The organism is Tateyamaria sp. Alg231-49 (genome assembly GCF_900143535.1).
Taxonomy (GTDB): domain Bacteria; phylum Pseudomonadota; class Alphaproteobacteria; order Rhodobacterales; family Rhodobacteraceae; genus Tateyamaria.
In genome coordinates this window covers 1-43,761 of record NZ_FRFA01000025.1, presented here as the reverse complement: position 1 = coordinate 43,761, position 43,761 = coordinate 1, and the positions used below count along the sequence as shown (strand labels likewise).

Sequence of the window (43,761 nt, the reverse complement as noted above, 5' to 3'; positions counted from 1 at the left end):
GGTCAGACGGAGCTTCTTTTAAGCAGTCCTTGGCAAAATGCAGCGCATGGTAGATGCCTTGAGGCAAGATGATACCAAACTCTGCCAGCTGCCCTCGCAGCATATTGATGGTCTGAGTACGCTGTCTCACAATCAAGTCGCGTGTGCGATGAACAGAGAGTATCGCTTGTTGTTCGGGTGTCTTTACCTCAACAAATCGCATTGTTGGCCGAGTGACTGCCTCGCAAATAGCTGCGGCATCAACGGCATCTGATTTACCGCGCTTGACGTAGGGCTTCACATAAGCTGGCGGGATCAGCTTCACGTTATGACCCAGTTTGATCAGTTCGCGTGCCCAGTGATGGCTCGTTCCACAGGCTTCAATACCGACCAAACATGGCTCGAGGCGTTCAAAAAATGCCAGGACTTGCGCCCGTCTCAGCGCGCGGTTGAATACAACCTCACCATGGTCGTCGATACCGTGGATCTGAAAAATGTTCTTGGCTAAATCTAAACCGATTGTTGTAACTTGCATTGGGTGGCTCCTCTCAAAAGCGGTTCATAGCAGCTGCACTATGGCGCATTACGACGCCGGGTGATGCAGGAGCCATCCACCCCATCCGCAACTCAGACACTCGTGCAAGGTGCAGCGAATGTCCGGTACCGGTAAATGCAGCCATTCAAGCTCGAATTCTCAAACCACACCTCGCAATGTCCGCTTAACGTGATCAAGCGGTCATCTGAGTAAAACCGTCGGATGACCGCACTGAGCCCAAAGCTACCATTGTTCATTTTGGCAACTGAAGGCCGCATTTGGGCAATTTCAAGCAGCCCAAAAAAGAACCTAAGCCGGAGCTGCTTCTATTAAACCAAATGAATTTCCGTTCTGCAAACAACCGAGTCTTCAGCAGGTCGTTGTCACCAAAATGGGGGAGCAGAGGATGACTCAATATTGCGTTTGGCACGCACGAATCGCCGCAGTTTTTCATTTTTGGGCATTATTTGTTTAGGGTGAGACATTGGCCATAGCCAACTGCGGGCGCTGGCCTTCTGGCTTAGATAGAAAAATCTTCCCGCATTTGGTGAAGCCGTGCCAGATCGCAAGAATAATGTGGCAAATCTGTGGCAAATGCTTGTTTTTAATATTTCCGGCGCGTGCTTTGGAGGCTAGTAAAGAAATGATTGGTCTGCTTCGAGCCAATTGGGAAATGTCGGACCACGACTGTATGGCGTTTCCCTCGGTACACTGACGTTAACAAATGGTTAATGAGGGATAATTTAGATGAAAAAAACACATTTGCTTCTGGCTTCCGTTTCAATAGCTCTGGCATTGCCAGCTTCATCCATGGCCGCCACACTGGTCAATTTTGAGCAGGGCTATACCGACAACCAACTGCTCACCACGCCTATCGGATTGCTTGACAGTGCCGGTAATGCCTCCGGCGTCACTCTAAACGCAGGCGCGGGAACTATGAGCATTGAGAAATCCGGCTCGTCTGACCCTACGACAGGATTCGTCACCGACACCATTGTTCCGAACGACACCGACATTGACGCCACTGCGGACCTAGGTGGCTATTTCCTGCGCACAACTGGCGCGCTGAATGTTAACTTGCAGAACTTCAACCCCGTCTTCTCGCTGAGCTTTGCGGGCGGCGCCTCTGCGATAACTGGCGAGATCTGGGATATCGACGGCACCCAGACGCTAGGCACCGAAAGTTGGACCCTTAACGCCCATACCAGGAGCGGCGGAGTATTGTCGCTCGACAGCTTCGTCGGCTCCACCAATGGCACGGACACAACCACGTCGCTCGACGGCATGGCGTGGAAATTCTCGTTCGACGCTTCGGGAAGTGATGCTATCACCTCACTCGACTTCGTGTTCACCGGTACCAAGACAACCGGTATCGGCGTTGCGTTTGACAACCTGACAGTAGCGCCTGTGCCCCTTCCCGCGGGGGGCCTGCTAATGCTCACCGCCCTGGGTGCCGTAGCGGCCCTGCGCCGCCGCAAAAAGAGCTAAACTCGCGTCACGATTAGAGCAAAAAGCCACCTAATGCGGTGGCTTTTTCCATTTGTGTGAAGAAAGCAACCTGTTTGGATAGTGCGCTGAACGGTTGAACAGTCCCGCAACTGAGACATTGGGCATTGGCGCAGCGAACGTCTGAAGCTGGAAAAAGCTGCCGTTGAGATTAACGTCTGTTTATAGGTTGTGGAAGCTGATTAGAGCGCAAAAGTCTCACCTCGTCAGGTCTCAATCCTACCAAAGTGGCTGTTCTAACCATGAGACCAGCGGTACTTCCCGACTGCCTCGTTAGTCCAATCATCCAATCGTTTAGCTCAACTAAGGTGGGGAGCCTGAGCTCTTTAGGGTGTCTACGCATGCGTCCAACCCGAGCTTGGGTGGTTCTGCTGGGTACATCTGGGCGACGAACTGACTCCAATTGGACCACTATCGGTTCGCGCCAACCGCGGTCTGCGGCGAACTCTAAGAAGTCACAAGCCGTTCCCATGCGGCGATTAATTGTGGATGGAGAAAGTGGGCGCCCCCTTTCCAACAGGGACCAACGGCCCGCGTTCATTTCTCCCTGGTAATGATCGACGAGGTGATTATAGCTAAGTTTTTTCCAGTCAACTCTCCGGGTCTCACACCAGCTGAGCAAATTAACCAGATCAGCGCTGAGACCTTTGATGGTGTTTGCCGATGGGCGAGACAATGACGAGTAGGCCGACTGCCCCTTAGACCGCCACGTACCCATAGCCTTCCAACGCAGATAATCTGTGGCCGCAATTTCAAGGCGGATTTCTCGGGACCAGAAAACTCCAACATTGGAGCCAACTAAATCTTCTAGCCCTTCGGCCCTTAGGTCGTCTTTGACTGCGCGGATAAAATGCGCCATGACAGTGTCCCTCTCGCTCTAGGGCTTCCTATCAGAAAGAAAAATGTCGCTTAACCCGCTGAAAAAAATAAGAATTTTGTTCATCCCAGCAAGAATAACTATCCTTTGAAAAAAAAATGGCAAAGATAGATTCGGAACGTTTTCCCAGTTTTGGGAAAATATGGGAATAAAATTCCACCTATCCCACAACCGACTGACTTGGGTCAGGTACCGACACTTGATAATTCTAGCAAAAAAAGGGGGGGTGCTTCCGCGGCGACGAGTCATCAGGCCCAGGCCGCCAAGCACAACCACCAGCAGCGGTAGGTCTGCTGACATCAGGACGGGTACGACCCCATCGTCATAAGACAGCACGATGCTATCAAGGATACTTTCACTCAAAAACTACCAAGCCACGAAAAACAATCTCGTCACCGCCGCAGGCTTGCTGCTGCTGCGCTATTTGAGGCTACACAGCATCAAGCCTGCTTTCACTTTGCGGCAGCGCTATTCAAAAGATCGGGAGTCTCTAGGGACATCTAAACCTTATTAGGTCATACCCAAGCATTCTTTGTACATTTCCAGCACCGCTTCTTCCTCGGCGATGTCGTCCTTGTCACGCTTGCGCAGCGCGATCACCTTGCGCATGACTTTGGTGTCATAGCCACGCGCCTTGGCCTCGGCCATCACTTCTTTTTGCTGGTCAGCAAGATCTCTTTTCTCCATGTCCAGCCGTTCGATCCGCTCGATAAACTGGCGCAGTTCATCGGCAGTGACGCGGTAACTTTCGGCGTTGGTGGCAGTGTCGGACATGCGCGGCTCCTCGCGGCTGGGGGTTGGTGCGCCTCGATAGCCGCGCAAGGTAGGCACCGCAAGAGGCAACCCGGCTTGCCAATGTGCGGTTCCTGCGATAGCCCGGCGGCCATGGAAAACGACGCTGGCATGAGCATTTTTGACGGACTGATCTGGGGTGGCGCAGCGCTGTCGCTTCTGGGGCTTGCAGGACTTGTGTTGTGCATCATCAAAGTCTGGTCAGCAAGACGTGCCGGGCTTGATGATGAAGCCATGCGTGCGTTGATGGCGCGGGTGCTGCCGATGAACCTTGGGGCACTTTTTGTGTCGGTCATCGGTCTGATGCTAGTGATTGTCGGTATCTTTCTGAAATAGCAAAAGGGCAAGGCGATGGAGATGGCGTGGCTCTACGGTCTGCTTGGCGGGCTGATGATTGGCACCGGGGGGGCTGTTCTGCTTCTGGGTACGGGGCGCATCATGGGTGCCAGCGGGATCGTTGGCGGATTGGTGGACGGCACCGGTTCAGACCGTGGTCCGACATTGGCCTTTCTCATTGGGCTCATCGGCGCCCCTGCCCTGTTCACATTTGGTGGCTGGGCTGTGAATACCCAAGCGACGTCGCAACTCTGGCTGCTGATATCGGCGGGCCTGTGCGTTGGTATCGGTACGCGCTTTGCCAATGGCTGCACTTCTGGTCATGGGGTCTGTGGTCTGTCGCGGTTTTCGCTGCGCGGGCTGGTGGCGACCCTGTTTTACATCGGCGCTGGCGTTGTGACAGTCAGCGTTATGCGGATTGGGTTCGGGATATGATGCGTGCGGTTCTTTCGCTGGTCAGTGGCGCCCTTTTTGGAGCCGGGCTGCACGTGTCGGGCATGACGGACACCAGCCGTGTACGAGGGTTCCTCGACATCGCTGGACACTGGGATCCGACGCTGGCCTTTGTGATGGGCGGCGCAATCCTGCCTATGTTGCTGGCGTGGCGGATGACGCGCGGGCGTGTGCCGCTGGCAGGTGGGGCATTTCCGTCCCCTCCTGCAAACACGCTTAATCGCCCTCTGGTATTTGGGTCCATCCTGTTCGGGATAGGATGGGGGCTTGTGGGCCTTTGCCCCGGCCCGGCCATTGCATCAATCAGTTATGGCGGGTGGCCGGGGGCGGTGTTCCTGGTGGCGATGCTGGCCGGTATGTGGGCGGTACCGCCGCTACGGCGCATGCTGGACAGACAGGCGTCGCACGCCTAAACCTCCGACATGGATATACGTCAAATTACACCGAACTATTTCGTGGCCCCACAGCTGGATCCAGCCGATATGGCGGACATTGCGGCTGCGGGCATTACAACCATCATCAGCAATCGCCCCGATGAAGAGGTGCCGCCTCCCCTTCAAGCGGAAGCGATCGAAGATGCAGCGCGCGCGGCTGGTCTTGGCTTTGTGCGCCTACCCCTGACGCACCAGACGATGACCCCACCCAATGTGGCCGCGCAGATGGAACACGCAGCAACAGCGGGCGGACCCGTTCTGGCCTATTGCGCTTCGGGAACCCGGTCCACCGTTGTGTGGTGCTTTGGCCAAGCCGGAGAGATGGCGACAGATGACATTCTGAACGCCGCCCGCGCAGGCGGGTATGATCTGGAAAACTTGCGCCCAACGCTTGAGGCGATTGCGCAAGCCAAAAACAGCGCCTGAGAACCACCGACCGAGACTAGCTGGCCGCTTGCATTTCGAGATCAGGCAGGTCCGCCAAATCCGGCAAGTCATCAAGTTCGGGCAAACCGTTTACGTCCGGTAATCCGTCTAGATTGGGCGCATCCTCAAGACCGGGCAAAGCGGCCAAGGCTGGCTGGCTTGTTGTATCATCCGCGTCGTCTTCGACGGGAAACGGTTTGTCTATATCGTTATCAGATGCAGCAGGCGCGCGGCGCTCCACAATCGGTGGTAGGGTGCTCGACGCATCGGCAACCTTTTCGGCGCTCGCGTCCACTTCGCGCGGTACGGTTTTGCGTCGACCTGACGCCGTCAACACTTCGACTTCGGGCATATCAACCAAAGGCTGGTCACTGACGCGGCGCAGGGGCCGCACGGCGTGTAGTGGCGCGCGCATTATCTTAACCGCGCGCACACCATCCACATGCCCGACCTCACCGCGCCCAAGGATACGGCCCATTGCAGTCGTGATCTGAACATTTGGGAACACGCCGGGCGTCACTTTCAGCGTGTCCCCGACTTTCAAAGCGTTCAGACGGCTTAACGGCAGATTGTTTTGGCAGAGGATCATACGCAGATCTGCATTCAGCCCCATGACCAACTTGGTCATGTCGGCCCCATCACTAGCCGCCCCCGGATCCGGGTCCATGCCCGCTTCATCGGGTTGTTCGGCGCGCGCCTCAAGCGTTGGCAGGATCAGGACCACTTCGCCCTGTCGCGCGCCGCGCGCGATATCCAACGTTACGCGGATCGCGATGTAGGCGGACGCATCCAGCGCCAGTGCCAGCGTGCGCGCAACATGGGCCTTGGCCCCGAACTGAAACCCATCAATCAACTCCACCTCGTCAGGTTCATCCAACAGAGTGGGCAGTCGTTCAAAAAGCGCGTCAAGCAGCGGCGCGCAAATCGCCGCATCCGTGCGTGTCATCGCCCGCTCAGGGTCAGGGCCTTGGCTGACATTGCCGATCGTTTGTTGCTGGATCATGGCGCCAACCACAACTGGCGCGAACATAGCCGCCCCGATGCACCCGTGGGGACCATCGAGGATCAGCTGCAACTGGGCATCATCAAGCGCCGTCTCGATATCCTCACCGTTGATGTTCTGGATCGACACACTCAAAACTGCCGCAGGCAGGTCCATAAGCGCGTCGGCCACCTTGGCAAACGCGATACGCAACGCCTTTTGCAACTTCATGGCTTTGGCCTTGCGCTCACTTCGGGCGCTTGCGGTTATGCGCGCCAAGACGGTTTGGTTTTCGGTTTCGCCCATATCCTCTGCCATGAACCGGCCTACAATTTCGCCGTCACCTTTAGGCAGAATTGGTTACCAAGCACTTTAGATCGCCCCATAAAAATGATCCGATCAGATGGGCCTATTGCGCGGCCAGTGCGCTCTGACTGGGTAAATGCACGACAAAGGTGTTCCCGTGGGCTTCGCGCACGTGGGTGACGTCACCGCCCAGACGGGTCATGATCTCGCGACAAATAGCGAGCCCCAACCCGGCACCAGACCCGTCCTGATTCCCAACCCGTGCAAATTTCTCGAAAATCACGCGGCGATCATCGTCTGGGATGGGGGTTCCATTGTCCGCAAAGGAAACAGACAGGTTCGGCCCATCACGGCTCACGGAGATCACCAGTTCCGGGGTCTCGGCATCGCAATACTTCCGTGCATTTGTGATCAGGTTGATGAACACCTGTCCCAAGCGGTCATGGTCGGTGGACAGCATCACCGCCTCGTCTACGTGGCGTCGGCGAATGGTGAGCGGTTCGGTGCTGCCCGCTTGCGCCGTCCGTATGGATTTTTCCAGAAGATCGCCCAAACCACCAGTTTCATGGCGCAAGGACACCTGCCCGTTTTCAAGGACGCTGAGGTCCAGCAAGTCATCAAGCAACCGCGTCAGCCGCATCGCCTCACCGTGGATGATCGAGGCATAGCGCGTCTTTTCAACCTGCCCCATGCCTTCGGTGTCGCGCAAAATCTCGGAAAAGGACCGGATGGAGGTCATGGGCGTGCGCAATTCATGACTGATCTGGCTCAGAAAGGCATCTTTTTGCACAGAAAGCGCCGTCAGTTTTTGGTTCGCTTCACGCAATTGGTGGGCGGTGCGTGACAGCTCGTGTGACTTTGCCTCCAGCTGGTTGGAGTATTCGAGGATCTGCGCAGATTCGTCGGCCACCGCCATCAGGTCCTGCACCGATACGGAGGCTCCGCCCACAAGCTGGCTGATCATCGCATGGGCGGTGGCCGCGCCCACACTGGCCGCCAGTTCCCGTTCAAGGTGCTGCACGAACCCTTGAGTGGGCTCGGGCAAACCGCCGTCCAGTCCTTGCCGGGAGGCCTCAAGGCGAAACAGCGTTTGCGCCTCCTCGGCACCAAGGATCCGCTGGGTCATAACCATCAGGTCCTCGCTTGTGGCGCGGGCTGCATCCCAGCCCTGTGCGCGTCCGGAATGGTCAAAGACATTGACAAATTGGGCGCCCTGCAATCGTTCAAGCGGGCTGGGAAAGGTCACAAGGGAAACAATGATAAAAGCGGCGATGTTCAGCGTGATTGACCAGGCCACTGCGTGCACCGTCGGATCAATCCCCTCAATCCCAAAGAGCGCATGCGGGCGCACCCATCCAAGACCAAAAAGCCCTTGTTCGAAGACGCTCGACGACAAAACGACACCGGGCCCAAAACTGGGCAAAAGTGAACAGAACACCCAGATCGTGAATCCCATGAGCAGCCCGGCAAGTGCCCCCCAGCGCGTCGCCCCACGCCAAATGATACCCCCCAGCATGGCCGGCAGAAACTGAGCAACACCCACGAAGGAAATCAGCCCGATCGCCGCCAGCGCCGCACCACCGCCGGAAAACCGATAGTAGACATAGCCAAGACCGATAATCAGCAAGATTGAAGCACGCCGCGACAAGATTACCACGTTGCGCACGTCGCCAGACACCTGCGCCCCCTCAACACGGGAACTGAGCCACACGGGCATCACAATGTGGTTTGACACCATCGTGGACAGCGCGAGCGTTGCCACAATCACCATCGACGTCGCTGACGAGAACCCCCCCAGGAAACTGAGCGTGGCAAGCCCCACCTGTCCTTGTGCCAGCGGTATCGTCAGAACGAAAAGATCCGGGTTGGACCCTGCTGGCATCAGATCAAGGCCAATAACAGCGATGGGCACCACAAACAGGCTCATCAGCATCAGATAGAGAGGGAAGGCCCAACTGGCGATTTGCAGGTGCCGTTCGTCTTCATTCTCGACCACCATGACCTGAAACATGCGCGGCAGGGCCAGAAAGGCCGCCGCCGACAGCGCCGTGAGAGCCAGCCAGCGGCTGCGATCCATTTCCCACGTGCCAATGGGAGAGGCGTCGATCCGCTCCATCATCGGGGCCACGCCCCCTGCCACGCCCCAGACCACAAAAACACCCACGGCCAAAAGGGCGATCAACTTGACAACCGCCTCGACTGCGATGGCGATGACAACGCCGTTATGGCGTTCATTGACATTGAGGTTGCGGGTTCCGAACAAGACCGTGAACAGCGCCAGCCCGAACGCCACCCAGAACGCGGCTCCGGTCTGGTTCAATGCGCCCGCTTCTGGCTCGGCAAAGATTGCCAGCGACAGGGTTACCGATTGCAGTTGCAAGGCGATGTACGGTGTCACCCCGATTACGGCCATGATCGTCACAACAATGGCCAGAAGGTTCGATTTGCCAAACCGGGACGAAATCAGGTCTGCCACCGATGTGGCCCGCTGCGCGCGCCCCACCCGCACCAGCTTGCGCAACGCCCACCACCAGCCAATCATCACAAGGCTGGGGCCAAGGTAGATGGTTACAAATTCCATGCCCGAGCGCGCCGCATATCCGACCGCGCCGTAGAATGTCCAAGCTGTGCAGTAAATTGACAAGGACAAGGTATAGACCAGAGGCGAGCGCAGCCATGTCACCTGCCCCCGCGCAGTCGCCCGCTCAGCAAAGAAGGCGATGGCAAAGAGAAACGTGACGTAGGTCAGGCTGACGCCGATCAGCAGATTGACCGAGGCCATCAGCGCAGCTCTTGGCTTGCGTCCTCATCCATCTCGGGACGCGCACGCAATAAGGACCACAGAGAAAATGCGGATGCGATCAGGGCCAGCCACACGACAAAGACGTATGTCGCAGCAGTAGACAAAGGCACCGCCTCGGGTGCTGTGGGCCCGTCCGCAGGCGTTGGCCAGAACAGTGGGAGCATCCACAAAAACACCCCAAGGATCGGCAACAGGCGCAGCGCATCCATCATCCGGCGGCGGCGATAACTGCGCCGCTCAAGAAAGACAGGCGTTGCGCCTTGGGTGCTCATTGCGCCAGCTGCACAAGATCGCGCACAGCAGTGACCACTTCGATGTTCGAAAACGGTTTGGTCATGAACCGACTGACACCAGCCTTTTCGGCCTGTTCCCGGTCGCGGGCCTGACCGCGCGCGGTCAGCATCAAAACCGGAATGGACTGGAACTCCGGATCAGCGCGCAGCTCGGTCAGGATGTCGAGACCGCTTTTGCCCGGCAGCATATGGTCCAACACCACAAGGTCCGGGCGCGCCGCTCTGATCGTTTCCATCGCCGTCGCCCCATCCGAATGAGTATCGACCTGCCACCCTTCGCGACTGAGCAAAAAGCTGATGGCCTCTATAATATTGACCTCGTCCTCGACGAGCAAAACATGCTTGCCCAATGTGCGGCTCCTCCCCTACGCACCGTCGCCGCTGGCGATCCGTCTCAAACGGTGCTCATCAACGGTGCACAGCAACTATGTGCGGTTTTGGCGGGCCTGTCAAAACGCCTTAAAAACCTTCGCTTAGGATGGATGGTTCGCGTCGGCTTTGACACTGTTGGGCTGGGCAGATTCTACAGGCCGGTCCAACGTGAAACGGGGACGGCCCAGCGGCGTCTTCGGGCGCGGACACCGGAACGATCAGCATAGTGGATTGCAGCAAGGGTGGTGTGTTCACATCGACATACCCAACCGGCTCGGCAGTTGCGAAACAGTCAAACAGACCCTCCTCCCGCGACGGCATGCGCACCCGCTGAAACAACACCTGCCCCGGCGCTCCGAACGCCTGAAACAACGGCCAGAGAGGGCAGCCCGCGCCAAACCGCGGCAGCGTGAAGCCCTCAACCCCCTTGCGGAACAGGAGGCTGCCTGCCCGGTCAGCAACCACAAGGCCAACGCCAAGATCTGGCATGGAAATCAGGCGGCGCAAAATGCATGCCACCGACACCCGAAAGCGGGCGGCGAGAGCGGTTGGGTCGAGGCCGACGTCGTCCAGCCCACCGCGCAATGCGGGCAGAGACACCTTGGCACTGTCCACGCCCATACGCTGCAACACCCCCTGCGCAATGTAGCGCGCGGCAACCGAGGTCAGTTCGGGTGCATCTTTGACAATTTGCGCAATGTCAGCCTCCCCAGCCTCGATTGCGTCAAAGACATAGTTTTGCGCCTCCAGAAAGGCCTCGACATCTTCTTGGGGCGAGCCCGTGTGCGCAGCCTCCCCGGTTTCGGGATCGAGGAAGCCGACCAAAGCCTTTGAGCTGTCCGCAAGACGGCGACTGTCTGCGTCGATATTGGCATGAAACCTGTCGCGCCATTCTTCGGGCAGGTCCTTGTCCCCTGCCAGAATAGACGCCGTAGAGCGGATCGCGGCGGCGGTGGACAACACCTCGTGGACCGAAGCCGCGACTTCGGGGTCGTGAGCAAGGCGATCACTCAGCACTTCGACCGTGTGTTCAAGCCCGGCGAGTTTGCGGTGGGCCAGCGCAAGCGCATCCGCCCAGCCGGGAAAGCGCCCCACGAAATCCTCAGCCCGGTCCAGTTCACCCTCGGCCATTGCAGCCCCGCTGCCTGCCTCGCGCAACGTGGCAATCATGGCTGCCTCGGCGCCTGTGGTGAGGGCCGCAGGCTCGACTCCAAGTGCCGCGGCGATATCCAAGAGCAGCTTGCCGCCGATTCTGCGCCGATTATGTTCGATCAGATTTAGGTAGGACGCAGATATCCCGATTTCACGGGCGAGCGCGGATTGCTTGGTACCTGCCATCACGCGCCGGTCGCGGATCCGGGTGCCTGTCAGTGCGTCACGCATGGTGCGCCTCCTATTGATTTCACGTTCTATATCAACGTGTTTCTGCGCTGCAACATAACTAAATTTACAAGATACGCCGTACTCTTGTGTATATATTTACAAGATAGTTGTGAAAAACAAAGGGTTTATTGCTTGGTTTTCACATCATGCGCGATAAGGGATTTGCATCAATAGGTGCCGCGCGTCCCACCTGAGGAGAGGGGACTGCGCATTTCAACAAATGGGAGGATTTTCATGTCCAAAATGAACCTGACACGTCGCGGTGTTCTTAAAACCGGCGCAATTGCCGGCGCCGGCGTCGCAGCACCAACGATTTTCACGGCACAATCTGCCGCGGCGTTTACCAACGAACCCACAGGCTCGTCGGTTACTCTGGGTTTCAACGTGCCACAATCCGGCCCCTACGCTGATGAGGGTGCAGACGAACTGCGTGCTTATGAGCTTGCAGTCGAGCACCTGAACGGTGGCGGCGACGGCGGCCTGATGAACACATTCTCGTCCAAGGCCCTGCAAGGCAACGGCATCCTGGGCAAGAAGGTTGAATACGTCACGGGTGACACGCAGACGAAATCTGACGCAGCTCGCGCTTCGGCCCGTTCGATGATCGAAAAAGACGGCGCCGTCATGATCACAGGTGGCTCGTCCTCCGGTGTGGCTGTTGCCGTTCAGGCGCTTTGCCAAGAAGCGGGCGTGATCTTCATGGCCGGTCTGACGCACTCCAACGACACAACGGGTAAAGACAAGAAAGCCAACGGCTTCCGTCACTTCTTTAACTCGTACATGTCTGGTGCTGCTCTGGCCCCGATCCTTGCCAACAACTACGGCACGGACCGTCGCGCCTATCACCTGACAGCGGACTACAACTGGGGTTACACCACAGAAGAAGCCGTACGCACATCCACCGAAGCCATGGGTTGGGAAACTGTTGCAGCTGTGAAAACGCCGCTGACGCAGACTGACTTCTCTTCCTACATCGCGCCTGTTCTGCAGTCCGGTGCTGACGTTCTGGTTCTGAACCACTACGGCGGAAACATGGTGAACTCGCTGACCAACGCGGTTCAGTTCGGCCTGCGTGACAAGCTGGTGAACGACAAGAACTTCGAAATCGTTGTTCCGCTCTACTCTCGCCTGATGGCGAAAGGTGCCGGTGCCAACGTTAAGGGTATCTTCGGTTCCACCAACTGGCACTGGTCGCTGCAGGACGAAGGTTCCAAGCAGTTCGTTCAGTCCTTCGGCACCAAATACGGCTTCCCACCCAGCCAGGCGGCACACACGTGCTACGTTCAGGCCCTGCTGTATGCAGATGCCGTCGAACGTGCCGGCTCGTTCAACCCATGCGCCGTTGGCGAAGCCCTTTCGGACTTCGAATTCGACGGAATGGGCAATGGCCCAACGCTGTATCGCGGCGAAGATCACCAGTGCTTCAAAGACGTGCTGGTTGTGAAGGGTAAAGAGAACCCAACTTCCGAGTTCGACCTTCTTGAGATCGTCGAAGTCACGCCAACATCTCAGGTCACGTATGACGCGTCGATCTTTGGTGGCGAGCTGGGTGCCTGCAACCCAGGCGCATAAGCGTATCAAAATAAGGGTGGGCAAATTGCCCACCCTACCCTGCCCGGGCCTCAGACGCCGCGCGGCACAAAACGTTCCAACCAAAGGTTAGGCCGATGGACGCGATCATCCTTCAAATTCTCAATGGACTCGACAAAGGCTCCGCCTATGCGCTGATTGCGCTGGGGCTGACGTTGATCTTTGGCACGCTTGGTGTCGTGAACTTTGCCCACGGGGCGTTGTTCATGATCGGTGCATTCTGCGCTGTGACACTCAGCCGTCTGCTGCAAATCAGCCATACCGTCATCGACGAAACGCAAAAAGACTTTTTGGGCAATCCGCTGCAAGTCGAGGTGCCTTACATCTACGATATTTTCGGGCAGGCTACTGGGGATGTAATAATTGACTGGGCGGTGCCCATTTCGATTCTGTTCGCCATTCCAGTCATGGTCCTGATCGGCGTCGCGATGGAGCGCGGCCTGATCAAGCACTTCTACAGCCGCCCCCACGCAGACCAGATCCTTGTAACCTTTGGTCTGGCCATCGTTCTCCAAGAGATCATCAAGTATTACTATGGCGCCAACCCGATCCCGACGCCCGCACCCGATGCGTTCAAAGGCTCTTTCGACTTTGGTGCAGCGCTGGGTTTTGACCCCAACACGATCATCTATCCATACTGGCGACTGGTCTATTTTGCCTTTGCGGCCATTATCATTGGCGGCGTATTTGCCTTCCTCCAATTCACCACCTTCGGGATGGTTGTGCGGGCCGGAATGGCAGACCGCGAAACGGTCCAACTGCTGGGCATTAACATCGACAAACGCTTCACACTGATGTTCGGACTGGCTGCCGCCGTCGCGGGTCTCGCCGGGGTGATGTACACACCGATCAACTCACCGAACTATCACATGGGTATGGACTTCCTCGTGCTCAGTTTTGTGGTGGTGGTTGTCGGTGGCATGGGCAGCCTGCCCGGCGCGGTGCTTGCGGGCTTCCTGCTTGGCATTCTGGAAAGCTTTGCGTCGATGCGTGAGGTCCTCGAATTCCTGCCCGGTATCAACCAGATCATCATCTACCTGGTTGCAATCATCATTCTGCTCACCCGTCCCCGTGGCTTGATGGGCCGCAAAGGCGTGATGGAGGATTAAACCATGCTCGGACTAGACAAAAAACACACAAACCTCCTGTTGCTGGTCTTCGTACTTACGTTACTGGCCCCCTTCATCCTCAACCCCTTCCCTGAAGGCTCGGGTATGGCGCAGTTCAACGCGGGCTACCCTGACCTGATGCAACGGTTTGTAATCTTCGGCATCTTTGCCATCGGTTTCAACATTCTGTTCGGCTTGACCGGCTATTTGTCCTTCGGACACGCCGCTTTCCTCGGTGTCGGTTCTTACGCCGCGATGTGGATGATGAAGCTGCTGACGATGAACATCATTCCGGCGATTGCTGTGTCAGTCATAGTCGCGGGGCTGTTTGCCCTGCTGGTCGGATGGATCAGTCTGCGCCGTTCGGGCATCTATTTCTCGATCCTTACGCTCGCATTTGCGCAAATGTCTTATGCCCTTGCCTATTCGGTACTGACACCCATCACGGGCGGTGAAACGGGTCTGCAGCCTAAATTGCAGGACCCGCGCATTCTGGACGGTGCGCTGGAGGCAGGTGCATCGCCCAAAGCCAACCTGTTCGGGCTTGAAATGGGCTCCAGCTTTGAATGGTCCGTGGGATCATGGTTGTTCACATTCAATGTCGGGTACTACGTGGCTGCGATTGCAATGCTGGCAAGCTTCTATCTTGCGATCCGGATCTTCAATTCGCCCTTCGGGATGATGTTGCGCGCGATCAAGTCAAATCAGCAACGCCTGAACTACACCGGCCTAAATGCACGGCCCTACACGCTTGCGGCCTTTGTGGTGTCGGGCATGTATGCCGGTCTTGCTGGTGGTCTGATGGTGGCGATGGATACCCAAGTGGGGGCCGAGCGCATGTTCTGGACCGCAAGTGGTGAAGTCGTCTTGATGACCATCCTTGGCGGTGCGGGCACGCTGATTGGCCCGGTTCTGGGTGCGGGCATGATCAAGTACATGGAGAACATCATGTCCAAGATCAACTCGACCATCCTGCATGAATGGTTCGCCTTCCTGCCAGATGGGCTTGAGGACTTTGTCGTCACGCTGATCTATCCCTTCATCGGTAAGGGCTGGCACCTGACACTGGGCCTGATCTTTATGCTGGTCGTGATCTTCCTGCCCGGCGGGCTGGTTGAGGGCGGGCAACGGATTGCCAAGCTGTTCAAGCGCAAAAACCCAAGTTCGGACACTCCGGACGGCAAAACCACACCTGCGGAATAAGGAGCCTTTCACATGGGTATTCTCGACATCAAAAACGTGGGCAAACGGTTTGGCGGTCTGCAAGCGCTTGGAGACGTAAACCTGAGTGTGGCAGAAAACTCCTGCCACGCGATCATCGGCCCCAACGGGGCGGGCAAGTCCACTCTGCTGAACTGCCTCGTGGGCAAGCTGATCCCGGACACAGGCTCGGTCATGTTCGACGGCAAATCTGTATTGGGACGCAAGCCCTACGAGATCAACCAGATGGGTATTTCCCGAGTGTTTCAGACGCCAGAAATTTTTGGCGACCTGAGCGTGTTGGAAAATATGTTGATCCCCTGCTTCGCCAAACGTGACGGATCGTTCACGCCGAACGCGTTTATCGACATGTACAAGGACCGCGAGATCGTAGAGCGGGCCGAACACATGCTCGAAGAAATGGGCATGGCCGATGCGCGCGGCGACAACGCGGCAACCATGTCTCGCGGTAACAAACGTCGTTTGGAAATCGGCATGTGTCTGGCGCAAGAGCCACGCCTGCTGCTGCTTGACGAACCGACCGCTGGCATGGCGCGGGCCGACACGAACAACACCATCGATCTCTTGAAGCAGATCAAGGATGAGCGCGACATCACCATCGCAATCATCGAACACGACATGCATGTGGTGTTCTCTCTTGCTGAACGGATCACGGTACTGGCCCAAGGCACGCCACTGGTCGAAGACACGCCCGACAAGATCAAGGGACACCCCAAGGTGCGCGAAGCCTACTTGGGCGAAACGCAAGACGCGGCATAACCGGAGGCGGGCAACGCGCCCGCTTTACGGCCGAACAGAAATCGTAAGGCGGAGGTGTCCTCTGCCCTACCCCGCCCAAAAGCGAGGACAACGACATGAACGTCAAACCAGATTTTTCCAAAGGCGTCAGCCACGCCCAAACCGCCCCAGCCTTTCTGTCCGTTTGGGACATGCACGCCTATTACGGCGAAAGCTACATCGTCCAGGGCATCAGCTTTAACGTGCACGAGGGCGAAATCCTTGCCCTGCTCGGGCGCAACGGAGCCGGAAAAACGTCGGCTCTACGCTCGATCGCGCGCATCGGCGACCCACAAGTGACCCATGGCGAGATCTGGCTGGACCACCAGCCCTTGCACAAAATGTCCAGTCACGAGGCGTCTCAGGCCGGTCTGGGCCTTGTGCCCGAAGATCGCCGCATCATTCCCGGCCTCACAGTCGAAGAAAACCTGAAACTCGCTCAGATCGCACCCCCAATCGGATGGTCGATCGAACGGCTTTACGGACTGTTCCCGCGTCTCGGCGAACGCCGCACGCAAGAGGGCACCACCCTGTCCGGAGGCGAGCAACAAATGCTTGCCATCGCGCGTGCGCTGGCCCGCGACATCAAAGTGCTGCTTCTTGATGAACCCTACGAAGGCCTCGCGCCAGTGATCGTGGACGAGATTGAAAAGACGCTCAGCATCATCAAAGAACAAGGGATCACGACCATCCTTGTCGAACAAAACGCCGTACGCGCACTGCAATTGGCAGATCGGGCCGTCATTCTCGACACCGGTGGCATCGTATTTGACGGGACTGCGGCCGAGGTGCTGGAAAACGAAGAGTTGCGCGCAGAATACCTCGCAATCTGATCTCCGGTCAGCGTCAGGCAAGAATTTACCAGCACGGAGCCCTCGGCTCCGTGCTGGCATTTTAAGCACTACCTGCCCTGCTGTTGCCCCCCTGTAACGCCGAGAATAGCGCAAGGTCATCAAGGGCGCTTTTCACGGCCTCAATCGCCCGCTATACACGCACCACTGTGTGGCATGCGGCTCCTTGCTGATGCCAAAGGCTTGAGGACAAAAATGAGCAAAAAAAATCAGGACGCCGACGTCGCCTTTATCCAGGCTCTGGCAGAACTGCTGCGTGAAAACGATCTGACCGAAGTTCAGGTGAAACGCGAATACGGCGAAGATGACAGCCTGAACGTGCGCGTCTCGCGCCACACTGGACAACAGGTCGCTGTTCAGGCCCTGCCCGCCGCAGCACCCGTCCCAGCCGCCAGCGCGCCAGCAAGCCCGGCACCCGCGGCAGCGGCACCCGCAGCTGATCCCGCCGATGACCCCGGCGCCGTGCCATCTCCGATGGTCGGCACAGTCTATATGCAAGCCGAGCCCGGCGCTCCGACCTTCATCTCTGTTGGCCAGAAAGTGGCCGAAGGCGACACATTGCTGATCGTCGAGGCGATGAAGACCATGAACCACATCCCTGCCCCGCGTGCAGGCACCGTCAAACGCATCCTTGTGGACGATGGGGCAGCGGTCGAATTTGGCGCACCTCTCGTCATCCTCGAATAAGGGAGCGCGCATGTTCAACAAAATCCTGATTGCCAACCGCGGCGAAATCGCGCTGCGCGTTATCCGGGCCGCACGTGAAATGGGCATTGCAAGCGTTGCCGTGCACTCCACCGCAGACGCGGATGCCATGCATGTCCGTATGGCCGACGAATCCGTTTGCATCGGCCCGCCATCTTCGACGCAATCCTACCTGTCTTTTCCAGCGATCATCTCTGCCTGCGAAATCACCGGCGCCGAGGCAATCCATCCCGGCTATGGTTTCCTGTCTGAAAACGCCCAGTTTGTTCAGATCGTCGAAGATCACGACCTGACCTTTATTGGCCCCACAGCGGAACATATCCGCGTCATGGGTGACAAGATCACGGCCAAGGATACGATGAAGGCCCTTGGCGTTCCTTGTGTGCCCGGATCCGACGGCGGCGTGGACACATTGGAAGATGCCAAAAAACTTGGTGAAGAGATGGGGTACCCCGTCATCATCAAGGCCACAGCAGGCGGTGGCGGTCGCGGCATGAAAGTCGCTCAGACAGCGGCCGACATGGAAAGCGCGTTCATGACCGCACGGGCCGAAGGCAAGGCTGCCTTTGGCAATGACGAAGTCTACATCGAAAAGTATCTCACCACTCCACGCCACATCGAAATTCAAGTCTTTGGGGATGGTAAGGGGCGCGCTGTGCATCTGGGCGAGCGGGACTGTTCGCTGCAGCGCCGCCACCAAAAAGTATTCGAAGAGGCCCCCGGCCCTGCGATTTCCGCCGAAGAACGCGCCAAAATCGGCAAAGTCTGTGCGGATGCTGTCGCCAAGATCAACTACATAGGCGCTGGCACAATCGAGTTTCTCTACGAAAAGGGTGAGTTCTTTTTCATCGAGATGAACACGCGCTTGCAGGTGGAACACCCGGTCACAGAGGCCATTTTCGGTGTCGATCTGGTGCGCGAACAGATCCGCGTGGCCTCCGGCATGGAAATGACGTTCCAGCAAGAAGACCTTGAGATCAACGGTCACTCTATCGAAGTCCGCTTGAATGCAGAAAAGCTGCCGAATTTCTCACCCTCACCGGGTCGGATCACGCAGTATCACGCGCCCGGCGGCCTTGGCGTGCGCATGGATTCGGCCCTCTATGACGGCTATTCCATACCGCCCTATTACGACAGTCTGATCGGCAAACTGATTGTGCACGGACGCGACAGACCCGAGGCATTGGCCCGGTTGCACCGCGCCTTGGGTGAGCTGATTATCGATGGTGTGGACACCACCGTGCCCCTGTTCAACGAGTTGCTGGCAGAACAAGACATTCACACCGGCAATTACAACATCCACTGGCTAGAACACTGGCTTGAAAGTCACATGGCCTAAGGCGGCATTCGCGCGCTTTTGGCAGGGTTGGTTCTAAAGCTTTTGCCCCCTATCATCGTGGCCATTGGCGCACCCCAAGTGGATATGAGGTTCTATGGCAGACAGCGCGTTGACGCCTGAACTGTTGTTGCATGGCTATGCATCCGGCATCTTTCCGATGGCCGAGTCGCGCGATGATCCGGACATTTTCTGGGTCGACCCACGCCTGCGGGGGGTGTTGCCGCTGGACGGTCTGCACATCTCACGATCCTTGGCCCGGGCGATGCGACGTAGTGACTGGACAGTCCGCCTGAACACCGATTTCACCGGTGTTGTAGATGGGTGCGCAGACCGGGCGGACACATGGATCAACTCTGAAATATATAACCTTTACAGTGACTTGCACCGTAGCAATTATGCGCATTCCGTCGAAATCTGGGACGGTACGCATTTGGTTGGCGGCGTTTATGGGGTCACATTGGGTGCCGCGTTTTTTGGGGAAAGCATGTTCTCGCGGGCCACGAACGCTTCAAAAATGGCACTGGCGGCAACAGTTGATCATCTGACCCAGACCGGTTTCACCCTATTTGACACGCAGTTTTTGACCCCCCACCTGTCCAGTCTGGGCGCTGTCGAGATCACCCGCGCGCAATATCGGGCACGACTTGCCGAAGCTTTGGACTTGGAAGGGACATTTGGAACGGTGCCGCCCGCCTCTCTTCAGGAGGTCGTGCAGCGCAGGACCCAGACGTCGTAGCGTGCGTGTTCCATCGCACTGAGGGCGGGGGCCGATGCGACCATCCAACCGGAAAAGACAACGCCCTCGCGCCCCGTTTCGGTGATTTGCAGACCCGCATAGGCATTGCCTGCAGGGTTGCCAGCAGGGTATCGGCACTCGGTGAGTGTGATTGTCAGGCGATCAAACTGAACGCTTCGTCCGGCTGGCAGTTCGATGTCGACAACTTTGCCATTCAACTTGTCCAGACCGCGCAAAATGGCTCCGGATGCAATTTGCGTCTGTTCCTGCGCAGCGAGCGGACTGGCAAGCAACATAGTGACTGCCAACGCAGCCCTGATCATGGGCTGTCCCCGCCTGATACGAACTTGAGCAGCAGCGAAATCAGACTGACCGCACCTTGGGTGTCCGTTATCTCGTCGCCGGGCGCGAAGTAGAACGGAGAGCCACCGGGTACGATCTCAACGAAGTTGCCGCCCAGCAAACCCTCGGAACTGATGACAATGGCGCTGTCATCAGGCACTTGCGTTGCACTGCGCAGGGTCACGACAGTGTCGGCGCGATAGGTGTCAGGGTTCAGGTCAACATCCGTGACAGTGCCGATCTTGACCCCAGCAAGGCGCACATCGGTGCCCACATTCACGCCCTCAAGGCTGCGAAAACTGGCGGTCAGAGGGTATGTTTCACTGCCTGTGTTGCCAAGGCCTGCCACTTGCGCGCCATACACTGCAAACGCAATGGCCGCCGCAAGAACAGCGCCGCCAACCAGAACTTCGGTGGTGTTTTCTGCCATTGCTTGGCCTGACTTATTCGGGCGACCAGGCTTCGTAGTCGGCCCGGTCTGCTGGTTGAGCGCGCCGGATGGATCCAGCGGGCGCATAGGCCATTGCCGTGCCGGTCAGGTTGGGCTGATGTGGTTTTTCCCAATCCTTGCGTTTCAGCGGCTTGTCTGTGGGCGGCTCGTCCCATGTCCGGTGCAGCCATCCGTGCCATTCAGGATCCACACGGCTTGCCTCGGCCTCACCGTTGAAGATCACCCAACGCTTGCTGTCATCCGCGTTCTTGTAAAAGATGTTGCCTTGCGCGTCGTCGCCAACCTTGATGCCCTTGCGCCACGTGAACAACTGCGTGTTCAGCGTCTGGCCGTCCCACCATGTCACCGCCCGCAATAATGTGTTCAGAATGCCCATTGTCTGCCTCCAATGCTTGCCATCGTCTATGCCGCATTGCCGCGCTGGCGTCCAGAGGACACGCGGCCTCAGGTAGGCAGAACCGCAGTCACTTCGATCTCGATCCGGTCTTCAGGCGTTATCAGCCCACATTCTATCATCGTGGTCGCAGGCGGGTTGTCGCCAAAGGCGTCACGCAGCATGGGCCAGCAAGGTGGGAACTCACTGCGATCCGGCAGCATGTAAGTAACACGGACGACATGTGCAAAATCAGTGCCTGCCTCGTTTAGTGCTTTGCCGATGATTTCGAGCGCAGAGGCGCATTGTTCGAGTACGGTCGTCCCCTGTCCAACTGTACCGGCCACATGGACCCAGCCGTTTGCAACGACCGCACGGCAATAGCCGATCTTGGGTTCGAATTCCCCGCCGGAGTGTATGCGTTTGATGGACATGGGTGCGTTTCCTTGCTGCACAGGATCATGCGCGCATCGGGCACAAGTGCATGGTAAAGGTCAATGCCCCCTGGCAATGACCGTCAAAAGTGCTTTGACAGGTTGTCCAACACATGTGACCAGCCGCCCTCAAATTCGCCCATCATCTCCTCTCCGACAAAGCCGATGATTTGGATGCTCGCTTGCATGGCAGTCCCGGCGCCTTCAGGCGACAACTCAAACGTCGCAAGGCTGCAGCCCAGTGTTTCGCCCTCTGCTGACAGCGTTTCTGCATAGATCAGGCGCGTCGGCGCTTCCATGACGATCCAGTCTGTGGCGACATCGACATAAGGGTTGTCGCGCGGACCGACACGCGACGTTTCGCGCACGCCCGGTGCGGCCTCGGGCTGATCCTCGATCAGAACAACGCTGTCGACATCCGGCGGGCCCCATGCCATCCGGTCTGCTTGATTGGTCAGCGCTGCAAACACCCGTACGGGATCAGCGCCGAGGATTCGGGTGAATTCGAGGGTACCAAGCTGTGTTGTCATATCTTTTTCTCCTGTTCCACGGCGTCCAAGTGCGCCGAAAGCCGATCCAGCGCATCGCCCCACTGTTTCGCCTCTTGGGCGAGCCAGTCTTGTGCAGGTGCGAGGGCGTCGGCGTGCAAATAGCAGGTCCGCACCCGGCCCGTTTTTTGCGTCGCAATGACCCCTGCCCGTTCCAGTTTGTCGATGTGCTTGAGAAAACTTGGCAGCGCCATGTCATGGGCTTCGGCCAGATGCGATACCGGACGCGGTCCGGCGCTGAGTGCCTTGATCACGGCGCGCCGCGTTGGGTCTGCAAGAGCGGCAAACAAGGGGGACAAGTCATCTGGGATTTGATTAGCCATATGGCTAAGTAATGCACAAGCACCGCTCGGGCAACCACAAACTTACCCATAAGGCTAAGTTTTTTCACTTGGCAAAAGAAAAGCAGGCCGAAGCCTGCGTTTCCCCATCAATTCAATGAATTAAGCTCAGCCTGCTGTCGCAGGCTCCTTCTCTGCGTCGCCGTGGATCATCAAAGGGGCCGCATCCGAGGTCACAGCCTCTTCGTTCACGACCACTTCTGACACCGAATCCATCCCCGGAAGGTCGAACATTGTATCCAGCAGGATGTCCTCGAGGATAGAGCGCAGTCCGCGCGCGCCAGTCTTACGCTCGATGGCGCGTTTGGCGATGGCAGACAGAGCGTCCTCTGTGAATGTCAGTTGCGTGTCCTCAAGCTCAAACAGGCGTTGGTACTGTTTGACCAACGCATTCTTGGGTTCGGTCAGGATTGTGACCAAAGCGTCCTCGTCCAGATCCTCGAGAGTAGCCAGAACCGGCAAGCGGCCCACAAATTCTGGGATCAAACCAAACTTCAGCAGATCTTCGGGTTCAAGCTCAGTAAAGATTTCACCGACACCGCGTGCATCGTTGTCGCGTACGTCCGCGCCAAAGCCCATCGCCGAGCCTTTACCGCGCTGCGCAATAATCTTGTCGAGACCGGCAAACGCACCGCCGCAGATAAACAGGATGTTGGTCGTGTCCACTTGCAGGAATTCCTGCTGTGGATGTTTGCGCCCACCCTGAGGTGGGACCGAAGCAACGGTGCCTTCCATCAGCTTTAGCAACGCTTGCTGCACACCCTCGCCCGACACATCGCGGGTGATGGATGGGTTTTCGGACTTGCGGGTGATCTTGTCGACTTCGTCGATATAGACGATGCCGCGTTGGGCGCGCTCGACGTTGTATTCGGATGATTGGAGCAACTTGAGGATGATGTTCTCGACATCTTCCCCGACATATCCCGCCTCGGTCAGCGTGGTTGCATCCGCCATAGTGAACGGCACGTCCAAAATACGGGCCAGCGTCTGCGCCAGCAGGGTCTTACCGCAGCCCGTTGGGCCGATCAGCAGAATGTTGGATTTCGCCAGTTCGATGTCCCCACCCTTTTGGGCGTGGTTGAGGCGTTTGTAGTGGTTGTGCACAGCGACGGACAAAACGCGCTTGGCGGTTGCCTGACCGATCACATAATCATCCAGCACACCGCAAATGTCGCGCGGGGTGGGCACGCCGTCTGTCGACTTGAGGCCGGACGCCTTTGTTTCTTCGCGAATGATGTCCATGCACAGTTCGACGCACTCGTCGCATATGAACACTGTGGGGCCCGCAATCAGCTTGCGCACCTCATGCTGGCTCTTGCCGCAAAAGCTGCAATAAAGCGTGTTTTTGCTGTCGCCGCTTGAATTCGTGGCCATGTCGCGTCCTTCCCGGCAAATACCGTCGTCTTTGTCACCGGACTTGCCATCCGGATCGTGCCCCGCGGGAGACAGCTTAGGCCAGCCCAGCGAGGTCCACAATCGCCTTTTTCGGCGATGCCGCACCTGTGTAGCCCCAAAGTGTCGCGCCTGCCCGAGGCGCGATCTATGGTCAGGCGCAGCTGTTAACTTTCGTCGTCGTCTTTGCTGCGGTTTTCGACGATTTCGTCCAGATGGCCCCACTCTTTGGCCTCTTCCGGTGTCATCCAGGTGTCGCGATCCAGCGCCTTCTGTACCGTCTCATAATCTTGGCCAGTGTGGTCAACGTAAAGCTGATAAAACCGCTCGCGCGTGCGCTCGATGTGACGGGCAGAGATCAGGATGTCGCTGGCCATACCTTGCGAGCCACCTGAGGGCTGGTGCACCATGACTTCGGAATTGGGCAAGGCAAAACGCATACCCTTTTCGCCCCCAATGGCAATCACGGATCCCATAGACGCGGCCATGCCGCAGATCAGCGTGGACACTTTGGGTTTGATGTATTGCATCGTGTCATAGATCGAAAAGCCGGCCGTCACCTCGCCCCCGGGGGAATTGACATACATGCTGATTTCCTTGGACGGGTTTTCGGCCTCAAGGTGCAGCAACTGGGCCACCACGAGGTGGCTCATCCCCGAATGAATCGGGCCGTTGATAAAAATGATCCGCTCTTTCAGCAGGCGGGAAAAGATATCATAAGCCCGCTCGCCCCGGCTGGTCTGTTCGACAACCATGGGCACAAGATTGTTCTGGATATGAGCGTATTGGTCGATGGGATCGCGCATGCATTCTGCCTCGTCAAAGTGTTGCGAGACCATACCCGCCAACATCTTACCTGAGTCTTAGTATCGCCACTCAGGGGCTGCAAGGGCACCCCGTGCCTTGAAGTGCGTTTCGTCCCTGCTAACTGGCCCCCAATGAGTGACTCCTTGACCCGTTTTCCACCCTCCCGCACCGCAGCACTTGAACGATTGCAGGCCTTTGTTCCCAAGGCAGGGCGCGATTATGCCGCACGGCGAAATTACGACTTGGGGCGTGATGGTCATGACGGCGTGTCAACACTTTCGCCTTATATTCGGGCACGTCTGATACCCGAAGAAGAGGTATTGGCCGCCACATTGTCCCGTCACAGCGCGTCCGCAGCAGAAAAATTCGTGCAAGAGGTGTTCTGGCGCACCTATTGGAAGGGCTGGCTGGAGATGCGTCCCTCTGTCTGGACGCAGTATCAGGGTGCTGTGAAACGGTGCCTTGATGAGGTGCAAACGCAATCGGGCCTGCGGGATCGGTGGGAAGCCGCCTGTCTGGGCGAAACCGACATCGACTGTTTCAACGCCTGGGCAAAGGAGTTGGTCGAAACGGGGTATTTGCACAACCATGCCCGGATGTGGTTCGCGTCGATCTGGGTTTTCACCCTCCGTTTGCCGTGGGAATTGGGCGCGGATTTCTTCCTGCGCCATCTGCTTGACGGTGATCCGGCAAGCAACACGTTAGGCTGGCGCTGGGTTGCGGGCATTCAGACGCCGGGCAAAACCTATCTGGCCCGCACCTCAAACATCTCAAAATATACTGAAGGGCGATTTGCACCTAAATGGCAACTCGCAGGCGAGGCCACCGCCCTCAGTGGTCCACAAAACCCACCGCTTAGCCCCCTGCCCGCAGCAGATCTTCCGATTTCGTCTGCGCGTACCGGCTTGATCCTACACGACGAAGACATGAGCCCCGGCTTTGTCTTGGACGTGGGGATTTCACCGGTGGCGACGGCCTGCATCGTGGGGCGCGGTGGTCTTTCCCCGCTTTCACTGGCGCCACATGTCAGCGACTTTGCCTTGCGCGCCTTACAGGACACAGAGTCTCGATTTGGAGCGCGATTGGGGAACGTGACGTGGCCTGAAAGCACGGTTACGGAGCTGGCTTCATGGGCCCAAGATGCAGAACTGGATCAGATCGTGACACCATATGCGCCCGTCGGCCCGGTGGCCGATGTGTTAGGTGCTTTGGCCCGAACGCCGGGCATGCCACCGATGCGCATGATCCGTCGGAGCTTTGATGACCGCGCATGGCCCAACGCAACCCACGGCTTTTTCCGTTTCAAGGAAAAGATACCAGGGCTGCTAGGGCAAATGCGCGGCATGTCGATCGCTTAGGCTGGGGGCGCCAGGCAGTCATACAAAGACGACGCCATATTGCTCAGCAAGTCGCGATAAAGGCCCGCACCAAGATCCAGACCGACGCCCAGCGGGTCAATCTCACCCAGTTCCGTGGTCCCAATCGCATCAACGATGCCGGGGTTGTACTGGGGTTCTGTCAATGCGCAGACAGCCTCGAGTTCAGCAATAGTTTCGCGCAACTCAGCAACCCGCCCTGCACTTGGTGACACGGCATCGCTGGCAGACACGGCTCCGGCCGCTTCAATGCCAAATCGGTCTTCGAAATAGTGATAAGCATCGTGGAAGACGACAAAGGAACGGCCCTTGATGGGGTCGAGCGTTGCTGCGACTTCACCTTTTAATGCTTCTATATCAGCCTGAAACGCCTGCGCATTTGCAGTATAAGTTTCAGTGTTTTCGGGGTCCTGCTCAGCCAGCAGTTGAGCAATTGCACCAGCCCAGATGATCGCATTGTTCGGATCCAACCAAGCGTGCGGGTCTGCGCCTTCATTTGCGTCGTGATCGTGCGCGTCTGCGTGTTCTTCGTCATCATGCGCATCATCATGAGCATCGGCATGTTTTTCTTCGCCGTGTTCGTCGTGGTCATCATGATCATGGGCGTCCGCATGCTCTTCGTCTCCGTGACCGTCATGATCATCGGCGTCGGCGTGCTCTTCATCGCCATGGTCGTCATGGTCTTCGTGTTCATGCTCTTCGTCGTGGTCGTCATGATCATCAGCATGCTCTTCGTCGTCATGATCGTCGTGGTCGTCATGCCCATGATCGTGCGCGCCGAACGTGGCCCCCTTTCGCACATCCAGCAGGAGTGTCTGTGGATGATCCAGCAGTTCGACCACAGCTGCGTCGCCCGCAAGGGTTTCGACCGGGCTCTCAAGCCAAGGGGTAAGGGAATGGCCCATCCATACGACAACATCAGCTTGGTCCAACGCACGCGCCTCGGATGGGCGCAAAGAATACTCATGAGGTGAAGCCCCGGCGGGAATAACCAGATCGGGCGTTCCAAGATCCCCCATTACAGCGGAAACAATTGAATGAACGGGGGCAATATCAACCGCCACATTCGGTACTTCCGCAGCGACACCGGTCGCTGCGCATCCCACAACGAAACCCAAATACTTCATGATTAATCCCTGCTATTGTTCTGATTCACAGACTTGCTAAGTGTTATGGTATAACATATCAACCCACGAATTCCAGATTGGACACAACACTCATGACGGCCATCGGCTTTCGCAGTCACGACCACGCCCAATGCGTCAGCACCACGCTGGCGCGTGCAGAGCGCTATTGTGTTGAAAAAAAGCTGAAATTCACGGCAATTCGTCGCCGGTCTCTTGAAATTCTACTGGCTGAACATCGCGCGCTAGGGGCTTATGATTTGCTTGCTGTTCTGGGTGAAGAAGGATTGGGCACGGCCCCGCCCGTCGCCTATCGTGCGCTCGATTTTCTGACATCAGCCGGATTCGCGCACAAGATCGAAGGGCTGAATGCCTACATCGCCTGTGCGCATCTGGGCGCTGACCACGCGCCTGCCTTTCTGATTTGCACCAGCTGCAAGTCGGTGGCCGAAGCAGAAGCAGACGCGACCGAGGGCCAGCTTGGAGAAGTGGCGCGCGCCACAGGCTTCACGATCCGGCGCACAGTGATCGAGGCCCTTGGCCTTTGCCCCAACTGCCAGCCAGAGGCCCCATGCGCCTGATCACCGCCACAGGGCTGACCCTGCAACAAGCCGGAAAAACGGTTATGCGCGATGTGGATATGCACATCGATCAAGGCGAGATCGTCACCCTCGTAGGGCCCAACGGCTCCGGAAAATCCACTCTAGTCAAAGGTTTGATCGGCGCAATCAAACCACTCAGCGGCAATGTTGAAACAATGCGCGGCATCCGCATCGGATATGTCCCGCAAAGCCTGCACATGGACGGGCTTTTGCCCCTGACCGTCAGTCGCTTTTTGTGCCTGCCCAACCGTCATAGCAAAGATGCGATGGCGCGCGCTTTGACCGAGGCAGGCGTGCCAGACCTGGCGAAGGCGCAGATGCGGACGCTGTCTGGTGGGCAATTCCAGCGGGTCTTGCTGGCGCGCGCCTTGTTGATGTCGCCCGACCTGCTGATCCTTGATGAGGCGACCCAAGGGCTCGATCAGCCCGGGGCCGCGGACTTTTACCGCAAAATCGAGCATGTGCGCAGCCACCTCAACTGTGCCGTTCTGATGGTGAGCCACGATTTGCACGTGGTCATGGCCGCGTCGGACCGGGTTCTGTGCCTGAACGGGCATGTATGTTGCGAAGGCACGCCTGAAGTGGTGCAAGGCGCGCCCGAATACCAAGCGCTGTTTGGTACCGGAGACAGCGGCGCGTTCGCCATCTACCGGCACCAGCACGATCACCACCATCATCACGACCATGACCACGAAGAACATGACCATGCTTGACGATTTTTTGGTGCGAGCGGGCCTCGCAGGTATCGGCACCGCCTTGGCGGCGGCACCTTTGGGCTGTTTCGTGGTTTGGCGACGGATGGCCTATTTCGGAGACGCCACGGCGCATGCGGCCTTGCTCGGCGTTGCGATGTCTTTGGCATTTCAAGGGCCTATCATGCTTGGCGTGTTGGCCGCAGCACTCGCAATGGCCATCCTCGTACAAACACTCTCTGGTCGCGGACTGGCCGAGGACACGCTGCTGGGCGTGTTGGCCCACTCCGCACTTGCTATCGGTTTGGTCGCGGTATCGTTCCTGTCAGGGGCGCGGCTTGATCTGATGGGGTACCTTTTCGGGGACATCCTTGCGGTCAATGTGTTTGATCTGGCCCTGATCTGGGGAGGTGCGGCAGTGGTGATCGCCCTGCTTGCATGGCGTTGGCAGCGTTTACTGACGGCGACGCTCAACCCAGATCTGGCTCAGGCCAGCGGTATCTCCTTTCGCACAGAACAAATGGTTCTGACCGTCGCGCTGGCATTGACGGTGGCCGTGGCAATCAAAGCCGTTGGGGCACTGCTGATTGGTGCGCTTTTGATCATCCCGCCTGCTGCCGCGCGTCCCTTGGCGCGCACACCCGAAGCAATGGCCCTGATCACTGCGGCCATCGGATCCGGAGCGGCCATCGCGGGCCTTGGTGCGTCGTTCCAGTTCGATACGCCCACGGGGCCCACAATCGTCTGCGTGGCTGCCGCTTTCTTTTGCGCATCAGCACTGGTTGCACGCCTGCGCGCTTGAGCGTGTAAAAGATGCCGTGAGCGTTGGCCCCAAACCAGTTCTTTCAACCGTTTTTTTGACTTTCAGATTCAAAACTCGCGCGGGTGATGCTTCTTAAATCTCTAGATGATCTATGCGCCACAATTTCTTGTTATTATTAAGTTAAAAAGTTATCCACAGCGCGCCACCCCTCCACATCTCTTCCCATTTGTCGATAAACCCAAATGCCGCGCAAGGCGGATGCACCGTGATACCGCTCGACCTGAAAAGACGTGCGCCGCCAAAGACCTCTCCATAGCCTTCATCGCAGTTTCCAAACGACGTGGGCGATACGGCTGGCTTCTTGGGACAGCCCCTGCTACCTGCCAAAAACACCAGAAATATCCTGACCGGGACGCACCGCCATGAGCACAAACAAACGTATTGTTCTGTCAAGCGATCACGCCGCCATCGACCTGCGACAGGCGATCGCCAAACATATCACGGACCTCGGCTGGGAGGCCGTCGATATCGGTCCGAACACGACCGAGAGCACGCACTACCCCAAGCATGGCCGAGCGGCTGCTTTGCAAGTTGCATCCGGGGATTGTCGGTTTGGGATCATCCTGTGCGGCACGGGTCAGGGGATCATGATGGCCGCCAATAAAGTTGCAGGCATCCGCTGCGGCGTGTGCGCCGACGCCTTCTCTGCCCGCATGATCCGCGCGCACAACAACGCCAATATGCTATCGATTGGGGCCCGGGTTGTCGGCGACGCCCTCGCAATCGATATCGTTGATGCTTTTTTGAATGCCGAGTTTGAAGGTGGACGTCACGGCACGCGTATCGACATGATCGAACCTTAGGTCAGACAGGCGCCATTGTGGCGATTTGTCGAGTCAGGGCGAACACTGGCGCTCTGATAACTTTCGTCGCGCACGCATCCTGAAAAGGGCGCTGGAATGGCGAAGCGAATTTTGGTTTGCCAAACCTTGCATCCTCGCAATTTTGCAAAGCGAGCATGTTTTGCTGCGAAAAGCCGCAGGTGAACCGTTGGTTTTGCCTGCACCAATAGCTTTCGAAGTTGGAAAGACAGCAGGGCCCGCAATCAGCGCCTAAATTCAAAGCACGCGCTTGATTTTGCCATCCATGTAGTGGTGGCGGAGGCTCAGTCCGCCATATAAACGCCCTACCCTATTGAAATTGCTATGTTTAAGCGGCTGTAAGACGGGTCTGTCTCCGAATCGGTCTTACAATGCGGTCAAAAATCTACCTGCCCAACTTGGGCAGGTAAAGCCCGGTGCGCGGCGATGCAAACCAACTGTGTCCAAATTCGTCAATGTTGACGAATCTGGACAGGACACCCAAGACACTGAAGAAAACTCCGGCGGTTTTTCGCAAACCGCCAAACCCGATTAAGCCTTTGTTTTCAGGTCGCTAGGGTCAGGACCCATAAAACTGGTCGGCAAGCAGTCGCAGGTCCGCGCAAGTTGACGTAAGGGGAGCCGAGTTCCTATTTGCTTAATTCAGGTGTTTCACCGATGGTCGAACCTTAACCATTAGGAAAGTCCATGAAAAAACTACTTTTGAGTGCGCTCTCTGCACTAACAGTGTTGTTCGCCACGAATGTTTCCGCGTCAACGCTGACGGATACTGAGGCTGGGATGGCGGTGACAGGTTTTGGCGACCCGCTTGGAAATTCCGGGTTCACGGTAGGCTGGACTTTCAACCTTACGGAAACTCGTACAATCAGTCATTTTGGTATCTACGGCTCCCAATTGTCAGATGGGTCTAATAACTTTGACCTCGACCGGGAGATAGGTCTGTGGGATGAAGCTGGCAACTTGCTTACGTCGGTGACCATCCCGGCAGGCGCGTCCGGCGCTGAGTTTGAAGCAATTGTCGCTGATCGCGGGTTCTTCTATTCGGTTTTGGGAACTGGTGTTTCGGTCGGGCCGGGGCAGGAATACACCATAGCGGCGCGATATGATGGCGGAAGCGCGCCCGGAACATTTTACAACAATACTTTTTCGATGGCTTCCGGCGTAGTGTACGGGAATTCGGTGTTCGATAGTGCAGGTGCGGCATTGTCAAAGCCGACAACCGTAGACACAACCTACCCCGATGGCTGGGTTGGTCCAAACTTTCGGTTGGAAACAACAACACCTATTCCGCTGCCCGCCGCCCTGCCAATGCTGCTGGCAGCACTTGGCGGATTTGGCCTAGTGGCCCGTCGCCGCAATAGCTGACATACCCCGAAAGTTCACTAAGCGCCCTGCATCTGCGGGGCGTTTTGCTTTTGGCGGTGGTGTTGATTAATGGGTCCTGAGCCTAGATCAAAGCACAGCCGACACGCGCCGCATCAGCCGCGAACGCTCGTAACCGGTCAGACCCGTGCCGTCGTGGCGTCCGAATGCCAACGCAAGAAGGATGCTGCGCACCTGATCGTGCCCGGTCGTCGCCACTTCGAACGTGGCAATCATGCCCCGATGCGGTGCTGAGACGGCCACACGATGGCCCGCAATGACAACCTGAACGCCACGGATTTCAGTGGACAATATGCGCTCCGCTTGGCGCGCAATGGGGCACTGATATCCGTCGGTGATCGCATCGATCTCAATCAATCTGCGGGTCGCATATGTCTCGTCGCCAAAGCGGTGTGCATGGTTATGCTGCGTTACCATCTCGGACAGGTTCAGGAAGTCCTCATAGGTGAGATCGGTCATCAGTTCTGTCTCCGAGGTTGCGTGGCGGAGTCGCGGGTCTTGGCGTCTGACCACTTGTGCATGGAGCAGTTCGGTAGCGGGCTGTATCGTTTGCCGGTGCTGGCAGTGGTTGCGGTGGTTGCGGTGGTCAATATCAGTCCACCTTGTCTAAGTTGATCGGCGTTCCGTTCTCCAACTTACCGTCAAGAAAGTTCGTTGCATGGATGAGACCATGAAATTCAATCCCGTGAATCACGAATTTTTCGTCTCCGCGTCCCGGAATTCTGTATCCTTTGTATACATAATCGTGCTCCGAAGTTGAAGGGGGCTGCTTTTCCATTGGTGTCTGGGGATTGCCGTTATCATCGGCCATGGCCGTATTTCGTGGTTGAGAACTTTTGGAACTTGCATTCACTGGAAGCTTGACCGGCTTCTGCACCATCAGCTTAACAAGCCTGTCAGTATTTGATGCCCCATCGAAAACCGCTTCCATTACGTGGCCAACGCCAACAAGCAATAGCGAATTGAACAGGCCAATCCCGGCAAATAATGCGCCATATGCATCCTCACCAAATAACGAACCCAAACCCACTAAAAACGAGATAGTCACACCCACCCAACCGAATAGACGCATCAACTTGGCTATCGTGTAGCCCGCCCTGTAATTTCCGTCCATTTCAAATCTCCAAGTCCATTTCCTTGCACCAAACCTAGATTTGGTGGGGCCGCGTGACTATCGAATTTTTGCAATCTTGCGTTTGTCTGAGCCAGTCTGCGCCTGAGTTGACCCACTGCTCCAGCATCTGAGTCTCCGTTCAAACGGACAAGCTCCCAAAGCAACTGTTCAATCATGAACCCGCATTTCCCAAGTAACCTGATGTTTTCGCCTCTCTGACGGCCAGTAATGTGTTATATTTCAGCATGTTAATTGGGCTTGAGGTTGCGGATTATGGATCACCCAGAGGGTGCAGGCGAAACGGGCGATGTCAGGCTCGGTTTTGACCGTCGTGTGCGGCTGGAATTCCATGGCTCCAAGATCAGTTCGGACGGTGGTCTGCTGTTATTCCGTGAACTGGATGAAGTCCTCGGCCTGCACGACATTGCGGGTGGTTTGTTGAGAGACACGCGGACGGGTCACAATCGGTTGCATACACTGGTTGGTCTGTTGCGCCAGTCTGTCTTCGGTCGGCTGGCCGGGTACGATGATGTGAATGACGCGGATCGTCTGGCGCGTGATCCGGTGATACGGCAGGTGGTCGGCGGACGGGCTGTGGATGCCAAGGCCGCGTCCACAAGCCAGATGGGAAGGTTCGAGACCGAGGTGCTGGCAACGACGACTGACAATCGTAGCGCGCTGGCGGACCTGTCAGGACAATGGATCGACCGGGTTCACGAATGCAAAATGCCCAAGTGGATCACGCTGGATATGGATAGCTCAGTCAGCCCGACCCACGGCGCACAAGAGGGCACGGCCTGGAACGGTCATTTCGGCTGCATGTGTTATCACCCTTTGTTCGTGTTCAACCAGTTCGGGCACCTCGAACGCTGCGCCTTGCGCCCCGGCAATGTGCACAGTGCTGATGGATGGGAAGGGGTTCTGAAGCCAGTCATTGCACGATATGCGGATCGTCACCTGATGCGGTTCTTTCGAGCCGATGCCGCCTTCGCCATCCCAGACCTGTACGAGATGCTGGAAGCCAAGGGCTATTTCTACGCCATCCGCCTGCGTGCCAATCGCGTTCTTCAGGGCAAGGTTGCCCATCTGCTAAAGCGCCCGGTCGGTCGTCCGCCGAAACACACTCGTCGCCTATACGGTGACTTCGAGTATCAGGCGGCGTCGTGGGACAAGCCCCGGCGCGTTGTCGCCAAGGTCGAGTGGCATCCGGGCGAGCTGTTCCCCCGCGTCGGATTTGTCGTCACCAACTTGCCCATGGAGCCTGACTGGATCATCCATTTCTACAATCAGAGAGGCACCGCCGAGCAGCACATAAAGGAGGGCAAGCAGGCGATCAACTGGACGCGCCTGTCCTGCAAGGGCATGGCGCAGAACGAGGTGCGGCTACAGCTTCATGCATTGGCGTACAATCTTGGCATCTTCCTACAGGGCGCTGATCTGCCGGAGGAGATGGCCGACTGGTCGCTGACCAGCCTGCAGACCCGGCTGATCAAAATCGGTGCAAGGGTCGTTCGCCATGCCCGCGCTATCACGTTCCAGCTTGCCGAGGTCGCCGTTAACGGCGCTCTGTTCAGTCGTATCCTCGCGGCAATCCAGCGGCTGCGCTCCCCACCAGTTCCAACATGACGGTGTCGATAACAAAACCCGAACGAAACCGGCTCGACTGGTCTGTCCAAACGGATGTTGATCATGCCAAAATCCGTATCAATCCAGCGTCCGAGGCCGTAAACCACGCTCAAATCGCGCGTCAGATGCCCGAACCACGGCACAGCAGGCCCAAGACGCTTGATCTGGGCGCAAAACAGCGGCAACATTTTGGAAAAGGCGTTCTACTTGGGGAATGTCGGTTTGACTATCTCTTGTCAGGCGAACAAGGAGAAAAAGCACATGAAGAAAACAGCGCTTCTGTCCGGGACCTTTCTGCTCGGTGCGACAATGGCATTGGCGGAACCGGTCACGATGGAAAACTACGTCGTTGCCGAAACTGATTGGTATTTCAACAACCAACAGAACGCTGGGCCGGTCAATACGTTCACGCACAACGGCCCGGTCAGCAAGGACGCGCAGGATGTGATCCGTTCGAACCGGGATGTCATGTACTCGCTCGCCGTTGTCGACATTTCGGCCGGTGCTACGCTGACAGTACCGCCGCGTGATGACTTTCAAATTATTCACGTGATGGATGAAAACCATCTGTCTCATTTCGTGATCAAGGCCGGTGAAAGTCGTACTATCACCCCCGAAGACGTCACTGGCGGTACGCATGTGTATCTTTTGGCACGGACAAAAATCACCGACGATCTTGAGGAATCCCTCGCGGCACAAAGTGCTATGACAATTGAGGCCAACTCGGCCGTGCCATATCCTGCAAAAGGCTTCCACAGCGAAGACGTTGAAGCGTTTCGCAACAAGCTCGTTCAGGAGTTTGCCGAGGGCAAAGCTAAAATAATCGAACACGAGTCTTTTGGCGCAACGATGGATGACGTCGATCCGACAAGCTACATATACGCCGCTGCGGTTGGGTGGGGTGGCTTACCTGCTAGTACTGCACAATACCTCTCGGCGGTTGCGGGCCAGGGAGACGCTTCATGCCAACGCTACACCTTGCCGAAACCCAATCTAGATTGGGAAAGCGGTGGTTTCTTTTCGTTGACGACTTACGACACCGCAGGCTGGATTGTTGAGGATGATTTCTACATCGGTCATGAGAACATGCAGGACGACGGCGAAACCTATTCAATCTATCTAAACTGTCCGGATCAACCCAACAGTCTGACGGTTCCGGAAGGATGGACTGGGATTGTTCGGATGTACCTGCCAGTCGATGTGCAGGAAAATATCGACTACATTGAGTCGGTTCGCGGCATTGCGCCTGAAAAACAGTGAACGGCCAAGACGTAAGAAAGAGAGATATTCGTGGCTTTCAATAAACGTGAAATAACAGATTCCAGGAAGCCGAAGCTGCCCGAACACAGCTTGGCAAAAGCGTCTTTGGTGAATGCTGAATGAACCCTTAGGCAATCACGCAATGCTATTTCAAAGTCGCCTGCTTGCCCATCAGCCCGCTGGTCAGCGCGATGCGCACCGCATCTTGCCTAAATTCGTCTGTACGTCTCAGCTCCATACACAACCAGCGCGGACAGTATCAGGCTCATCAGCGCTCAGCCCGCAATGACCCCCCACACATGCCGCTTTGGCGACGGCGGGGCTGGCTCAGGGATGTCGATGCGGATATTTTTTGCATGATGCATTTTCCAATTATGTTTCACACAAATTCAATACCGGCAGCCTGATAGCGGTCACTTCCGTCCTGTGGGACACTGGAGCGATATCCTGCGGCGTTTATTGCCTTGTCCTCTTCGTGAGTGATTAAGGCTGTTTGGAAACCCTCTGTCAGCACTCGGTCAATCGCATCAATGTCATCCCGGACGGCAAACATCCGATCATGCAAGACGGACAGCGGCGTTTTGTGTTCGTATCGGATTCCGAGCTTGTTCCATCTCTGGCCGGTCTTGTTCCTTTCCTCCTCCTGCAAGATGCGGGCGGCAGCGACGCTCCTAGGGATATAAGACGGGTCGACCAATTCTGGATGAGTAATCGTGATATACTCCGACAATGCATATCGCATGGCTGGATTCCGAAATTTCGTCTTTCCGGTCATATTGCGGATTTCAGCGTCTGCCAGAAGCAAGGCTTGAACGGCGCGAAGTATAGTCGAGTTGAAAGTCGTTTTGTGTGGTGGCGCGATACTTTCGATCATTTTTCATGCTCCTATCCATCAGGTAGATCAGCCTCATAACCCCTTCTTCAAGGCTTCTTTTCCGTAACAGTCGGTTGCGCCGCAGTCACAGCGCATCCCTCCCTTGGTAAAGCCTCGCTCCACTTGCTTGTGTGGGCCGTTCCGGTGGTGGTGGTTCGTGACTGGCTGGAGTTTGTGTATCAATTGGGCTTCGCGCAGCCGAGTGCGTGCGGGGCAAGTGTAGGTTTCTAGTACTACAACTTCCACGTCCCGGTCCCCGACATAATCACGCCACGGCGCACCACGCACGGGACTGAGCGCTCTGCCGGGTTTACCGCTACCGATGTGGAACAGTTCATCCTCACCGGGGAAGCGGTGGCCGTATACAATCTGAGGGTCGCGATAGCCATTTGCGTACACCATCTTCGTCATGGTCAGTCACTCTCTCTTGTGTTGGGAACCGAGCACTTGGACTATTTTGCAGGCAACTCAGATTTACAACCATCGTTGTCACGCCTGACGGTCATGGTTGCTTAGCTGAAACATCCAAGTAGATTGGTTTTGGAGATTTCAGAACACTTCCGGGGAAACAAAGTTGAAGATAATTTTCAGTCGGAAAGGCTTTGACAGTGGTGCTGGTGGAACAGCTTCTCCACTAACAGAAAAATCTTTGATCTCTTTGCCAATCCCCACTAGCCGTCGCAGCGAAACAACATACTCAGACTTGGGTCTTGGAGACTTGGTGGAGGAAAAGACCGCTGGGAAAATACCTGCACATCACTTGTGCCATGCCGATCCGTTCTTTGCCGACGGGCGCTGTGCGTTTGGACAAACTGGTGCTGCGCAATCACATCTGGCGAACAATGGCGTTGGTGAAGGCGATGTATTCTTATTTTTTGGTCTCTTCCAAGCCAGCGGCAGGCCTAGACAGCACTGGATATTCGGCTGGCAACAAATCGAACACATTATACATCTGGGCGCTCATCCGAGTAGAGAACAGTCGCCCGATTGGCTTCCGATTCAACATCCGCACACACTCGGGGAATGGAACCAAAACAACATGATTTATCTCGGCAAGGGCGGCCTTTTCAAAGAACCTCGCCCCGGCTTGAGGCTGACACAGGATGGAGGCCCGTTAACTATTTGGAATGTGCCCAGTTGGCTGAAAGAGTGTGGTTTGACCTATCATCGCGCACCCGAAAGATGGCTGCCAGACAATCGCTTGCAGTGTGTGGCGCGTGGGCAGGAATTTGTTTGCGATATCGGAGTTCGGAGCGATGCCAAGGATTGGCTAGATCAATTGATTTCGAAGCCTTCAGTTGTATGAGGTGCTTTAGATACATTTTAGCCCATGACAGTGGCCGCGCTCCATGCATTGATCAAAACCTTATCACTTTGGCAACCTGCAAGCCTCTCATTCGAAGAAGCGCGCGCGCAGGCGATTGGGTTGCCGCCTTTATGCCCAGACCCCATGAGAGAGGGGAACTGGTTTACGCTGGCCGTGTTGCGGATGTTCTGGAATGGACGGACTATACCGAAAGGTATCCTGAAAGGATTGATGCGGTTTACAGCATTCTTGCGGACGGAAGTGTTGAAAGGCTTGACCCCAGCTACCACGACAATTCAGACGCACAAAGAAAAGACCTTTCCGGGCCGATACTTGTGCTAGACGCGGATTGCAGTTGGTACTTTGGTAGATCACCGATTTCGCTGCCTTGGGAATTGCAGCATTTGGCGGCAGCTGGTCGGGGACATCGCGTATCCGGTGTCTCAACTCGGGATGTCGAGCAATTGGAGAAATGGCTACGAGACGGTTCCGAACCGGGTGTTCACCATCTACCGAGGACGCCGGACGTTCGCTTTTCTGCCAGCTACGGATGCCGCCTTTTTTCTGTGTTACGACGTTAGCAGGTAGGTCCCTTAAGTGATGGCAGCCAGTTACATCAAATCAAAGAGATGTCGTCGGGATTGTTGCCAGAATGCGTTGCGGAGTAGCTTTCGCGCATCTGGCGCTCGGCGTCTGCACGGGCGGCGATCCCACGTTTCGTAGCAACACTCATCCTTGTGATCCCAAGTCGTCGCAAGGTGGCGTTTATCTGCGAGTTCAGAGCACTCAATGCCCGACCGCGCGGGTTCACCACCAAATTGGTTCCGTTCTTTCCGCCAGCGATTAAAGTGCCCTCTTGCTCGTACAGCCCCTGTTCACGATCCGCCTGAACGATAGTTTTGCTGACCCGAGCAAGTTCGATCAGATCAAGGGGACTCCAGTCCTCGTGCGCCCTGCTTAACTGACCGGCCCGAAAAACATCCAATGCGGCCTTTCCGGCGGGACCAATCGCGATGAGATTGGGCCAGTCATGTTGGGTGTCGGATGCGGCGACTTTGGCGGATTTGAGTTGCTGTTCAAGCGAGTTGGCAGCGGCTCTACGGCTGGACATGATGGCTCCTACAGCGCGGGTATGGGGTATTATATTACCATCCCGTAACGTTGGCAAATCGACTCCGCACCGGAAGCCGCTCTCTTACGGATTTGGTCAGTTAACCGGAGCCAGTCTGAAGCAGACATGGCGCGATTGAATATAGCTGGTTAGAGCGGCCCCTCTCACGCCTGTTGCCGGTTGCCCTGCAATTCGGCACATTCAGTCTGAAGTCCCGCGCCCGGGAAGCGCCCGGATCGCGACGGTGTACGACACGCTCTTCTTAAGGAGCTTTCTTGCTCTTGCAGTAAGCTAGAACGGGTTGGACCTGTCCCGCTTTCGTGCCGCCCCAAGTGCTCGTTTAGGCCACCTTGCGTTCGAAAGCGACGGGGCTTTTCCAACCGAGTGCTGAGTGTCGTCGTCGCGGGTTATAGAACCCGTTTATGTATTCGAAGATCGCCATCTCAGCCTGCCGCCGCGTTTCCCATGACCGTCGCCAGATCAGTTCAGCTTTGATGGTCTTGAAGAACGTCTCGATGGCGGCGTTGTCATAACAATTACCCTTACCGCTCATCGATACTTTGAAGTCGTGCTGGCGCAGGATTTTCTGGTAGTCATGGGAACAATATTGCGACCCGCGATCAGTGTGATGGATACAACCTTTGGGCGGCTGCCGGAACGCGATGGCCATATTCAACGCCCGGATCGCCAAATCGCGCTTCATGCGATTGCTTACTGCCCAGCCGATCACACGCCGAGAGTGCAAGTCTAGGATCACAGCCAAATACAACCACCCTTCGCGGGTCCAAACATAGCTGATGTCGCCTGCCCACTTTTGATTTGGCAGGTCAGCTGAGAAGTTTCGATCCAGCAGGTTTGGTGCAATGTTGAACTTGTGGTCGCTATCGGTTGTCACCTTGTGTTTGCGGGTCCGAATGACAGATATCCCGTTCTGGCGCATCAATCTGCCCACACGGCGGTGCCCCACATTCAGACCAATCTCCTTCAACTCTTCGGTCATTCGAGGCCTGCCATAACTGCCCAGGCTGAGACGGGACTGTTCCTTGATGTGGGCCAGAGTGACCAGATCAGACCGCTGCCTGCGACTGGCGGGCCGACTTCGGAACGCCCGCAAGCCCCGCGTGCTGACACCAACAACATGGCAAAGCCGTTTGATTGGGAAGTTGCATCTGTGTTCTTCGATAAACCTAAATCTCATTGCTTTAGGCCCGCGAAGAACTGGGTGGCTTTTTTTAGGATGTCCCGCTCCTCCTTGAGAATGCGGATCTCACGCCGAAGCCGGTCATTCTCTTGAGCGAGGCTAATATCCTCTTTCGACACCACGTTTGTGTCTCGATGCGCCGTGATCCATTTGTTCAGCGTCGACATCCCAACGCCAAGATCGTCCGCAACCTGCTTGCGCGTTAGCCCGCTGGTCAGTGCGATACGCACCGCATCTTCGCGGAACTCGTCCGTCCGTTTCAGTCCCATAGTTCATCTCCTTTGTTGCAGTAAGTGCTATCAAAGGGGTGGCATCAAACCGCGACAGGTCCAAACCTGACCCGGAACTGAACTTCGTTCGTGGTTACCGAAGCGTTGCAGACGAATGCCAACTTGTCGGCGAAACGGCGTTCACTGTCGATTTCCTTGACGATGCGGCCGATCTTGTGGCCTGTCCGACGGGAAGTGCCGCAATGGCAAGCCTCATCGCGGAAACTGGAGCGCCTGTAATCACCCAGACCAACAGCTTCTCGTTCTTCAGCATTCCCTACCGTTGATAATGAGGGCGCTCTATCGACGACGATCCAAGATGATTGAAATCACGACAAGCGCAACGCCGAGCACCGCAAAGATAAGTGTCAGAGGCAAGAAAAAGCTGTCCTGAAGCACTCCCTCTGCATCGACATCGCCATAAAAAAGCGTCTCTGTAAGCCATGAAAAGCCAGCCAAAACAAGACAGACAAGGCCAAGAATGCCCAGTTTATTCCTCATGAGCCACACCGATTTCCAGATCACAGAACTTGGGAAAAAGAGATAACCGTTTACACTGGTTTCGCGTGACAAGACTGACCTGTCGTACACCCGGTACCGCGAGTAGGTTACGCGGGTCAGGCAAAGCCCCTCAACAGCGTCACGGCAACGAACTCGAAGGATTCTTCATCTGATTCCCGCGTTCCTAAGGTCAGTAGCTGGCGTCTCCAGTCAGGCCCAAGTACTACCCGCTTGAAGACCAACCCGCATTGTATCCGCTTGCGAAGTAGGGTTCGAAAGTCGAATCGTATCCGTCATGACGCTCATAGGCCATGCTCATACCCATGCCGCGATCTTGGACACCAAGTGCGTAACCGTCTCGATAGTATTCGCACTCGTTCGCGCCAAGATTTGATGGGCAAGCGCTACTGGACACTGCTGCACCAGGGGTGGTGGTCGTTTCCACGCATCCCGCCAAGGCAAATGAGAGCGTTGTCAGACCGCAAAAAACAATACTTTTCTTCATGTTGACCTCCTCCATCGATGTGAACCCCGTCCATTAAACACGTCCAGTTTACCCGAGGCAACGCCAAACTGATGCGCCTCGGCTCTTCTCCTCCCAATGCTATTCAAACCAAGGTTTGATATTCACGACCCGCAAGTAATGTGGGCTAAGTATGCTCTTCTTTAAGGCAGCGCCCATTGAGGTCGGCGCGCGTCAAGGCAGTCAAGATCGACACCTGCGCTGGGTGCATCAAGGAAAGCAGCTGCTATTTGTCCCACGCAGCTCTCCGCTGAGTTCCAAGTGCCATGACCTTGTTGCGGCACCAGAACATAGGTGCTGTTGTTGAGCTCGCGATGTGCGCGTCTGCCCATGTAGGTCGGTGTCGGTTTGTCGTAGGCACCTTGAAGTATCAGCGTCGGAACTTCGCTCTCCACAGGGTTTTTGGCTTCAATCGATGCCCTTTGCACGGGCCACCCTACACAGCGCCCAGCCTCCGCTCGCGACATGTCCAAGTCCGTCAGTTGAGGGAAGAGCAAGTCGTTGTAGCTGTTCACCGCATCCTCAAATCGTTCGTGCAGGATGTCGTCTGCGCAGTGGATTGCGGTGTAGAGAAAATGCGGTAGCGTGCCCGTTATGCTCCTGCGAAGGTTCATGCGTTGCGCCTCGGAGTTCTCCTCCGAGGCTGAGATGAGTGCACGTTGTCTTGCTACATATGGGGACCTGACAACGTCATCAACAGTCAGTCGCTCGAGCATATCGGACATTTGTGCACGGATGTCTCCAGCGTAGCCGTCGTCGACAATGGTCCTAAGGGTTGCTATCGGATCATCCTGCACCAAACCAAATGACATATAGAAAACGAACTCGGCGGCCGCCTGATCGTCCAAAAGTGTCGCTGCATTGCTGATGAACGCCTGTACCGGATCAGCCATGTCGAAGGTGAAGCCCATTGAGCTCTCGGCAAGCTCTGTGCCGACCTGCCCGTCGCGCAGCGCAAGATAGGTGTCCAACTCACCTGCCTCCAATTCTACGATCATCCTCGGAATGTATGCGGCGCGCGACCCTGAAACGTTGGTCAATTGCGCAACAACGTCCGCAAGATTTACGGTTTCCGAATCAACGGATAACGGTTGATCGTCCAAGGAGATAAGCAGGTCGGCCAACCGGTGCCCTAGACTGGGATAGGCTGCGTCACAGGCCCTATCCGTGCTGCACTCCTCGAGAAGTTGAAGAATGAAGTCGTGATCAGAGTGCACGATTGTACGGATCAGATACACGGAGGGAGGAAAGGTCGAGTCGAGGACCACGGACCGTAGTTGCGGAGCGTCCGCATATCCCGGCAAGCCGTCCATGATTGCCATGGCCAATCGCGTTCCGTAGGAAACGCCTTCAATATTGAATTCATCGTAGCCTATGGCGCTTATCAATTCGATGGCGTCCCTCGCATTTGAAGCCGTCGTAAATTGATTCAGATCGATACCCTGAGCTGTGAACTGCTCCCAACAAGTCTCGTTGAGCACAGGAATGTCTAGATCCCAAAGCCTTGGAGTACTTGGGGTTTCTTCATTGCGCGCCACGGCAAGAAAGCGCGTTGCAGCAGACTGCAACGCGGCAATTTGATCGGTCGGAGCTCCGTTTTGTAGAGCCAACACAAGGCACTCTTCGACACCGAGGCGCTGGCTGACGCCGGCACCGCGAATATCGAAAAAGATGATATCTCGCTCAAACCTCACGGACCGGTACTTCTCGACAATTGGGGCAAGGACCGACGATTGGCCTGGCCCCCCCGCCAGAGATAGCAGGGGGTCACGTCGCGGGGTCTCACCCGATGCCCTTGCCACCAGGAAGCCAATGTCCAGATTTAGGCCGTCCGGAGCCCACCAATTCTGAGGTACGGTGAAAACGCCGCAGAAGTAGTCCTGTCCTTCGATCTCACCTATTCCGAGCGTCGTTCCGGGCAAGCAAGGCACAGTATGCAGGTCAAGTTCTCGGTCCGACAATCGAGGAGGAGGTGCAAGCGAGGCCAGTCGCACTGGGTCGACGTCGAAGCCGCCGCCAGCCACAGGGGTTAACTCTTCCGCGCTCACATCTTCAGCTTCAACAACTAGGAAGATGCCCAAAAAAGAGAGGGCACAAAGTACTGCCGTCTTCATCCGATCAAATGCCTCCTTGCCATCGTTGCACGGGCTTATCCGAAGTCCCCGCCAAGTCCGCCTGTTTTCATACCACTATCTTTCGATCATCTACCCGTGAAAAACAAGCATTACGCGGCAGTTTGGCAGCGAAAGCTGAGGTCGGCCGATCATATTGACCAGACTCGATTTCACGGCAGCAATGTCGGCTACGCCCGCAACTTGATCCTTCAACTTCATAGTCTTGCTGCACGATGTCTGAGTGACCGGTTTTCCCGCCGCGGCGCAACACCGAGATCTACGCAGCTGCGGCAATATTCGCGCTGCGAGCGCACGCAGCATGAAAATCGAATTCACAGTGAGGGCTTGTCTTATGCTTTCCTTATCGATCTGCAAAGATTGAGCCACTGCCGGCCAAGCCATTTATGGCTGGCAGTGGTGGCGGCTGGATCGCTTTGGGCTTGGTCGTGAGGGACCGTTTTCGAGTATGGTCAGCCGCCGTCTTCGCATGAGGCCTGAACGGATACGCAAGCTGGATTTTTCATGGGCTTGCATGACAAGCATAGGAC

General features: G+C 56.5%; 48 protein-coding genes. 24 read left to right on the top strand and 24 right to left on the bottom strand.

Annotated elements, in window-relative coordinates:
- Window positions 1-514 (bottom strand): IS110 family transposase (locus tag DHN60_RS20970; RefSeq protein WP_108839258.1); only part of this gene is annotated, 514 nt, incomplete at its 3' end.
- Between the two features lie 747 nt (window positions 515-1,261).
- Between DHN60_RS20970 and DHN60_RS20965 the strand changes: the two genes are divergently transcribed.
- On the top strand, window positions 1,262-2,002 hold the full coding sequence (locus DHN60_RS20965) for a VPLPA-CTERM sorting domain-containing protein (RefSeq protein WP_234423737.1): 741 nt from the start codon (window positions 1,262-1,264) through the stop codon (window positions 2,000-2,002).
- A gap of 1,405 nt (window positions 2,003-3,407) precedes the next feature.
- Here DHN60_RS20965 and DHN60_RS20955 read toward each other — a convergent pair.
- A complete protein-coding gene (locus tag DHN60_RS20955; protein WP_108839264.1) occupies window positions 3,408-3,671 on the bottom strand; it encodes a DUF2312 domain-containing protein in 264 nt (87 codons plus the stop codon).
- Window positions 3,672-3,782: 111 nt separating this feature from the next.
- Between DHN60_RS20955 and DHN60_RS20950 the strand changes: the two genes are divergently transcribed.
- Genes DHN60_RS20950 through DHN60_RS20935 form a run of 4 tightly spaced genes read left to right on the top strand, consistent with a single transcriptional unit; the run spans window position 3,783 to window position 5,338 of the window.
- Window positions 3,783-4,025, top strand: a complete 243-nt coding sequence (locus tag DHN60_RS20950; RefSeq protein WP_108839256.1) for a hypothetical protein — start codon at window positions 3,783-3,785, stop codon at window positions 4,023-4,025.
- 21 nt (window positions 4,026-4,046) lie between these two features.
- Complete coding sequence (locus DHN60_RS20945) at window positions 4,047-4,460, top strand: YeeE/YedE family protein (protein ID WP_306416024.1); 414 nt, start codon at window positions 4,047-4,049, stop codon at window positions 4,458-4,460.
- Complete coding sequence (locus DHN60_RS20940; protein ID WP_108839263.1) at window positions 4,460-4,891, top strand: DUF6691 family protein; 432 nt, start codon at window positions 4,460-4,462, stop codon at window positions 4,889-4,891. Before DHN60_RS20945 ends, DHN60_RS20940 begins: the two co-directional genes overlap by 1 nt.
- Window positions 4,892-4,900: 9 nt before the next feature.
- The gene (locus DHN60_RS20935) at window positions 4,901-5,338 is read left to right on the top strand and encodes a TIGR01244 family sulfur transferase (protein WP_108839254.1); all 438 of its coding nucleotides are present in this window, start codon (window positions 4,901-4,903) and stop codon (window positions 5,336-5,338) included.
- A gap of 16 nt (window positions 5,339-5,354) precedes the next feature.
- On the opposite strand, the gene DHN60_RS20930 is transcribed toward DHN60_RS20935, so the two are convergent.
- From DHN60_RS20930 to DHN60_RS20910, 5 genes are all read right to left on the bottom strand, one after another.
- A complete protein-coding gene (locus tag DHN60_RS20930; RefSeq protein WP_108839253.1) occupies window positions 5,355-6,638 on the bottom strand; it encodes a FliM/FliN family flagellar motor switch protein in 1,284 nt (427 codons plus the stop codon).
- A gap of 91 nt (window positions 6,639-6,729) precedes the next feature.
- Complete coding sequence (locus DHN60_RS20925) at window positions 6,730-9,408, bottom strand: sensor histidine kinase (RefSeq protein ID WP_108839252.1); 2,679 nt, start codon at window positions 9,406-9,408, stop codon at window positions 6,730-6,732.
- The gene (locus DHN60_RS20920) at window positions 9,408-9,701 is read right to left on the bottom strand and encodes a hypothetical protein (protein WP_108839251.1); all 294 of its coding nucleotides are present in this window, start codon (window positions 9,699-9,701) and stop codon (window positions 9,408-9,410) included. Before DHN60_RS20920 ends, DHN60_RS20925 begins: the two co-directional genes overlap by 1 nt.
- Window positions 9,698-10,072 carry a response regulator transcription factor gene (locus tag DHN60_RS20915; RefSeq protein WP_108839250.1) on the bottom strand — a complete coding sequence of 125 codons (375 nt, stop codon included), beginning with the start codon at window positions 10,070-10,072 and terminating at the stop codon, window positions 9,698-9,700. The genes DHN60_RS20920 and DHN60_RS20915 overlap by 4 nt, the downstream gene beginning before the upstream one ends.
- A gap of 109 nt (window positions 10,073-10,181) precedes the next feature.
- Complete coding sequence (locus tag DHN60_RS20910) at window positions 10,182-11,477, bottom strand: helix-turn-helix domain-containing protein (RefSeq protein WP_108839249.1); 1,296 nt, start codon at window positions 11,475-11,477, stop codon at window positions 10,182-10,184.
- A gap of 234 nt (window positions 11,478-11,711) precedes the next feature.
- On the opposite strand from DHN60_RS20910, the gene DHN60_RS20905 reads away from it, so the two are divergent.
- The 8 genes from DHN60_RS20905 to aat all read left to right on the top strand — a co-directional run bounded on the left by DHN60_RS20905 (window position 11,712) and on the right by aat (window position 19,805).
- Complete coding sequence (locus DHN60_RS20905; protein ID WP_108839248.1) at window positions 11,712-13,049, top strand: substrate-binding protein; 1,338 nt, start codon at window positions 11,712-11,714, stop codon at window positions 13,047-13,049.
- Window positions 13,050-13,144: 95 nt separating this feature from the next.
- Window positions 13,145-14,176, top strand: a complete 1,032-nt coding sequence (locus tag DHN60_RS20900) for a branched-chain amino acid ABC transporter permease (RefSeq protein WP_108839247.1) — start codon at window positions 13,145-13,147, stop codon at window positions 14,174-14,176.
- 3 nt (window positions 14,177-14,179) lie between these two features.
- Window positions 14,180-15,379, top strand: coding sequence for a branched-chain amino acid ABC transporter permease (locus DHN60_RS20895; RefSeq protein WP_108839246.1), 1,200 nt, complete (start codon window positions 14,180-14,182; stop codon window positions 15,377-15,379).
- Between the two features lie 12 nt (window positions 15,380-15,391).
- Window positions 15,392-16,156, top strand: coding sequence for an ABC transporter ATP-binding protein (locus DHN60_RS20890; protein ID WP_108839245.1), 765 nt, complete (start codon window positions 15,392-15,394; stop codon window positions 16,154-16,156).
- Window positions 16,157-16,251: 95 nt separating this feature from the next.
- Window positions 16,252-17,007 (top strand): ABC transporter ATP-binding protein, encoded by a 756-nt coding sequence (locus DHN60_RS20885; protein WP_108839244.1) that lies wholly within the window; start codon window positions 16,252-16,254, stop codon window positions 17,005-17,007.
- A gap of 213 nt (window positions 17,008-17,220) precedes the next feature.
- On the top strand, window positions 17,221-17,712 hold the full coding sequence (accB, locus tag DHN60_RS20880) for an acetyl-CoA carboxylase biotin carboxyl carrier protein (RefSeq protein WP_108839243.1): 492 nt from the start codon (window positions 17,221-17,223) through the stop codon (window positions 17,710-17,712).
- Between the two features lie 10 nt (window positions 17,713-17,722).
- Window positions 17,723-19,069 carry an acetyl-CoA carboxylase biotin carboxylase subunit gene (accC, locus tag DHN60_RS20875; protein ID WP_108839242.1) on the top strand — a complete coding sequence of 449 codons (1,347 nt, stop codon included), beginning with the start codon at window positions 17,723-17,725 and terminating at the stop codon, window positions 19,067-19,069.
- Between the two features lie 94 nt (window positions 19,070-19,163).
- Window positions 19,164-19,805 (top strand): leucyl/phenylalanyl-tRNA--protein transferase, encoded by a 642-nt coding sequence (gene aat, locus DHN60_RS20870; RefSeq protein ID WP_108839241.1) that lies wholly within the window; start codon window positions 19,164-19,166, stop codon window positions 19,803-19,805.
- Here aat and DHN60_RS20865 read toward each other — a convergent pair.
- The 8 genes from DHN60_RS20865 to DHN60_RS20830 form a co-directional block, all read right to left on the bottom strand.
- Complete coding sequence (locus tag DHN60_RS20865; protein WP_108839240.1) at window positions 19,769-20,128, bottom strand: DUF2155 domain-containing protein; 360 nt, start codon at window positions 20,126-20,128, stop codon at window positions 19,769-19,771. The genes aat and DHN60_RS20865 overlap by 37 nt on opposite strands.
- Complete coding sequence (mlaD, locus tag DHN60_RS20860; RefSeq protein ID WP_108839239.1) at window positions 20,125-20,577, bottom strand: outer membrane lipid asymmetry maintenance protein MlaD; 453 nt, start codon at window positions 20,575-20,577, stop codon at window positions 20,125-20,127. The genes DHN60_RS20865 and mlaD overlap by 4 nt, the downstream gene beginning before the upstream one ends.
- A 13-nt stretch (window positions 20,578-20,590) precedes the next feature.
- Window positions 20,591-20,974 carry an NADH:ubiquinone oxidoreductase subunit NDUFA12 gene (locus DHN60_RS20855; protein ID WP_108839238.1) on the bottom strand — a complete coding sequence of 128 codons (384 nt, stop codon included), beginning with the start codon at window positions 20,972-20,974 and terminating at the stop codon, window positions 20,591-20,593.
- A 68-nt stretch (window positions 20,975-21,042) separates the two neighbouring features.
- On the bottom strand, window positions 21,043-21,405 hold the full coding sequence (locus tag DHN60_RS20850) for a RidA family protein (RefSeq protein ID WP_108839237.1): 363 nt from the start codon (window positions 21,403-21,405) through the stop codon (window positions 21,043-21,045).
- An 83-nt stretch (window positions 21,406-21,488) separates the two neighbouring features.
- The gene (locus tag DHN60_RS20845) at window positions 21,489-21,935 is read right to left on the bottom strand and encodes an SRPBCC domain-containing protein (protein ID WP_108839236.1); all 447 of its coding nucleotides are present in this window, start codon (window positions 21,933-21,935) and stop codon (window positions 21,489-21,491) included.
- On the bottom strand, window positions 21,932-22,276 hold the full coding sequence (locus tag DHN60_RS20840; RefSeq protein ID WP_108839235.1) for a helix-turn-helix transcriptional regulator: 345 nt from the start codon (window positions 22,274-22,276) through the stop codon (window positions 21,932-21,934). The genes DHN60_RS20845 and DHN60_RS20840 overlap by 4 nt, the downstream gene beginning before the upstream one ends.
- 126 nt (window positions 22,277-22,402) lie before the next feature.
- Window positions 22,403-23,668, bottom strand: coding sequence for an ATP-dependent Clp protease ATP-binding subunit ClpX (clpX, locus tag DHN60_RS20835; protein WP_108839262.1), 1,266 nt, complete (start codon window positions 23,666-23,668; stop codon window positions 22,403-22,405).
- 185 nt (window positions 23,669-23,853) lie between these two features.
- The gene (locus DHN60_RS20830) at window positions 23,854-24,492 is read right to left on the bottom strand and encodes an ATP-dependent Clp protease proteolytic subunit (RefSeq protein WP_108839261.1); all 639 of its coding nucleotides are present in this window, start codon (window positions 24,490-24,492) and stop codon (window positions 23,854-23,856) included.
- 132 nt (window positions 24,493-24,624) lie between these two features.
- Here DHN60_RS20830 and DHN60_RS20825 point away from each other — a divergent pair, with 132 nt between their 5' ends.
- On the top strand, window positions 24,625-25,851 hold the full coding sequence (locus DHN60_RS20825; RefSeq protein WP_108839234.1) for an FAD-binding domain-containing protein: 1,227 nt from the start codon (window positions 24,625-24,627) through the stop codon (window positions 25,849-25,851).
- Here DHN60_RS20825 and DHN60_RS20820 read toward each other — a convergent pair.
- Complete coding sequence (locus tag DHN60_RS20820; RefSeq protein ID WP_108839233.1) at window positions 25,848-26,996, bottom strand: zinc ABC transporter substrate-binding protein; 1,149 nt, start codon at window positions 26,994-26,996, stop codon at window positions 25,848-25,850. The two genes, DHN60_RS20825 and DHN60_RS20820, sit on opposite strands and share 4 nt — an antisense overlap.
- Window positions 26,997-27,088: 92 nt before the next feature.
- On the opposite strand from DHN60_RS20820, the gene DHN60_RS20815 reads away from it, so the two are divergent.
- From DHN60_RS20815 to DHN60_RS20790, 5 genes are all read left to right on the top strand, one after another.
- Window positions 27,089-27,574 (top strand): transcriptional repressor, encoded by a 486-nt coding sequence (locus DHN60_RS20815; RefSeq protein ID WP_108839232.1) that lies wholly within the window; start codon window positions 27,089-27,091, stop codon window positions 27,572-27,574.
- Complete coding sequence (locus tag DHN60_RS20810) at window positions 27,565-28,308, top strand: metal ABC transporter ATP-binding protein (protein WP_108839231.1); 744 nt, start codon at window positions 27,565-27,567, stop codon at window positions 28,306-28,308. Before DHN60_RS20815 ends, DHN60_RS20810 begins: the two co-directional genes overlap by 10 nt.
- Entirely contained in the window at window positions 28,301-29,089 is a 789-nt protein-coding gene (locus tag DHN60_RS20805; RefSeq protein ID WP_108839260.1) for a metal ABC transporter permease, read from the top strand. Before DHN60_RS20810 ends, DHN60_RS20805 begins: the two co-directional genes overlap by 8 nt.
- A 383-nt stretch (window positions 29,090-29,472) precedes the next feature.
- A complete protein-coding gene (gene rpiB, locus DHN60_RS20800; RefSeq protein WP_108839230.1) occupies window positions 29,473-29,913 on the top strand; it encodes a ribose 5-phosphate isomerase B in 441 nt (146 codons plus the stop codon).
- Between the two features lie 705 nt (window positions 29,914-30,618).
- A complete protein-coding gene (locus tag DHN60_RS20790; protein WP_108839228.1) occupies window positions 30,619-31,296 on the top strand; it encodes a VPLPA-CTERM sorting domain-containing protein in 678 nt (225 codons plus the stop codon).
- Between the two features lie 87 nt (window positions 31,297-31,383).
- Here the strand turns inward: DHN60_RS20790 and DHN60_RS20785 are convergent, their stop codons facing one another.
- Together DHN60_RS20785 and DHN60_RS20780 are read right to left on the bottom strand one after the other, a co-directional pair.
- Complete coding sequence (locus DHN60_RS20785) at window positions 31,384-31,773, bottom strand: hypothetical protein (protein WP_108839227.1); 390 nt, start codon at window positions 31,771-31,773, stop codon at window positions 31,384-31,386.
- A 133-nt stretch (window positions 31,774-31,906) separates the two neighbouring features.
- Window positions 31,907-32,428: a hypothetical protein gene (locus DHN60_RS20780; RefSeq protein ID WP_108839226.1), complete on the bottom strand. Its 522-nt coding sequence runs from the start codon at window positions 32,426-32,428 to the stop codon at window positions 31,907-31,909.
- Window positions 32,429-32,701: 273 nt separating this feature from the next.
- Between DHN60_RS20780 and DHN60_RS20775 the strand changes: the two genes are divergently transcribed.
- Together DHN60_RS20775 and DHN60_RS20770 are read left to right on the top strand one after the other, a co-directional pair.
- Window positions 32,702-34,054: an IS1380 family transposase gene (locus tag DHN60_RS20775; RefSeq protein ID WP_108839225.1), complete on the top strand. Its 1,353-nt coding sequence runs from the start codon at window positions 32,702-32,704 to the stop codon at window positions 34,052-34,054.
- A 261-nt stretch (window positions 34,055-34,315) separates the two neighbouring features.
- Window positions 34,316-35,314: a DUF1254 domain-containing protein gene (locus DHN60_RS20770; RefSeq protein ID WP_108839259.1), complete on the top strand. Its 999-nt coding sequence runs from the start codon at window positions 34,316-34,318 to the stop codon at window positions 35,312-35,314.
- A 379-nt stretch (window positions 35,315-35,693) separates the two neighbouring features.
- On the opposite strand, the gene DHN60_RS20765 is transcribed toward DHN60_RS20770, so the two are convergent.
- Window positions 35,694-36,188 carry a hypothetical protein gene (locus tag DHN60_RS20765; RefSeq protein ID WP_108839224.1) on the bottom strand — a complete coding sequence of 165 codons (495 nt, stop codon included), beginning with the start codon at window positions 36,186-36,188 and terminating at the stop codon, window positions 35,694-35,696.
- Between the two features lie 574 nt (window positions 36,189-36,762).
- On the opposite strand from DHN60_RS20765, the gene DHN60_RS20755 reads away from it, so the two are divergent.
- Both DHN60_RS20755 and DHN60_RS22985 read left to right on the top strand, forming a co-directional pair.
- Window positions 36,763-37,494 (top strand): hypothetical protein, encoded by a 732-nt coding sequence (locus tag DHN60_RS20755; protein ID WP_108839222.1) that lies wholly within the window; start codon window positions 36,763-36,765, stop codon window positions 37,492-37,494.
- Window positions 37,491-38,075, top strand: coding sequence for a hypothetical protein (locus tag DHN60_RS22985; RefSeq protein WP_159089325.1), 585 nt, complete (start codon window positions 37,491-37,493; stop codon window positions 38,073-38,075). Before DHN60_RS20755 ends, DHN60_RS22985 begins: the two co-directional genes overlap by 4 nt.
- Before the next feature lie 35 nt (window positions 38,076-38,110).
- Here the strand turns inward: DHN60_RS22985 and DHN60_RS20745 are convergent, their stop codons facing one another.
- Window positions 38,111-38,605, bottom strand: coding sequence for a hypothetical protein (locus tag DHN60_RS20745; RefSeq protein WP_108839220.1), 495 nt, complete (start codon window positions 38,603-38,605; stop codon window positions 38,111-38,113).
- A 340-nt stretch (window positions 38,606-38,945) separates the two neighbouring features.
- Window positions 38,946-40,075, bottom strand: a protein-coding gene (locus DHN60_RS20740; protein ID WP_108839219.1) for an IS3 family transposase whose coding sequence is annotated in 2 segments (ribosomal slippage) — window positions 38,946-39,841 and window positions 39,841-40,075 — 1,131 coding nt in all. Because the reading frame shifts where the segments join, the coding sequence is not laid out codon by codon here.
- A 38-nt stretch (window positions 40,076-40,113) separates the two neighbouring features.
- On the opposite strand from DHN60_RS20740, the gene DHN60_RS20735 reads away from it, so the two are divergent.
- A complete protein-coding gene (locus DHN60_RS20735; RefSeq protein WP_108839218.1) occupies window positions 40,114-40,362 on the top strand; it encodes a hypothetical protein in 249 nt (82 codons plus the stop codon).
- A 13-nt stretch (window positions 40,363-40,375) separates the two neighbouring features.
- Here the strand turns inward: DHN60_RS20735 and DHN60_RS20730 are convergent, their stop codons facing one another.
- From DHN60_RS20730 to DHN60_RS20720, 3 genes are all read right to left on the bottom strand, one after another.
- Window positions 40,376-40,576, bottom strand: a complete 201-nt coding sequence (locus DHN60_RS20730; RefSeq protein ID WP_108839217.1) for a DUF3955 domain-containing protein — start codon at window positions 40,574-40,576, stop codon at window positions 40,376-40,378.
- A 223-nt stretch (window positions 40,577-40,799) separates the two neighbouring features.
- On the bottom strand, window positions 40,800-41,081 hold the full coding sequence (locus DHN60_RS20725; protein ID WP_159089324.1) for a hypothetical protein: 282 nt from the start codon (window positions 41,079-41,081) through the stop codon (window positions 40,800-40,802).
- Window positions 41,082-41,242: 161 nt separating this feature from the next.
- Window positions 41,243-43,213: an alpha/beta hydrolase gene (locus tag DHN60_RS20720; protein WP_108839215.1), complete on the bottom strand. Its 1,971-nt coding sequence runs from the start codon at window positions 43,211-43,213 to the stop codon at window positions 41,243-41,245.
- Between the last annotated feature and the right edge of the window lie 548 nt (window positions 43,214-43,761).

Bases quoted from the DNA above. Each gene is read 5' to 3' on its own strand.
- DHN60_RS20965 (WP_234423737.1), top strand. From the start codon at position 1,262: ATGAAAAAAACACATTTGCTTCTGGCTTCCGTTTCAATAGCTCTGGCA.
- DHN60_RS20955 (WP_108839264.1), bottom strand. From the start codon at position 3,671: ATGTCCGACACTGCCACCAACGCCGAAAGTTACCGCGTCACTGCCGAT.
- DHN60_RS20950 (WP_108839256.1), top strand. From the start codon at position 3,783: ATGGAAAACGACGCTGGCATGAGCATTTTTGACGGACTGATCTGGGGT.
- DHN60_RS20945 (WP_306416024.1), top strand. From the start codon at position 4,047: ATGGCGTGGCTCTACGGTCTGCTTGGCGGGCTGATGATTGGCACCGGG.
- DHN60_RS20940 (WP_108839263.1), top strand. From the start codon at position 4,460: ATGCGTGCGGTTCTTTCGCTGGTCAGTGGCGCCCTTTTTGGAGCCGGG.
- DHN60_RS20935 (WP_108839254.1), top strand. From the start codon at position 4,901: ATGGATATACGTCAAATTACACCGAACTATTTCGTGGCCCCACAGCTG.
- DHN60_RS20930 (WP_108839253.1), bottom strand. From the start codon at position 6,638: ATGGCAGAGGATATGGGCGAAACCGAAAACCAAACCGTCTTGGCGCGC.
- DHN60_RS20925 (WP_108839252.1), bottom strand. From the start codon at position 9,408: ATGGCCTCGGTCAATCTGCTGATCGGCGTCAGCCTGACCTACGTCACG.
- DHN60_RS20920 (WP_108839251.1), bottom strand. From the start codon at position 9,701: ATGAGCACCCAAGGCGCAACGCCTGTCTTTCTTGAGCGGCGCAGTTAT.
- DHN60_RS20910 (WP_108839249.1), bottom strand. From the start codon at position 11,477: ATGCGTGACGCACTGACAGGCACCCGGATCCGCGACCGGCGCGTGATG.
- DHN60_RS20905 (WP_108839248.1), top strand. From the start codon at position 11,712: ATGTCCAAAATGAACCTGACACGTCGCGGTGTTCTTAAAACCGGCGCA.
- DHN60_RS20900 (WP_108839247.1), top strand. From the start codon at position 13,145: ATGGACGCGATCATCCTTCAAATTCTCAATGGACTCGACAAAGGCTCC.
- DHN60_RS20895 (WP_108839246.1), top strand. From the start codon at position 14,180: ATGCTCGGACTAGACAAAAAACACACAAACCTCCTGTTGCTGGTCTTC.
- DHN60_RS20890 (WP_108839245.1), top strand. From the start codon at position 15,392: ATGGGTATTCTCGACATCAAAAACGTGGGCAAACGGTTTGGCGGTCTG.
- DHN60_RS20885 (WP_108839244.1), top strand. From the start codon at position 16,252: ATGAACGTCAAACCAGATTTTTCCAAAGGCGTCAGCCACGCCCAAACC.
- accB (WP_108839243.1), top strand. From the start codon at position 17,221: ATGAGCAAAAAAAATCAGGACGCCGACGTCGCCTTTATCCAGGCTCTG.
- accC (WP_108839242.1), top strand. From the start codon at position 17,723: ATGTTCAACAAAATCCTGATTGCCAACCGCGGCGAAATCGCGCTGCGC.
- aat (WP_108839241.1), top strand. From the start codon at position 19,164: ATGGCAGACAGCGCGTTGACGCCTGAACTGTTGTTGCATGGCTATGCA.
- DHN60_RS20865 (WP_108839240.1), bottom strand. From the start codon at position 20,128: ATGATCAGGGCTGCGTTGGCAGTCACTATGTTGCTTGCCAGTCCGCTC.
- mlaD (WP_108839239.1), bottom strand. From the start codon at position 20,577: ATGGCAGAAAACACCACCGAAGTTCTGGTTGGCGGCGCTGTTCTTGCG.
- DHN60_RS20855 (WP_108839238.1), bottom strand. From the start codon at position 20,974: ATGGGCATTCTGAACACATTATTGCGGGCGGTGACATGGTGGGACGGC.
- DHN60_RS20850 (WP_108839237.1), bottom strand. From the start codon at position 21,405: ATGTCCATCAAACGCATACACTCCGGCGGGGAATTCGAACCCAAGATC.
- DHN60_RS20845 (WP_108839236.1), bottom strand. From the start codon at position 21,935: ATGACAACACAGCTTGGTACCCTCGAATTCACCCGAATCCTCGGCGCT.
- DHN60_RS20840 (WP_108839235.1), bottom strand. From the start codon at position 22,276: ATGGCTAATCAAATCCCAGATGACTTGTCCCCCTTGTTTGCCGCTCTT.
- clpX (WP_108839262.1), bottom strand. From the start codon at position 23,668: ATGGCCACGAATTCAAGCGGCGACAGCAAAAACACGCTTTATTGCAGC.
- DHN60_RS20830 (WP_108839261.1), bottom strand. From the start codon at position 24,492: ATGCGCGATCCCATCGACCAATACGCTCATATCCAGAACAATCTTGTG.
- DHN60_RS20825 (WP_108839234.1), top strand. From the start codon at position 24,625: ATGAGTGACTCCTTGACCCGTTTTCCACCCTCCCGCACCGCAGCACTT.
- DHN60_RS20820 (WP_108839233.1), bottom strand. From the start codon at position 26,996: ATGAAGTATTTGGGTTTCGTTGTGGGATGCGCAGCGACCGGTGTCGCT.
- DHN60_RS20815 (WP_108839232.1), top strand. From the start codon at position 27,089: ATGACGGCCATCGGCTTTCGCAGTCACGACCACGCCCAATGCGTCAGC.
- DHN60_RS20810 (WP_108839231.1), top strand. From the start codon at position 27,565: ATGCGCCTGATCACCGCCACAGGGCTGACCCTGCAACAAGCCGGAAAA.
- DHN60_RS20805 (WP_108839260.1), top strand. From the start codon at position 28,301: ATGCTTGACGATTTTTTGGTGCGAGCGGGCCTCGCAGGTATCGGCACC.
- rpiB (WP_108839230.1), top strand. From the start codon at position 29,473: ATGAGCACAAACAAACGTATTGTTCTGTCAAGCGATCACGCCGCCATC.
- DHN60_RS20790 (WP_108839228.1), top strand. From the start codon at position 30,619: ATGAAAAAACTACTTTTGAGTGCGCTCTCTGCACTAACAGTGTTGTTC.
- DHN60_RS20785 (WP_108839227.1), bottom strand. From the start codon at position 31,773: ATGACCGATCTCACCTATGAGGACTTCCTGAACCTGTCCGAGATGGTA.
- DHN60_RS20780 (WP_108839226.1), bottom strand. From the start codon at position 32,428: ATGGACGGAAATTACAGGGCGGGCTACACGATAGCCAAGTTGATGCGT.
- DHN60_RS20775 (WP_108839225.1), top strand. From the start codon at position 32,702: ATGGATCACCCAGAGGGTGCAGGCGAAACGGGCGATGTCAGGCTCGGT.
- DHN60_RS20770 (WP_108839259.1), top strand. From the start codon at position 34,316: ATGAAGAAAACAGCGCTTCTGTCCGGGACCTTTCTGCTCGGTGCGACA.
- DHN60_RS20765 (WP_108839224.1), bottom strand. From the start codon at position 36,188: ATGATCGAAAGTATCGCGCCACCACACAAAACGACTTTCAACTCGACT.
- DHN60_RS22985 (WP_159089325.1), top strand. From the start codon at position 37,491: ATGAGGTGCTTTAGATACATTTTAGCCCATGACAGTGGCCGCGCTCCA.
- DHN60_RS20745 (WP_108839220.1), bottom strand. From the start codon at position 38,605: ATGTCCAGCCGTAGAGCCGCTGCCAACTCGCTTGAACAGCAACTCAAA.
- DHN60_RS20730 (WP_108839217.1), bottom strand. From the start codon at position 40,576: ATGAGGAATAAACTGGGCATTCTTGGCCTTGTCTGTCTTGTTTTGGCT.
- DHN60_RS20725 (WP_159089324.1), bottom strand. From the start codon at position 41,081: ATGAAGAAAAGTATTGTTTTTTGCGGTCTGACAACGCTCTCATTTGCC.
- DHN60_RS20720 (WP_108839215.1), bottom strand. From the start codon at position 43,213: ATGAAGACGGCAGTACTTTGTGCCCTCTCTTTTTTGGGCATCTTCCTA.